The following is a 57,671-nucleotide window of genomic DNA, read 5'->3' as shown; positions in this document are numbered from 1 at the left end:
GTATAATACTTCTTGATATCTTTTAATTCTAACATGGGGTCACTCTTTTCTTGCCGTTTTCACGATTATTTTCATTATGTAACCACGCTATCATAATGGTTAACAAAAATCAACGATTATCATTGTTTAAACAAATAATTTATACTAAACTAAAGACAGAAAAGAGGGAGAGTATGGAAAAAGCGTTAGGAACATTCAATATGGCAGTGTTTGCGGAGATATTTTCGCTGATGGGAAACATATTGTTTGAAGAAATCGGTCTGGAAGATTTAAAATTGACCAAAATGGAAATCTTGGAACTCGTGGTGATCTCTAGTAATGAAGGAATTACGATGTCCGAGTTGGCCCAGCAAATCGGTACATCAAAAGTCCAAATCAGTCGTTCGATCTCGGGGTTGGAAAAGGCTGGCTTTGTGGTACGCAAAACCAACGGCGTCAATCGTCGCAACGTCAATGTTTATTTGGAAGAAGCTGGGAAGCAGTTGTTTGTCCAAAAGAAAAAACAAGTGGAAGACCGCTTGAATGCCAAAACCGCTCAAATGGCTGCGGAAGATATCCAGCAGTTGAGTCAGTCGTTGACGGAGGCAGTGGGGATCTTGCGGAAATATGACATTTTACGGACTGGCAATCAATGTGAGAAGAAGACACCGTTTGATTAAAAAAGGGTGAAGCAATCGTTTGCTTTTTAATTGCTGAATTAATTTCATATTGACCTATATTATCGATTTATTAGATAAAGCAACCGATTGCGTTTTTCTCTTGTTTTGACTTCTGATTTGTGCGACAATGGGTATATCAAACAAGTCAAAGGAGTCTGCTATGAATACTACTGCCATCTATCATCGTCCCGAAAGTGAATTTGCGTATTTGTACGAGAAGGATAAAATGCATATCCGTTTGCGTACCGCCCGTCAAGACGTCCGCCATGTCCAGCTACTTTGCGGTGATCCTTACACACTGTATAAAGAAGCTTGGTACCAACAAAGAATTGAAATGCAAAAAATTCTTTCCACGGACTTGCATGATTATTGGCAAGTATCGGTCGGAGCAGAATTCCGCCGTTTGTCTTACGGCTTTTCCATCGAAAGTTACGATGGGTTGCATGTCTTCTATGGGGATCACGGGGTCTACCCCTTTGAACAGCAATATTTAGAAATGAACAACAATTATTTTCGGATGCCTTACTTCCAAGAAGCCGATCGTTTCAAAATTCCCGAGTGGGCGAAAGAAACGGTTTGGTATCAAATTTTCCCTGAGCGCTTTGCAAATGGGGACCCATCAAATGATCCTGAAGGTGTGTTGCCATGGGGCTCAAAAAATCCCGATCGCCAAGACTTTTTCGGTGGGGATCTACAAGGAGTCATCGATCATTTGGATTACCTTGTCGATCTAGGAATCAATGGGATCTATTTCTGTCCGATTTTTGAGGCATATTCGAATCACAAGTATGATACCATCGATTATTTGGCCATCGATCCTGCTTTTGGTGATAACGATACCTTTAAACGATTAGTGGAGGAATGCCACAAACGCGGCATCAAAGTTATGCTGGATGCTGTTTTCAACCATATGGGGGATACTTCGCATCAATGGCTAGATGTCATCAAAAACGGCAAAGATTCGCCGTTTGCTGATTGGTTCCACATCAATGAGTTTCCTGTCAACTACAAAGAAGGGGAAAACTTTGAAGATGCTTATGACATCACCTATGATGTTTTTGCCTTTACGCCGCATATGCCGAAACTCAATACGGAAAATCCCGATGTGCAAGATTATTTGTTGAAGATCGCTCGTTATTGGATCGAAGAATTTGATATCGATGCTTGGCGCTTGGACGTGGCTAATGAAGTTAGTCACTTCTTCTGGAAAAAATTCCGCCAAGTGTGTGATGAGGCCAAAGATGATTTTTATATCCTTGGGGAAATTTGGCATTCTTCTCAACGCTGGTTACAAGGCGACGAGTTTCATGCAGTGATGAACTACGCCTTTACAGATGCAATTATTGAATATTTTGTCAAAGACGAGATCTCCATGACGAAAATGGTCTCGGAATTAAATAACCAGCTGATGTTGTATCGGGAGCAAACCAACCAAGTGCAGTTCAATATTTTGGATTCTCATGATACCCCGCGTTTGTTAACTTTGGCTCGGGGAGACAAAGACTTGATGCGCCAAGTGATGGCCTTTACGTATCTGCAACAAGGCGTTCCTTGCCTGTATTACGGCGATGAGATTGGTTTGACCGGTGATATGGATCCGGATTGTCGTAAATGTATGATTTGGGATGAGGAAAAGCAAGATCGTGATTTGCTGCATTTCACCCAGTCATTGATCAAACTACGCAAAGACAACCAAAAAGTCTTATCTGAAGGTTCCTTGAGTTGGAACTGGGTTTCGGAAGAAGATGGCCTGATCATTTTCGAACGAGAGTTGGGGGCACAGCGGATCATCGGTATTTTCAACACTGGCGAGGACCAACTTACACTCTCTCGTCCTGATTCAATTTTGATGGAACAGTTTGTCCAACTGGAAGATGAGACGATGATCATCGATAACAAAGGCTTTGCTATCGTGAAAGTAAATAACGAAGAATCGAATGAAGCATAAAAATGAGGCAAGAATTGCATATGCAATTCTTGCCTCATTCAATGTTTTGGGTATTTTTAATTTCCCCATGCACGTTGGAAAGAATCTTCCCCAAAATTCCTTCTGTCGGTATTATATCCTATAACACCTAAATGTGACAAATGATAACCCTTAAATATAGGTAGTTTTTTCCTGAAACGGGGAAAACGATTGAAAATTTAGATAGTTCTGCCTTCTTTTTGCGCTTCTTTCCACGAAAGGCCTTTTCTTTTTTACAAGATATGATAAACTAGTAAAAATGTATTTTTATTCGAGGAGTGATTTGATGAGTACAGGGTATCACATAGCAGTTGTCGGAGCTACCGGCGCAGTAGGAACAAAAATGATTGAGATGTTGGAGAAGACCACGTTACCGATCAAAAAAATAACGTTGTTGGCATCCAAACGTTCTGCTGGGAAGACCCTTGTGTTCAAAAATGAACCACTCGTTATTCAAGAGCTGACCGCAGATTCCTTTGCGGGAGTCGATATTGCATTGTTCAGTGCCGGTGGTGGCATTTCAAAACAATTTGCTCCAGAAGCAGTCAAACACGGTGCAGTCGTAATCGACAATACCAGTCATTTTCGGATGGATCCGAATGTTCCTCTAGTCGTTCCTGAGGTGAATCCTCATGCATTAGCGCAACATAAAGGAATCATTGCCAATCCGAATTGTTCAACGATTCAAATGATGGTGGCATTAGAACCGATTCGTCAAAAAGTCGGTTTATCGAGGGTCTTGGTTTCAACGTATCAAGCAGTTTCAGGTGCTGGCGCACAAGCCTTGGCTGAATTGACTCGTGAATCTCAAGAACTATTAGCCGGCAAAGCCGCTGATGAACTAAATCCTGAGATTTTACCAGCAGGCAGCGATAAAAAGCACTACCCAATCGCGTTTAACGCCTTGCCACAAATCGATGTCTTTGCTGAAGACGACTATACTTACGAAGAGTGGAAAATGATCAATGAAACGAAGAAGATCATGGAAGATGCGCAGATCAAAGTAGCAGCTACGTGTGTGAGAATCCCTGTGTTTAGCGGTCATTCGGAGTCGATTTATATCGAGACCAAAGACCATGCCAGTGTTGAGGAAGTTAGGCAGTGGATCAGCGAATCCCCAGGAGCTGTCTTGCAAGATGATCCGAGTCAACAAGTGTACCCGCAAGCTTTGACCAGTGTGGACAAAACGGAAACCTTTGTTGGTCGGATTCGCAAAGATTTGGATGTCGAAAACGGCTTGCATTTATGGGTCGTTTCTGATAATTTGCTGAAAGGTGCGGCATGGAACTCTGTTCAAATCGCTGAAAGCCTGCATCAGCAAGGATTAGTTCATGTGTAAACCATAAGTTTTTCAGAAAAGTGTGGTGAATGCCACGCTTTTCTTTTTTTTGTTGTATAATAATAGGGACGGCTTATGCTTGGGAAATAATACAGTAGAAAAAAATTAAGAGGTGAATAAAAGTGGAAACGATAAAAATCATTCCTCTTGGCGGTGTACGCGAAAACGGAAAGAACATGTACATTGCTGAAGTTGGCGAGGATATATTTGTGCTGGATTGCGGTGTCCGTTATCCAGAAAATGAATTATTAGGGATCGATACAGTGATTCCAGACTTCACATATTTAGAAGAAAATGCCGACCGTGTGGCGGGTGTCTTCTTGACCCACGGGCATGCAGATGCGATTGGTGCATTGCCTTATTTCTTGGAGAATATCCAAGTACCGGTCTTTGGGACCGAGTTAACGATCGAACTAGCAAAATTGACCGTGAATAAAAATGAAGCTACCAAGCGCTTCAAAGATTTTCATGTGATCGATGAACATTCGGAGATCGACTTTGGCCATGCGACCATCAGCTTTTTCCGTACGACCCACTCTATCCCTGATTCTGTTGGAATCAGCGTAAAAACAGAAGCTGGCAATATCGTTTATACAGGAGATTTCAAGTTTGACCAAACAGCGATCCCTATGTATCAAACTGATTTTGGCCGCTTAGCGGAAATTGGAAAAGAAGGAGTCTTAGCATTGCTAAGTACGTCCTCAAATGCCGAAAATCCAACGCCGATTGCTTCTGAATTGACGATCCAAGATGAAGTTTATGACAATATCCGTTACTGGGAAGGTCGGATCATCGTCGCTAGCGTTGCTAGCAATTTGCAACGGGTGCAACAAGTATTAGATGCGGCGTTTCGTTCTGACCGCAAAGTCGTTTTGACTGGTCAAGATTTTGGTCGGATCATCAAAACGGCCATGAAGTTAGGGAAATTAAAATTACCTGCCGAAGACTTGCTGATCACCCAAAAAGAAATGAAAAAATACTCAGACGAACAGTTGTTGATTTTAGAAACAGGTCGTATGGGGGAACCAATCAAAGCGTTGCAAAAAATGGCCAACGGCTCTCACCGGACGCTGCGCATCAAAGAAGGAGATCTTGTTTACATCACAACGACGCCGACAACGGCAATGGAAACGGTGGTTGCGAAAACGGAAGATATCATCTATCGCGCTGGCGGTACCGTGAAACAGATCTCGGATAATTTCCGTGTTTCTGGTCATGCCAACCCGAATGATCTGCAGCTGATGTTGAATATGATGAAACCGAAGTACTTTATCCCTATTCAAGGCGAGTACCGCCAATTAGCCGCCCATGTGGACTTGGCGCAAGAAGTCGGGATTCCGATGAAAAATATCTTCATTACTGCACGCGGGGATGTTTTAGAATACAAAAAAGGCGAAATGATCGCCGCAGGTGCGGTCCCAGCTGAAAACGTCATGATCGATGGGATCGGTGTCGGTGATATTGGGAATATCGTCCTGCGAGACCGCAAAGTCTTATCTGAAGACGGAATCTTCGTTGCGGTAGTGACGATCAATCGTCGTGAAAAGAAAATTATTTCTGCGCCTCAAATCACTTCTCGCGGGTTTGTCTACGTGAAAGCCAGCCGTGACCTGATTCGTGAAAGTGGCGAGATCGTGGAAGAAATCGTAGAAAAACACCTTCATGATGAAGAGTTTGAATGGAGCAAATTGAAACAAGATATCCGTGATCGTTTGAGTCGTTTCTTGTTTGAACAAACCAAACGCCGTCCAGTCATCTTGCCGGTCATCATGGAATCAAGCCAAAGAAATCGCAACCGTAAATAATTCGTTTTGACCTACTGACAAAAGCAGGTGAAAGAATAGCCGTTTGACGGCCGATTTCTTTTCACCGAAGCTTTTGTCTTTTTTTGTGCAAGAAACAGGCGACGTTTTTTCAATAAATGCCCCTTATTTTGATCGTGAATGGGCAGATAAGGATTGACGGCGAATGGATTTCGATCAATAATACAAAGTTGTCCCCCTAAGACTAGAGGAACAAAATAAGCAAAGAGAGGATGGTCGATTTGTGAATAGTTATCAAGAAAACCCCGTAGTACAACAGAGAAAGTGGTGGATTCTCATTGCTGTTTCGATGTTTACCTTTATGTCAACACTGGATGGGAGTATCGTAAATATCGCATTGCCGACGATCTCGGCAGATATGGGTGTACCTATGAATCAAGCGGAATGGGTCGTGTCCGTTTACTTGATGATCGTTTGTGCCTGCCTTTTATTATTCGGTAAGGTAGGGGACAGTTGGGGCAAAATCAAAGTTTTCCGCTTGGGAATGCTAATTTTTATTATCGGTTCGCTGTTATGCGGGTTTAATCACTCCTTAGCATTTCTTTTATTTGCCCGAGTGGTGCAAGCGATCGGTGCTAGCATGACGATGGCGACGAATACCGGAATCATTACTGAAGTTTTTCCTATGAGTGAACGAGGACGCGCCTTAGGGATGATTGGTGCCTTTGTTTCGTTAGGCTCCATCGCCGGTCCTGGATTAGGCGGAGTGATTTTGGCGCATTTTTCTTGGCCGTTTATTTTTTGGATCAATGTTCCTGTCGGTATTCTGACGATGATTGCTGGAGAAAAGGTGTTACCAAAAGATATTACCATGAGTCATGATTCCATCGATAAAACCGGGTTTGTGCTGTTTTCAATTGCAATTATCAGCTTCTTCGGCGGCATTTTTCTTGGACAAGAGCGTGGCTTTCTAACGTGGCTGCCGCTGCTGTTGGGTGGGATCGCTTTAGTGGCATTCATCGTCTTTTTGCGAGTAGAAGCGCGTGTGAGTAAACCGCTGATTACCTTTGGGATCTTTCGTAATAAAATTTTCACCATGAGCCTGATCACGGCGTTGCTGATCTTTTCTGCAAACTTTTTTGTCAATGTCGTGATTCCCTTTTACTTGCAAAGTGCCCGAGGCTTAACGCCGAGCGTGGCAGGGATGCTGATGATGGTCTTTCCTTTGATGATGGTCATTGGTTCACCACTTAGCGGGTATTTGACGGACCGTGTAGGACCGGAGATTTTGGTCTTAGCTGGCTTAGCGTTGCTGTCGATCACTCAGCTGATGTATATGTTTATGAATCAGGATACGCCGATTTGGTATTATATCGTTGCCACTGCCATCATGGGACTTGGCAATTCGTTGTTCCAATCCCCAAACAATACGATGGTAATGAGCAGTGTCACCAAAGAAAATCTTGGGGTGGCAGGTAGTCTAAATTCCTTTGCCCGTAACTTGGGCATGGTGTTAGGGATATCCTTAGCAACGACGATTCTCTATGCAGCAATGAGTCAAGCGTATGGAAAGCATGTGACGACCTATATCGCAGGTCGGGCAGATATTTTTGCCTATGGCATGAAAATCACCTTCTTTGGGGCGTTCCTTCTTTGTATCACGGCGTTATTCTTAACAGTCTGGCGCATCTATAAACAAGGCGGACGTAAGAAAACGCTATGATCGCTTGAAGTCATCAGGTCGAACTGTTCTATTCCTTATTCAGAAAGGGTAGAACAGTTTTTTTATTTTTCTTGACAAGAACCAGAAAAAGGACGGATGTAATAAAGCTGCCAGAATTTGTGCTTTTGGATTTCTGGCGTTATCTGTTATAATGAAAAATATTAGACTGTATTACTTAGATGGAAAGGGGAATGTTGTATGAAACTCACGTATCACGGACACTCAGTGCTTGCTATCCAATTAGCGGATGGCCAAAAATTGTTGTTTGACCCTTTTATTACTGGAAATGCTCTGACTGATTTAGATGCAGAGACAGTGGAAACCGATTGGCTTTTGATCACGCATGGTCATAGTGATCATATTGGGGATATGGTGCCGATCGCCAAAAGAAATGAAGCGCCAGTGATCAGTGTCGTTGAAATTTGCCGCTATGCAGCCCGCAAAGGCGTTGCTGAGACGCATGGCATGAATATGGGAGGTTCTTTTGAGTTTCCGTTTGGCAAAATCTCAATGGTGGAAGCGAAACACAGCTCTGGCCTTGAAGAAGACGGAACGATGATCTATATGGGCAATCCTGTTGGAATCATTTTAGAAGCAGAAGGCAAAACCATCTACCACGCTGGAGATACTGCACTCTTTAGCGATATGGCAATGATCGGTGAACGTTTCGACATCGATGTGGCATTTTTACCGATCGGGGATAATTTTACGATGGGCGTTCAAGATGCCGCAACAGCAGCGGCCCTTTTAAACGCGAGCAAAGTAGTACCGATCCATTACAATACGTTTCCAATGATCAAGCAAGATCCGCAAACCTTCGTGAATTTATTGCCGGCAGGTGTGGGCCAGATCCTTGCAGTCGGTGAGACATTAGAAGTTTAAGCAACAGGAAGATTCGTAGTAGGAATAGGGGATAATTATGGCGACAAAACACGACTTGATTTTAGCGCATATCGAGAATCTGCCTGTAGGCGATCGCATCTCGGTGCGGGGAATCGCAAAAGACTTGAATGTCAGTGAAGGAACAGCCTATCGGGCAATCAAAGATGCGGAAAATATCGGCTTGGTTTCAACGATCCAGCGTGTCGGAACCATCCGTATCGAACGAAAACTAAAAAAACACATTGAAAAACTAACTTTCGGCGAAGTCGTCCAAATCATTGAAGGTGATGTTTTGGGCGGCGCTGCCGGTTTGGACAAAGACTTGAACAAATTTGTTATCGGCGCTATGAAAGAATCAGCAATGGAACGCTACATCACGCCTGGCTCCTTAGTGATCGTCGGAAACCGCAACGAAGTCCACAAGTTGGCACTGGAGGATGGCGCAGCCGTCTTGATCACGGGAGGCTTTGAAACAACAGAGGAAATCTGTCGTTTAGCAGACGAATTGGAGTTGCCGATTTTACAAACGACCTATGACACCTTTACCGTGGCAACGATGATCAACCGTGCCTTAAGCGACCAGCTGATCAAAAAGGACATTATGCTGGTGAGTGACATTTATATGCCATTGGAAAAAACCAAGTATCTGCACACCTTTGATACGGTCAAGGATTACAAACTGCTTTCGGAGTCTACCAATCACTCCCGCTATCCAGTCGTCAACAAGAATATGCGGGTCGTTGGGATCATCACAGCCAAAGATGTCTTAGAAAAGCCTGATACGCAGATCATCGAACGAATCATGACCCGGGAACCACGGGTCGTAAAAAAAGAGATGAGTGTGGCCTCTGCCAGCCATCAGATGATTTGGGATGGCTTAGAAGTGATGCCCGTCGTAGCTGATGACCTTTCTTTGATTGGGATTGTCACACGCCAAGACATTATGAAAGCGATGCAGATGGTCCAACGACAAACGCAAATTTCAGATACGATTTCTGATCAAATCTCGGGACAGATGCAAGTTATCGAACAAGATTTTGAAGGGAACAAATTGCCACAGCCGTATTTCAGCTTTGCGGTGACGCCCCAAATGGTTAATGAAGTCGGAACGATCTCTTTTGGTGTCTTGAGTGAAGTAATCGCTAATACGGCGAAACGTACGATGCAGTTGAATCAACGACGCAATAGCTGGATCGAGCAAGTCAATCTGCATTACTTCCGTTTGATCCAATTAGAAAGCGAGATCATCATTCAACCGAAGATTCTAGAACTGGGGCGACGTTCGGCGAAAATCGATATCGAAGTATCGATCGAAAATTCCTTAGTGGCAAAAGCGATCGTGGTATGCCAAGTAATGGAACGCCCATAAATCATCGAAAACGGCACTTATGGAAAAATTTTAGAGAGAAAGTTGAGACCATTCATGAAGGTACAAGAAGAAATACTTGCAACAATCAAAGCATTCGACCGGATCATTATCCATCGGCACCAGCGCCCTGATCCAGATGCATTAGGATCACAAGTGGGGTTGGCAGAAATTTTACGAGCTAGTTTTCCCAAAAAAGAAATCTATCAAGTTGGCGGACCCGTTGAAGGATTGGATTACTTGGCGCTGATGCAGACGATCCCTGATGATTTGTATAAAGGGGCGCTGGTGATCGTTACAGATACGGCCAATGCACCACGGATCAGTGACCAACGCTATGATCAAGGGGCGAAATTGATCAAAATCGATCATCACCCTAATGATGAACCTTACGGAGAACTGGTTTGGGTCAATACGAAAGCCAGCAGCTGTAGTGAGATGATCGTTTCGTTTTGGCAAATGTTTCAAAACGAGCTGACGATGACGCAAGAAGCGGCTCGTCTGTTATATGCGGGCATTGTTGGTGATACTGGACGGTTTTTATATCCGGCAACGACAGCGACAACCCTGCGCTTAGCGGCTGAACTATTGGATTACGGCTTTGATGCTCCGAAGATCAATCGTCAATTGGATCAAGTCTCTCGCAGTGTTGCTCGCCTTTCAGGGTATGTCTACGAAAACATCGAGATTGATGAGATTGGTGCTGGCAAAGTGATCCTATCACAAGAATTGCAGCAGCGTTTTGGCGTAGTAGATTCGGAAACCTCAGCAGTCGTTTCCTTACCAGGGAAAATCGACGAAGTGATGGCTTGGGCGATCTTTGTCGAACAACCAGAAGGCTATTACCGGGTGCGGATGCGTTCGAAAGGTCCAGTGATCAATGAGATCGCCAAACGCCATCATGGTGGTGGACATCCGCTTGCCAGTGGAGCAAATGCAAAAGACCTTGAAGAAGTTGCAGTGATCTATCAAGAGATCCAAGCAGCGATCAAAGAATTTCAAGCAGAATAAACACTTTTACAAGCACATTTGCCAATAGAAAAAGGGCGTGCCAAAAGCTTTCGGCACGCCCTTTTTTAGACAAAACGCAGCGCAGGCTCATCACTGAACCGGCACTGCGTTTTTTTGTTGCGTATTTACGAGAAAATAAGAAGTTTACCCCCGTAGATCGTCTAAAAATTCGGTTTTGCTTTTCGTTTTCTCGTCTTTCATTTTGATGACTTTAGCTGGTGAGCCAGCAACGACTGCTCCAGCAGGGACATCTTCAGTCACCACAGAACCGGCAGCAACGACTGCACCTTCGCCGACACGGACGCCTTCAAGGACGACGGCATTTGCGCCGATCAAAACATTGTCTTCAATGATGACTGGGTTTGCTGAAGGTGGCTCAAGAACGCCAGCCAAGACAGCACCAGCGCCAATATGGGCTTTTTTCCCAACGGTTGCCCGGGCACCTAAAATCGCCCCCATATCGATCATGGTTTCTTCACCAACCACAGCACCAATGTTGATCACTGCCCCCATCATGATAACGGCATTTTTTTCAATGATGGCTTGGTCCCGGATAAAGGCACCTGGTTCGATACGGGCATCGACTTTCGTCAAGTCCAACAAAGGAATCGCTGAGTTGCGGCGATCATTTTCCAGATAGTGATCGGTGATTTTGTCTTGGTGCGCGGTTAAAAACTCAGCTACTTTTTGACTGTCACCAACCACGAAATAGAAGGTGCCGTTACCAAACAATTGGATGCCGTCTGCTTGGACGTCGCCAAGATCTCCATTGATATAGACTTTTACAGGTGTTTGTTTATTTGCTTCTTTGATATATTTTGCTAATTGATAAGGATCGGAAAATTGTAATTCTGTCATGAGAGACCACCTTTACTTGTCGATTAGATTTTGCATGGAATAAAAACCGGCTGGTTGATCGGCTAAAAATTCCGCTGCTTTTAGCGCACCATTGGCGAAGATTTCGCGGGAGAGCGCAGTGTGTTTTAATTCAATGATTTCATCCTGCCCAGCATAGATGACAATGTGTTCCCCAGGGATCGTTCCGCCGCGAACGGCATGGATGCCCATCTGCTTGCGGTCATTTACTAGATCACTGCCTTCACGCCCGTAGAGATACTCTTTTTTTGTTTCGCAGCTGTCATTGATACTATCTGCCAACAGCAAAGCTGTACCGCTTGGTGCATCAAGTTTTTGATTATGATGCTTTTCGATGATCTCAATGTCAAAGTCAGCTTCTAATGCGGGGGTGATACTTTGTAGTGCTTTGATCAGTACATTGATCCCCAACGACATATTGGCAGAATAGAAAACCGGAATCACTTTAGCAGCCAACGGCAGCATCATCTGCGTGTCTTCCGTCAAACCAGTTGTAGCAACCACGATTGGCAGCTGCTGTTCGACACAATAGTTCAACAAGGCAGGGACATTGCTATAATGAGAAAAATCAATCACCAAATCGATCGGCTGCGTGATTTTTTCTGGACGATCATAGATCGGAAACGGACCATCTAACTGCTCGGTACGATCCAAGCCGGCGGCCACTTCTAACTGAGGGTGCTTTGCGATCAGGATTTGCAACACTTTGCCCATGCGACCGTTTGCACCGCTTAATAAAATTTGTTTCACCAAAAACTCCTCCTTACAGCAATCCGTAATTGGTCATTTCTTCTTCTAAATGAACGAGAGTCGCATCTTCTGGGACACCCAAAGGCAAACGATAATGCAATTCACATTTGCCTAGCAAGGAGACCGCTGCTTTGATCGGCACAGGATTTACTTCACTGAAAATCGCATCGATCAACGGTTTTTGTCGCAACTGCTCTTTGATAGCTGCTTTTACATCACCATTTAAGAAATCAGCAACGAGTTGTGCCGTTTGTTTCGGAGCGATATTGCCGATCGTTGAAATCACGCCAGAGCCACCTAAAGCTAAAATTGGGGTTACTTGATCGTCATTTCCTGAATAGATCGCAAAGTCATCATCCGCAAGACGAGCGATTTCTGCGATTTGCGAAATGTCACCGCTGGCTTCTTTGATGCCTTTGATATTAGGGATTTTTTTCAGTTCTGCCACGGCTTCAGGTGTTAAATTTAAGCCGGTTCTTGAGCTGACGGAGTATAAGATCACTGGCAGCTCAACGCTTTGACAGATTGCTTCATAGTGAGCGACTAAACTTTTCTTGGTCGCTTTGTTGTAGTAGGGTGTTACAACCAATAATGCGTCAGCACCAACGCGCTGTGCTTCTTTTGAAAGATGGATCCCATGTTGGGTGTTGTTGGAGCCTGTTCCGCCGATGACGGGGATTCGACCAGCAACTTGTTTTACCACCGCTTCGATCACCGCGATATGTTCTTCATCGTCTAACGTGGATGCTTCACCGGTCGTACCGCATGCAATGATTGCATTCGTTCCTTGCTGCACATGCCACTCCGCTAACTCCTTCAGCTTATCGAAATCCACCGAACCATCTTGAAGCATAGGGGTGATCAACGCAACGCCAGAACCTTTGAATATTGTCAAACTACGACACATCCTTTCAACCAATTTATTTTTCGTAACTCTACGTATAAGTGTACCAAAACGAGGGGTAAATTTTTCAATAAAAATCGAAACATTTCGACAATTTATACTATAGATTATTCGAATTATATACTATAATATTAAACAATATCAATGAAAAACTGAATATTCGCTGGTTTTTATGGATATTTTTAAAAGGAATGTATAGAAAGGTGTTTTAACATGCAAGTATCGCAAGCAGTCAAAGAATTAACCGAAGACGTGGTTCGTTTTCGTCGTGAATTACATACAATCCCTGAATTAGGGTTAACTGAGTTCAAAACAAAGGAATACTTGCTGCGTCAGTTGCAATCCTTTGGGATCAAAGAAATCTATCCAGTGATTGAAACCGGCTTGATTGCTGTCTTTCGCAGCAATCGCCCAGGAAAGACGCTGGCCTTTCGAACGGATATCGATGCACTGCCGATCAAAGAAGAGACCGGTGTTTCCTTTGTTTCCAAACATGAAGGAAAAATGCACGCCTGCGGTCATGATGGCCATATGGCAACGATGCTAGGGTTTGCCAAATACTTAGCGACGCATCCTGAAGTGATTCGTGGAACGATCGTTTTGATTTTCCAACCAGCCGAGGAAAGCCCCGGTGGCGCTCAACTGATGATCGATGAAGGCATCTTACGAGATTTTGGCGTGGAAAAAATCGTGGGGCTGCATGTCTTCCCAGACTTTCCCGAAGGAGTCATTGCGAGTCGGAAAGGTCCGATGATGGCCCGTAACGGCGAGATCAATCTAACGATCAACGGTACGAGTGCCCATGGTGCCCAGCCTCATCAAGGGCATGATGCCATTTTAGCTGCGGCTGCGATCATTCAAGGATTGCATTCGATCATTTCACGCAATATCAGCCCGCTTTCTGCTGGGGTCATCACTTTTGGGAAGATCCATGGGGGAGATGCGGAAAATATCATTCCCGGCAAGGTCGTTTTAAAAGGAACGATGCGGGCGTTTGAAGATGAAGTCTATGAAACGATGACGCGCAGAATCACCACTGTCGCACAAGAAATCGCCAAAGGATATGATTGCACGGCGGATGTTGAATTCGAACATCTTTATCGTGTCGTGGACAATGATCCTGAGATGGTGGAAGTGTTAGAAAAAGTGGTCGGGGAGAGCTACCGAGAAACACCGCCATATATGTTGGCAGAGGATTTTTCGATGTACCAAAAGGAGATCCCAGGCGTCTTTTTCTTTGTGGGTACCCGAAATGAAGAAAAAGGCTATGTCCACCCTTTACACAGCAGCAAAATGAATTTTGACGAAAAAAATCTATTGCAAGGCATCGAATGCTACGTTCGTTTGATCGAGGCGTTGAACGAGCCGACAGACAAGGAGTAAAGCGATGGCAAAAGAAATCAAGAACAATCACTTATACATTGACGGTTGCGATACCGTTGAGCTGGCAAAAACCTTTGGAACCCCCCTTTACGTGTATTCCGTTTCGGAGATTCGCGAAGAATGCCAAAAGATTCAGGCGCAGTTTTTGACGCGCTACAGCAAGACACGAGCAGCATATGCCGCCAAAGCTTTCTGTACTACAGCGATGCTGCAAGTGATCAAGTCAGAAGGACTTTCATTAGACGTGGTTAGCGGTGGGGAGCTGTATACAGCGATCCAAGCTGATTTTCCAGCAGAACACATCGAGTTTAACGGCAATAACAAATCCATTGAAGAATTAGCAGCCGCCCTTGATTATGGCGTGGGACGGATCATCGTTGATGGCATTCAAGAAGTCGGCTTGATCCGCGCGTTATGTCAAGAAAAGCAAGTCGTTGCTAAAATCTTGTTGCGCATCACACCCGAGGTTTCGGTCAGCACCCATCAATTTATCTCGACCGGACAAAAAGATTCAAAATTCGGGATTCCTTTAGATGAAGAAATCTTATTTCCGTTAGTGGAAGAAGTGATTCAAGCACCTGAATTGGATTTCTATGGCCTGCATTTTCATGTCGGCAGTCAATTGTCGGACAATCGCTCACATCTAGCGGCAGTTGATGCGGCTTTGGCCCTTGTCCAAACCATTCATGAACGTTTTGATTATTGGATCAAAGAACTAAATGTTGGCGGCGGCTTTGGCGTTCGATACACAGATGCAGATATTCGCCAACCCTACAGCTACTTTTTAGATCCTGTGATGGAAAAAATCGACGCCTTTTATGCGCAGCACCAGAGCGAACGTCCGACCATCGTTATTGAACCCGGTCGCAGTATCGTCGCAGAAGCAGGCATTAGTTTGCACACCATCGGCAGTATCAAGACATTGCCGGGAATCAGAACATACGCCAGCATTGACGGTGGCATGACAGACAATATTCGTCCTGGTCTTTATCAAGCAACTTATACTGGGATCTTAGCCAACCGCGCTTCCGAAGCAGCGACACAGAAGATCACCATTTCTGGTAAAGCTTGTGAGAGCACAGACATCTTAGTAAAAGATCTTGCATTACCGCCCGTTGAAACTGGGGATCTGTTTGCTACGTTCGCAACAGGAGCTTACGGCTATTCGATGGCCAGCAGCTACAATAATTTACAGATACCCGCAGTCGTCTTTGTGGAAAATGGCCAAGCGGAATTAGCCGTTAAACGCCAGTCCTACGAGCAAATGCTGCAAAATGAAGTGGTTCCTTCGTTTCTAAAAGAAGAAGCTTCCAGCAAGTAAAATTTTGAAAAGCAGGTGACAACATGACGATTCCTTATACAAAAATGCAAGGTTCGGGGAATGATTTTATCGTAATCGATAACCGCACATTGAAATTCTCCCATGAACAACTGTCGCAATTTGCTGCTCAAGTTTGCCATCGGAAATTTTCTGTCGGCGCGGATGCAGTCATGGCAGTGGATTTTCCCACAGGAACCGCTGATTTTCGGATGCGGTTTTACAATGCTGATGGGACCGAAGCAGAAATGTGCGGCAACGGCGCTCGCTGTATTGCCCGTTATGCCTTTGAGAAGGGAATTGCTGGCGAGCAGATGACCATCGAAACAGTTGCTGGCGATGTCCCCGCATGGCGCTTGTCGGCAAAACACTACAAAGTAACCTTGAATCCACCGACCGTGACTACATTTGATCAAGCGTACCCGAATCCAATGGTTTCTTTCGTGGACTATGTGGAATTGGGTGATCCAGGAATCCCTCATGCGGTGGTTCACTATCCTGGTCTGGCAGAAACTGAGTTGGAACAGCTAGCTGAACTTGCCAAAGAAATTCGCTATTGGGAAGTTTTCCCAAAAGGGGCCAATGTCAATTTCTATGAAGAAGACGAGAAAGGTGAGCTGATCGTTCGCACGTATGAACGAGGGGTGGAAGGTTTTACCTATGCGTGCGGCACAGGTTCTGGTGCCACTGCGTATGTCGTGACCAAACGTCACCAGCAAGCGGCAGCGAATGTCTTGCTGCACGTGTTAGGTGGCGAGTTAACGGTAGAAGTTGATGTTGATCAGGGCGCATTAGAATTGATCGGTGATGCGGTTATGGTCTCTGAAGGCTTGATTCTAGATGAGAATTTGACTCTGTAAACACTGTGAAAGTTATTGCAAAAAGATGATATTTTCGTGAAAAAAAGAATTGACATTCATTTGAGGCTATCGTATAGTTAAACACAAATTAAAAAACACGCGATGATAAGAAGAGTAAGTCAGTTTCGATTGGATCAGAGAGCTCGGATTGGTGAGAAAGAGCACAGCCGTTTGACTGAAGATGGCCTTGGAGCGTTTGGACGTGAGCAAAAGCAAGCGTGCAGCGGGATTGCCCGTTATAGCAAAGCAGTTGATAAACTGATAAGGTTGGCTGATTGTGCCAATGAATCAAAGGTGGTACCACGAACAAGGTTGTTTCGTCCTTTCTCTATGATGGAGAAAGGACGTTTTTTTATTATAAAAAGGGGGAACTAAAAAATGAAACAGTTGAAAAAGGGAGTCGTTGGATTAGTTGCTGCTGCTGTCTTACTTACATTGGCAGCTTGTGGCAATACTAGCAGCACAGGGGATACACAGTCCGGTGAAAACAGTGTAAATGCAGTGGAAGAAAAAGTCGTTGGAGTGGCGCCGGGACCATACGGGGACATGGTGACAGAGGTGATTTCTCCATTACTGGAAGAAAAAGGGTATCAACTTACGACCAAAGTGTTTAATGATTATATTCAGCCGAACAATGCCTTGGCGAATGGCCAAATCGATGCCAATTTGTTTCAGCATACGGCCTATCTAGAAAAATTTTCGGCAGATAACCAGTTATCTCTTACGGCATTACAAAAAGTGCCCACACTGGGAATGGGCATCTATTCGAAGCAACTGTCCAGCTTGGATGAGTTAGCAGACGGGGCGACTGTTTCGATTGCCAATGATGCCTCAAATTTAGCTCGGACCTTGCAACTGTTAGCTGCCAATGAGTTGATCACCATCGCAGACAATATCGACGAAACGAAGGCAACGGTGAATGATATCGAAGAAAATCCGAAGAATCTGACATTTAAAGAATTAGACGCAGCCCAATTGGCTCGTTCGTTAGATACAGTTGATTTAGCTTTAGTACCAGGAAACTTCGCTTGGGCGGCTTCTCTTGATCCTGCAGATGCTTTGGCGTTGGAGTCATTGAAAGAAGAATATAAAAATGTCTTTGTGGTGTCCTCCGAAGAAGAAGACAGTGATTTTGCTAAGGCAGTTACGGAAGTATTAGAAAGTGACGCATTTAAAGAAGCGATTGCCGAATCACCGTTCAGCAACTTTGATCAACCGAAATTTTGGACTGAGTAAGAAGGGCATATCTTATGGCAAAAATAGAAGTAAAACAAGTATCAGTGAAATTCACTCATAAAAAACAAATCAAAAAAGCAGTGGATTCCGTTGATTTTTCCGTTCAAGCTGGAGAAGTATACGGGATCGTCGGATTGAGCGGGGCTGGGAAAAGTACCTTGGTTCGTACGTTGAATCTACTGCAGGTGCCCTCTAGCGGTCAAATTCTGATTGATGGTCAAGACATCACGCAAGCCAAAGGCAAACACTTGCGTGAAGTACGACAAAAAATCGGGATGATCTTTCAGCATTTCAATCTGATCCATAATCGAACCATCAAGGAAAATTTAGCCTTTGCTTTGCGCGCTGGGCATTATCCGCAAGATCAGCAAGAAGCGAGGATCAAGGAACTGTTGGAAATGGTGGATCTGCCTCACAAAATTCACGAGTATCCGAATAATTTGTCTGGGGGAGAAAAGCAACGGATCGGCATTGCACGAGCGATTGCCAACGAACCTGAGATTTTGTTGTGTGACGAAGCTACCAGTGCGTTAGATGTTGAAACGACTGAAGAAATTTTGAAATTATTGATCCGAATCAAGGAACAGACAGGCATCACCATCGTCTTTATCACCCATGAATTGGATGTTGCTCGCAAGTTTTTTGATCGGGTAGCAGTGATGGAGAAGGGTCGCATCGTTGAAGAACAAACGACCTACGGCTTGTTCAGCCAGCCTAAACAGCCTATTACGAAAAAACTGGTTGGCCGCTACTTGGATCTGACGCTTCCCGAGGAGATTCTAGCAACCTTCACGGAAGGCGATTTGCTGGAATTGCGCTACCAAGGTGAGTATACGTTAGAACCGCTGATTTCGACTGTAGCTAAAGCCTATGATGTGTCGATCAATATTATCCACGGAAAAATTGAGTATATCAAAAAAGATGTGATCGGTATTTTGTATATCTATTTGACCGGACCCGCCGAAGAAGCAGCAAAAGCCCGAGAACACCTAGCTGCGAACGTCTTTTCTCTAAGAAAGATAGGTGAAGAAAATGGCTGATACGCTTGAGATTTTAAAAACAAACCTGCCCCAAGCACTATGGGAAACATTCTTCATGGTGGGAACTTCAGCAATTATAGGAGTAGTTTTCGGCTTATTGATTGGATTAGTCCTGTTTTTAGTCGGCAGTAACCTTTTTCATAAAAATGTTTTCTTGCATCATCTGGCCGATTTTGTCGTCAATGCAATCCGTTCGCTACCATTTTTGATCTTATTGATTACGTTGATTCCGTTATCAGCGATGCTGATCGGTGATCCTTATACCCCGGCGGGCGGAGCGATTGCTTTATCGATTGCCGCGATTCCTTTTTACGCCCGAATCGCTGAATCCGCATTTGCCGAAATCGACTATGGCGTCCTTGAAGCTAGTGTCGCTTCCGGAGCATCGACGGGGCAAATTATTCGCGAAGTGATTTTACCAGAAAGTCTGCCAGCTTTGATTCGCGGATTTGTGCTAACTTTGATCAGTCTTTTAGGCTACTCAGCGATGGTGGGAACAATTGGCGCAGGCGGCATTGGCGATTTAGCAATTCAGTATGGTTATTATCGCTATGAAACGGCGATTTTGATTGTGGTGATTCTCCTGCTGATTCTTCTGGTACAAATCATCCAATGGATCGGCGATGCTTGTGCAAATTATTTCTCGAAATAAAAAATGAATTCTGTGTAGTTCCTTTTCGGATACACGTGAATTATCGCTTCTGTTATTACTCTACAGAAGCGATTTTTTTGCTTATCGGTCACTGATTTTTGGTTGCGCCACTAGTGGTTTTTCGGTATGCTGATGGTGAGTTGTTTTTTTACAGCGAAAATTATATTTTAAAGGAGCAACACTATGACTCAAATTCCTAATTGTCCAAATTGCCAATCTGAATACGCTTATGAAGATCGCGGGCTGTTTGTTTGTCCTGAATGCGGAAACGAATGGCAAGAGCAACAAGCGGCGGAAGAAGCACCCGTATACAAAGATGCCAATGGCAATATTTTAGTAGATGGTGATACAGTAACGGTCATCAAAGACTTGAAAGTCAAAGGCGCATCTGGCGCCATCAAACAAGGAACGAAAGTGAAAAACATCAAATTAGTCGAAGGCGACCATAACATTGATTGCAAGATCGATGGCTTCGGCCCAATGAAACTAAAATCAGAATTTGTAAAAAAAGGTTAAAAACAAAATCTTCCAGTCATCTTCATAATTTTTTCACCACTTTAATGGTAAAATAAGGTCAAAGATTAAAAGGGGGAATTTTATCGTGTATGGTATGGGCGGATACGGGTTCGGCTTTTTTTATGACCCGACTTTCATTCTCGTAATTATCGGTATGGTGATTTCGCTAGCAGCGTCAGCGTATGTCAAAAGTACCTTTAACAAATATGACAAAGTCAGAAGTAAAAATAATATTACCGGCACAAAAGCGGCACAGTACATCTTGCAGAGCCAAGGAATCAATAATGTTGGTGTGCAAGCGATCGCTGGTGATTTAACGGATAATTACAATTCTGGCAACAAAATGCTGAGTTTATCACAATCCACCGCACAATCAACTTCGGTAGCAGCAATCGGTGTTGCGGCCCATGAGTGTGGTCACGCAGTCCAAGATGCCAAAGGCTATTTTCCTTTGCGTTTGCGTCATGCGATCGTACCGATCGCCAATATCGGAACCAGCATCTCGATCCCGTTGATTTTGATCGGGGTACTGTTACGAGGCTCGTTTCTGATCAACTTAGGTTTGTTGGCTTTCTCATTAGCGTTTATTTTCCAATTAGTGACCTTGCCAGTCGAGTTCGATGCCTCAAAACGGGCGATCCGTATTTTGGCAGATGGTGGCTTGTTAACAGAAGAGGAAGTACCACAAGCGAGAAGAGTGCTCTTTGCCGCAGCGTTGACCTATGTCGCAGCTGCCGTAGCAACCTTATTGCAACTCTTACGTTTGATTATTTTATTTGGTAATAACAACCGTCGGAATTAATCGACAGTGTGACAGAAAAAAGACCAGCTCAGCATCCTGAACTGGTCTTTTTTCGTTATTCTACTATTAAGTAAATGTAATAGACGTTTTCAACGCTTTTTAAATTTTCTTCAGATAGATTGTTTTTCATTTCAGCATATAGTTTGACGTCACCGCCCTTGGCAATATAAAGCAACGGAATTTCTTGTTTTTTCTCAATGTTAAGCTCGTTATTGGGAATACTAGTACTAGCTCCAGTAGGAGATAAACTATCTTCTCCAAGGGACGTATAGTGGAATTTAGATAAGTCGGTCATTGTATTTGATGAGGAACCATTTGAAAATAAATCAACGAAGAGTAGAGAATCGCTCTTAGTAATTCCTATGTTCAAATAGCCATTATAATCACTTCTTGGCTCTGTTGTCAGGGAAGCGACTATTTTGTGTTCTTTTATCTCCCCTTTTTGATAATAATCAAAGTAAACCGTCATGGACTCAGCCACTGTGTTAAATTTCAGTTGTGAGCCAAAATCCAACAATAAACTGGAAAGGTCCATAGGGTTCTTTAGCTGAACAAGGTGATTATTGGGAACGCCAGCTACTTTTTTACTAGGGAAAGGACTGTAATTATAGTAATAACAATAAAGCATGGTAGGTAGCCCTATCACGAGCAAGAATGCGAAAAAAATCTGTAAAGGATTTCGAGGCCGGATTAGTGTCTTGACAGTATCTGGTGCTTTTTGGTTTTTAGCAGTCATTGTCTTCTTCCTCCAAAATTGTGGCTTCTATAGAATCTCTTTTGGGAGACAACAGAATTTGATTGTTTCCTTATCGGTAAATGATTACCGGAAGATGCCATAAAAAAATAATTTAAATATATATCTATAATCTCAAAGATAATCAAAAAGCGCAATCAAATTTTGGTATTTATTGAGGGCACTCCTTATTGGGGAATAATCATTCAGAGCACATTACTTGGCAGACAAAAATAGCAGAATAGTTAGCTCTATCCTGCAAAAGAAAAATTATATTAGCGTAGAAGGCAGGAATCGAACCTGCACCTCGTCTTTGCCAAAAATAACCAGAAATACGTTCCGATCATTTTTACCAAAACGAGTAAAGCGCCAGACTTCATCTACACTTTGTATTATGCCAAAGAGAGTTCAACGATTTCGTAAGAAGCAATGAAAAAATTGCAAAAAGTTGTGCAGAAAACATGAAGGTTGTTTAAGAAAGAATAACCATAGAACTTAGTCGTGAAAAAGAAGAAACCAGCTGCAACGAAGCGTAAAGCGCTTCGTTTGGAAACCTCCGTTTTTTCTGAAAAAATCAGATAAAGTTTTCTTGACATTTGTGAGGTGAGAATGTATCATTCTGTTTGGGCACTCTTTACAAGAGTCAGAAAGTGATTTAGAATTTTCGCTCCCTATTCATTTATGGATAGGGAGCTTTTATTATTTTCTAAATGCTTTTCCTGTAAAATAGATTAAAGGAGTTTTTCAGTTTATGACAAAATATATTTTTGTAACCGGCGGTGTGGTTTCTTCTATTGGTAAAGGGATCGTAGCAGCATCATTAGGACGTTTGTTGAAAAATCGTGGCTTGAAAGTAACCATTCAAAAATTCGATCCGTACATCAACGTCGATCCAGGAACGATGAGCCCATATCAACATGGTGAAGTATTCGTAACCGATGATGGAGCAGAGACCGACTTAGACTTAGGTCACTATGAACGCTTTATCGATATCAATTTGAACAAATACTCAAATGTAACAACTGGAAAAATCTATTCAGAAGTTTTGCGGAAAGAGCGTAAAGGAGAATACTTAGGCGCGACTGTTCAAGTGATCCCGCACATCACCAACGAGATCAAAGAAAAAATCATGCGGGCAGCCAAAATGACTGATTCAGATGTGATCATCACAGAAGTCGGCGGAACAGTAGGGGATATTGAATCATTGCCGTTTCTAGAAGCTTTGCGTCAAATGAAGGCAGACGTAGGTTCAGACAATGTGATGTATATCCATACGACGCTGATTCCTTATTTGAAAGCAGCGGGCGAAATGAAAACCAAACCGACTCAACATAGTGTGAAGGAACTGCGCGGCTTAGGGATTCAACCAAATATCTTGGTCGTTCGGACAGAACAACCCGTAGGACAATCAACAAAAAACAAATTGGCACAATTCTGTGACGTGGCACCAGAAGCCGTGATCGAATCTCGTGACGTTGAGACCCTATATTCGATCCCATTGGCACTGCAAGCGCAAGGCATGGATCAAATCGTGTGTGATCATTTGAAACTGACTGCACCAGTTGCTGACATGACTGAATGGCAAGCATTGGAAGAAAAGGTACTAAATTTGAAGAAAAAAGTACGCATCGCATTAGTCGGAAAATACGTGGAATTGCCAGATGCTTATCTATCAGTTGTCGAAGCCTTGAAACATTCTGGTTTTGCCTTTGATGCAGACATCGAGATCGATTGGATCAAAGCCCAAGAAATTACACGAGAAAACGTGGATTCTTACTTAGGTGAAGTAGACGGGATCCTTGTTCCTGGTGGATTTGGTGATCGCGGGATTGAAGGGAAAATCGAAGCGATCCGTTATGCTCGGGAAAATGATGTGCCATTCTTAGGTATTTGTCTTGGGATGCAAATGGCTTGTGTGGAATATGCCCGCAATGTCGTTGGCTTGGAAAATGCCAATTCCGCAGAAACGGATCCTGAAACAGCCAACAACATCATTGACTTGATGGCTGACCAAGAAAACATCGAAAACTTAGGTGGAACATTGCGTTTAGGCTTGTATCCATGTAAAGTGAAAAAAGGCACCAAAACAGCTGCAGCTTATGATGGGGAGGAAGTTGTTCAAGAACGTCACCGTCATCGTTATGAATTCAACAACAAATACCGTGAAATCTTTGAAGCAAACGGGATGGTTTTCTCAGGTGTGTCACCAGACAATCGTTTGGTTGAGATCGTTGAGATCCCAGAAAACAAATTCTTCGTGGGTTGCCAATTCCACCCAGAATTGATTTCTCGTCCAACTCGCCCACAACGCTTGATCAAAGCCTTTGTTGGAGCTTCATTAGACAACCGCCAAGCATAATAATCGCTAGCGGCAAAATCAAGCAATGAATGTGCGAAACTCCTCATCTCAAGATGGGGAGTTTTTTTGAGTTGTGCGATCCCAGTAATCCGTAAAAGGTTGAAACTTGCTTGAGCGTTGGTAGAAGCTATCCCTTTTTGCACACAAAAAAACTTCCGTCAAAGCGACCGGAAGTTTCTGACTGATGCATTTTTTTTTCGCTAACAGTTCGAATGAAATCCGCCAGCGGTAACGCATGTTGATTTGCTGGTGCCTAGAGAGGATTATTCTTTTAATTTATACCCTTGATCCAAGAGCATTTCCTCTGTACGTTCCATGCTGATCCCATTTTCGGTGTTTCCTTCAAAACTAACCCCAGGCAATTGTTTCGCTGAATCATAATCCAACTCATCATAATTGATGGTCAATGATTCAGTCGCTTCACTATCTGTATAGTCGAGGGAATAGTCCAACCCTTTGACTTGCTGATACTGCTCTGCGATCGGATCAAGTACCGTCTGTGCTTCTTCTTTGGTCGTTACCCCAATCGCTGAATACGGCATGACATTGTTCGCAGTCTGGGTTTTTACTTTATCGCCTTCATAAGTGAAGACCAGTTCCATCGAAACCCCATTTTGATCCATTGTGAATGTTTTGGTTTCTTCTTTGGCCCCCGAGCTGCAACTTGCCAAGAAAAGAACCCCGATGACTGCCAAAAATCCAATAAGCGCTTTTTTCATTTTATCCCTCCTTTTTTACATGATAATATAGCTGCTTTCACAAGGCTATTCTTATGCTCAGAGGAGAAGAAGGAAGGATTTACTGGAAAATTATGATAAAATGACGAAAAAATATGTGAAATTTTTCTCGAATTTTCACACGCTGATTTGTTATCTAACGACCGCATATAGGAGAGCAAAACCTTACAGAATCGTAGACTTTCAGAAAAGATGATGAAAATGCTGGATTTTTATATTTGTGCAATCTTTTTTTGAAAAGAGAAATTCCTCTTTTTAGTAGCAAATACCGCAAATCTTTGCTAAAATAGCATTGTCGGTTAAGCATTGCTTAACAAATAAAGTTTTTCAAAACTTAGGAGGAATTTTTTATGCCAGTAGTATCAGGAGCTGAATTCTTAAAAGCTGCTCGTCAAGGCGGATATGCAGTCGGCGGATTCAACACAAACAACTTAGAATGGACACAAGCGATTTTAAAAGCTGCTGAAGCGAAAAAAGCGCCAGTTCTAATCCAAACTTCAATGGGTGCTGCCAAATATATGGGCGGATACAAAGTTGCTAAAGACATCGTTACAAACTTGGTTGATTCAATGAACATCACTGTTCCAGTTGCAATCCACTTAGACCATGGTGATTACGATGCAGCAATGGAATGTATCGAAGTTGGTTACACTTCTGTTATGTTTGATGGCTCTCACTTACCATTTGAAGAAAACTTGAAATTGGCTAAAGAAGTTGTCGAAAAAGCACACGCAAAAGGCGTTTCTGTTGAGTGTGAAGTTGGTTCAATCGGCGGAGAAGAAGATGGAATCATCGGTTCTGGCGAATTAGCTGACATCGAAGAATGTAAACAAATGGTTGCAACTGGTATTGATTACCTAGCTTGCGGAATTGGTAACATTCACGGTCAATACCCTGAAAACTGGAAAGGCCTTGCTTTTGACCACTTACAAGCAATCGCTGATGCAGTAGGTTCTGATGTACCATTAGTATTACACGGTGGTTCTGGTATTCCTCAAGACCAAATCGAAAAAGCAATCTCAATGGGTGTTTCTAAAGTAAACGTAAATACTGAATTCCAATTATCATTTGCTAAAGCAACTCGTGAATACATCGAAGCTGGCAAAGATAAAGAAGGCAAAGGATTCGACCCTCGTAAATTATTAGCACCAGGTGTTGCTGCAATCGTTAAAGATGCAGAAGAACACATCGACTGGTTCGGTTCAGCTGGTAAAGCTTAATCTTAATCAAAGATCAAAACTCTTAGAATCACTGATTCTAAGAGTTTTTTTGTTTTCTAAGAAAATATTCTTGATGCGGGGATCAAAAATATACTGCATCTTTTTTCTTTGTGTAATCTGTGCTAAAATTGGAATGATACACATAAATTAAAAAAGAGTATAGGTGGAATTCAATGAAAAAAATTGTCATCAACGGCAATCGTCCCTTAAAAGGTGAAGTCACCATTAGCGGCGCAAAAAACAGTGCAGTCGCATTGATCCCGGCAGCGATCTTAGCTGATTCACCGGTCATTTTAGAAGGAGTGCCCGACATCCAAGATGTGCACTCATTAATTGAGATTATCGAAATCATGGGCGTGAAGACCCATTTTGAAAACAATACGCTAGAGATCGATCCAACCAATATCGTTTCGATCCCGATGCCTAACGGAAAAATCAATAGTCTACGGGCTTCGTATTATTTCATGGGGGCATTATTGGCGAAGTTTGGTGAAGGCGTCGTTGGGTTGCCTGGCGGCTGTTTCTTAGGCCCGCGACCAATCGATTTGCATATCAAAGGCTTCGAAGCACTTGGCGCAAAAGTCACCAACGAGCATGGCGCCATGTATTTGCGTACCGAAGAAGAAGGCTTGACTGGCGAACGGATTTTCTTAGATATGGTCTCCATCGGAGCAACAATCAATGTAATGCTGGCAGCAGTAAGAGCCAAAGGCAAAACGATCATTGAAAATGCTGCACGGGAACCTGAGATCATTGATGTCGCGACCCTTTTAAATAATATGGGAGCGAAAATCAGAGGTGCAGGTACCAATGAAATTCGTATCGAAGGTGTGGAAGAACTGCACGGTTGTCGTCATTCTATTATTCCAGACCGAATCGAAGCAGGAACCTATCTTTCTTTAGCCGCAGCAGCGGGTGAAGGCATTACAGTCAAAAATGTGATTTATGAGCATCTAGAAAGCTACATTGCGAAATTGGAAGAAATCGGTGTGCGAATGGATATCAGCGAAGATGAAATCTATGTGCATCCCTCAAAAGAGTTGAAACCAGCGACTGTGAAAACTTATCCTTATCCGGGATTTGCCACAGACCTGCAACAGCCGATCACACCATTATTGCTAAAAGCAAAGGGAACATCGGAGATTATGGACACGATTTACGCCAAACGGGTCAACCATATTCCTGAATTAGCACGGATGGGCGCACAAGCAACGACAGAAGGCAACATGATTTTTGTCAGCGGACCGAGCCAATTGCACGGAGCAGAAGTTGTCGCTTCTGATTTGCGGGCAGGGGCTTGTCTAGTTATTGCCGGATTGATGGCGACTGGCACGACTAGCGTCTTTAATGTCGAGTACATTTTGCGCGGCTATGATCATATCATCGAAAAACTAACGGCTCTTGGAGCTGATATTCAAATGATAGAGGAGTAATTATGAGCGATTATCTTACGATGGCAGAGTTGGAAAACAAAACCTTAAAAGAGATCTACACCTTTGCCAAAGAGTTTCGAATTCCTTATTACAGCCAAATGAATAAAAAAGAATTGTCATTGGCTGTGATACGGGCGCAGGCGGAAAAACAAGGCTTCTTTTATATGGAAGGAATCTTGGATATCGTAGGCCAAGAAGGCTATGGTTTTTTACGTCCAATCAACTATGGACCGAGTGCAGAAGATATCTATATTTCTTCTTCACAGATTCGTCGGTTTAGTTTGCGTAATGGCGATAAAGTCGCCGGTAAGGCGCGCCCGCCTAAGGAATCTGAACGCTATTATGGATTGATGCACGTTGAGTCTGTTAACGGCAAAGATCCAGAAGATGCCAAAGAGCGTCCGCATTTTCCAGCGCTGACGCCCCTTTATCCGAACCGTCATTTAAAATTAGAAACAACGTCAGGACGTCTTTCGACTCGGATGATCGATATGCTGGCGCCAGTGGGTTTTGGTCAACGGGGACTGATCGTTGCCCCGCCTAAAGCTGGGAAAACCAGTATATTGAAAGAAATTGCCAATGGGATTACGGACAACTATCCTGAGGTGGAATTGATCGTACTTTTGATCGACGAGCGTCCAGAAGAAGTAACTGATCTAGAACGTAGTGTCAAGGGTGACGTGGTTTCTTCAACCTTTGACCTACAGCCTAGCAATCATACCCGTGTTTCAGAATTGGTATTAGAACGGGCGATGCGCTTGGTGGAAGACAAGCGTGATGTCGTGATTTTGATGGATAGTATCACTCGTTTGGCGAGAGCTTATAACTTAGTCGTTCCTCCAAGCGGACGTACACTAAGCGGCGGGATCGATCCAGCTGCTTTGTACAAACCGAAGAAATTCTTTGGCGCTGCCCGCAATATTGAAGAAGGCGGTAGTTTGACGATCCTTGCCACAGCTTTGGTAGATACCGGCAGCCGCATGGATGATGTCATCTATGAAGAGTTTAAAGGAACCGGCAATATGGAGCTGCAGCTTTCTCGCAGCCTCGCAGAACGCCGGGTCTTCCCAGCGATCGACATCAAGAAATCTGGTACCCGTAAAGAAGAATTGCTGATGAGCAGTGAACAATTGGAAGAAACTTGGCGCTTACGCAACAACATGTTGGGGGATTCCTTGGAGTTCACAGAACAATTCATTCAATTCTTGCGCAAAACGAAAAAGAATGAAGAGTTTTTAGCGGCTTTTCATGATGTCCATTTCGGAGACAAGCGGCCAAAAAGAAATATAAAAAGATAATTGCATCTAAAATCCAAACATGGTAAGATAGTCATGTTGTAAAATCGACAAATCAACTCTGGTGAAGCAAATGAGCCAGGGCAAAGGAGAGAAGAAGAAATGAAACAAGATATCCATCCAGATTATCATCCAGTTGTATTCATGGACTCAACTACTGGTTTCAAATTCTTATCAGGTTCTACAAAGAATTCTCAAGAAACTGTTGAGTGGGAAGACGGCAACACGTATCCACTGATCCGTGTCGAAGTAACTTCTGATTCACATCCATTCTACACTGGACGTCAAAAATTCACACAAGCAGACGGACGTGTGGACCGTTTCAACAAAAAATACGGTCTCAAAGACAACAACGCTGCAGAATAAGACAAATAAATGTAAATGTTGTTTCGATAACATTTCTGAGGTTTCCCTTTTACGAGGGAAACCTTTTTTGTTTTTATAGGTAATAGACACTCAACTGCTAAACCGAAAGAAACCATTCAGAATCTGTTACAAACAAAGTAAAAGGAATCAATAAATCTGTAGGCAAGAATGTGGAAATTAGCACTGTAACGAATCCTATCTAGTAATTTTCGAAATGGAGCAATGATCAAGAGTGGTTTGATTTAATCATCGATTATTATTGAATATTCAAACTTCAATTGACATTTATCTTGAATAAAATTATCATTAAATTAATAATATTCCGTTATAAGTTTCTTATTTTTGACTTATTTTATCGAGTTCACACGATTTTTATTGAGAAAAGTAGATAGTTCTCTCTTTAAGAACCAGTTTCTATTCTACATAATTAAAGACTACTCACTAGCTATGCTTTAACGAATCACATCCAAAACAATCAAGAAAGGAAGAGACATGTTTTCATTTAAGAAAAAGAAGGAAGTCATTAATTTCCCAGAACTAAGCAACCATAATGAACGTACATACCCGAGAAAATTGAAAAAGATTGTGGCTCAATTAGAAACCTGTAAATCAGAGGATTTGAATTATATTGCTGAATGTATTTTACAAAAGATGGGATATACCGTCCAAAACATCGATGGTTACAAAGATGGTGGTATTGATGTGTATGCTTTTTCTAATAATAAAAAGGCAATAGCGGTCCAATGTAAAGCCTGGAATCCGCAAAAGACAACGGAGCGGATCAGTAAGCCACTCGTTGCCGCATTTAAAGGGATTTTTCCAGACAAAGGGTTTCCCAATGGGCTTTTCATCACTACACATTTTTTTACAGATCAAGCATTAGAAATAGCCGGTGATAATCTACTGTTGGTTGATAGAAAAAAACTGATTGAGCTGCTTGCGCATTTTTATCCAGAGATGATCAGTGAGTTGTTTTATTATAAAACCTTGACGGAATTAGAAGAATGCAAGAGTTGTAAAAATGGGAAGAAGTTGAAACTCTACAATAAGAAGAAGCGCAATTATTACTATATCTGCGAAACGTGCGGTGAGTATAGCTCGTTTAATTATTCATCATGAAAAAAAACAAGAGAAAAGCGTAATGAATGAACGGATATCCGTTATTCATTACGCTTTTTTCGCGACTTATGTCACAGTCATTTTTTTTCTCAAATTAATTTTAACAAATGTGTCCTATACGTCGGGTGTAATGACTAAAACAGCCTCGTTTGTTTCGGTAGGTTCGTAGCCAGCTTCCCGTGTTTTTGACGACTTAAAGTGTATTTGAATAGAAGAAAACGTAAGAAATGGCAATCAAGCAAACCAACAATAAACCAGAGAGTGACAGAAAAAGCAGCATGATTCGTTTCTTCTTCAATCCAAGTACAAGTATCACTACATTCAATAGAAAGAAAACAAGTAAAATCGCTAAATATTCCATAACTGGTCCTCTTTTACGTTTTTATTTATCTTACCAGAGATTGGCTGCTTTTCCTAGCAGAAATTGGCTGAAAATGGCTTATTCAAGCGTCTTTCAAAATACTGTAAGTTAAATGAATTAAGGAAAACCAAGAGAACTTTTATGGCTCTGAGACGCTTGCGGCTTGTTTTTGCCAAGCATCATATTTTAACAATAAGTACTCGATCACAAAGAAAAGTGTGGCGGTCGTTTCAAAGGGAGCGATCGCATTTTCGGTTGACTGGATCTCTGGATTTAAAAAGAAAATCGTTTCAGAACAGAGTTTAGAAACCGTTGAGTTTCTCAGCTTCGTGATCCCGATCGTGTTGATATTGCGCTGTTTCAGTTGCTTTGCTAGTTTGACAACGGTGGGTGACTCACCGTTTAAAGTAATCAAAATCACTAAATCATCTGGCTCGATGATGCGATAAAATTGTTCATTGACTGAGATCGCACCAAAATCGTAGACAAGTAGTCCATTAGGCAAAAATAAGAGTTTCATATAATTGGAAACAAGGTTTTGAATGTCCCCTGAACCATAGACAAAGATTCGTTTGGCATGAGCCATCATCTTGCACAATGCTGTAAAATCTTTCTTTTTTAAATTTTCAATCGTTTGAATATGATTGTCTAGAATTTCGCCTTCAATCTCAGAGAGTAGGGCATTTTCTTGTTGTACCTCGTTCTTTAAATGGTATTTGAATTCTGAAAAGCCATCAAAGCCGATTTTTTGACAAAAGCGCATAATCGTCGTCCTAGAAACGATGCACTCCTTGGCTAAATCATTGATGGACATTGCCAAGCAGTGCTTTTTGTGAGTGGTGATGTAGGACCAGATCAAAAAGTCATTCTCGGTTAATCTTGACTGGTAGGTAGTGATACGGTCTTGCAGCATAGGCTATCTCCTCATTTTATCTCTCCATTGATTCTGTGTGACAATTCACATTTTATGTGAAAAAAACCTTTCAAATGTGAGAAACTTTTAAACAACGGAAAAGGGTTTCATAGCATCATTTTAATAGTAAAATGAGAATCAGTAAAGCGCTTAACTAAAAAACGTGAAGGACGAAAAACTATGATGAAAAAAATTCAAAGGTTCGGCGGAGCGATGCTGGCACCGGTCATGCTGTTTTCCTTTTTCGGGATCGTTATCGGCTTTTCTCTGCTATTTTCGAATCAGACGATTATGGGGGATATCGCAGCACCAGATACCCTCTGGTTCAAATTTTGGAATGTGATCGCAGCAGGAGGCTGGACGCCCTTCTTCCAATTACCGCTTTTATTTGTAGTAGGGCTGCCGATCAGTCTAGCTAAAAAATACGCCGCTCGCGCTACGATGGAGGCACTCGTTACTTATATCGCTTTTAATTATTTTGTAAATGCAATTTTAACTTTGTGGCCAGAATCATTTGCGGTAGATTTAGCTCAAGGGGCAACTGCTGGTTCTGGGTTGACCTCGATTGCAGGAATCATCACCTTAGATACCGGCATGATGGGCGGCTTGCTGATTTCGGGAATCGTTGTCTATCTCCACAATCGCTTCTATGAAAAAGAATTGCCAGAAATGCTGTCGAATTTCAGCGGATCAGTCTTTGTAACCATGATTTCCTTTTTTGCCATGGTTCCTTTGGCAGTACTCATGTGTTTTGTCTGGCCAGTTATCCAAGAGGGAATGAGAAGCATGCAAGGCTTTTTCATTGAATCAGGAAACTTCGGTGTCTTTATTTATCAGTTCTTGCAAAAAATACTGATTCCAACAGGCTTGCATCACTTTGTTTATGCACCGTTTGCCTATGACAGTGCGGTTGTCGAAGGGGGAATGGCCGTTTATTGGGCCTCCCACATTGGCGAGTTCCAAACTACTGCGTTTTCGCTGAAAGAGCTCTATCCGTTTGGCGGTTTCTCACTATCAGGAATGTCGAAAGTCTTTGGAACGGCAGGTCTGAGTTTAGCGATGATCCAAGCGGCTCGGCCTGATAAAAAGAAAAAAGTGATCGCATTGATTGCACCGGCAGCATTGACGGCTATTTTGACCGGAATCACTGAACCAATCGAGTTTACTTTCTTGTTTGTTGCACCAGCATTATGGTTTGTTCATGCTTTACTGGATGCTTCGATCGCCACAATCTCCTATGCTTTCGGGGTTGTCGGGGACTTTGGCGGCGGATTGATCAACTGGTTAGGTCTAAATTGGCTGCCCTTGTGGAAATTTCACAGTTCAACTTATATTACCCAAATCATTATCGGGCTGATTTTTACCGCTATCTGGTATTTTGTGTTCTCCTTTATGATCAAGAAGTTCAACTTAAAAACGCCTGGACGTGAGGATGATACTGCAGCAATGCAGTTGTATACAAAAGCAGATTATGACAACAAAAAGCAAGATGAAAAATTACCAAAACATGTGCGGCAAGCACAGGCCTATATGCACTTGGTAGGTGGGAAAGACAATGTCATTGATGTAACGAATTGTGCGACACGGCTGCGTTTGACTGTTAAGGATGCCGACAAAGTTGCAGATAGTACGCAGTTTCAAGAAGCAGGTGCCTCAGGATTGGTCAACCCTGGAAATGGCGGCATTCAAATCATTGTAGGATTAACGGTACCAACGGTTAGAGAATCATTCGAAGAACTAATGGCCGAATAAAACAGAATCACAAGGAGGAACAAGTACCATGAGTAAGAAAAAAAGTTCAATTTTAATTGCAGGTGGCGGAAGTACCTATACACCATCGCTAGTTATGATGTTATTAGAAAGTCAAGAGCGCTTTCCAGTTAGAAAAATCAAATTTTATGACAACGATGAAAAGCGACAAGAAACCGTAGCAAAAGCTTGTGCGATCATTATTGCCGAGCGAGCGCCAGAAGTACAGTTCGAATATTCAATCGATCCAAAGGAAGCTTTTACGGATGTCGATATCGTAATGGCACAGCTTCGTGTCGGCAAATATGCTATGCGGGAACAAGATGAGAAAATTCCTTTCAGGCATAATGTTGTCGGACAAGAGACCTGCGGACCTGGTGGTTTAGCTTATGGCCTGCGCTCGATTGGACCGATCTTAGAACTAGTCGACTACATGGAAAAATACTCGCCAGATGCCTGGCTTTTGAACTATTCCAACCCAGCAGCAGTCGTTGCCGAAGCGACCAGAAGATTCCGACCAAATTCAAGAATCATCAATATTTGTGATATGCCAGTTTGTTTGGAAGATATCATGGCGCGAGTGATTGGGTTGAAGGATCGGAAAGAATTTGAGACGAGCTATTTCGGCTTGAATCATTTTGGCTGGTGGACCAGCATCAAAGACCATGACGGCAATGACTTGATGCCACAAATCAGTGCGCATGTTCAAAAGTACGGCTACACCGAACAAACACAAAAAGGCCAGCATAAAGAAAGCAGTTGGCTGGAAACGATGTGGGCGGCTAAAGATCTGCACGAAATTGAACCAGAATTTTTATCGAATACCTATCTGAAATATTATTTGATGGCTGATGAAACGGTGGCTCATGCGGACAAAGAGTATACCCGTGCCAATGAGATCATTGACGGACGAGAGAAGTATGTGTTTGATGAATGCCGACGAATCGTTGCAAACAACACAGCAGTTGATACAACATTTGCCTCAAACGAACATGCTTCCTTTATTACAGACCTTGCTTGCGCACTAACCTTTAATACGAAAGAACGCATGATTCTTATTGTTGAAAACAACGGCGCAATTGCCAACTTTGCCCATGATGCAATGGTGGAACTGCCTTGTCTAGTTGGAAAAGATGGCTACGAAGTCTTGTCGATCGGTGATATTCCAACATTCCAAAAGGGATTGATGGAGCAGCAGATCGCATCTGAAAAATTGGCAGTTGATGCTTGGGAACAAGAGTCTTACCAAAAATTGTGGCAGTCCTTTACTATGAACAAAACTGTACCAAGTGCGAAAGTCGCCAAAGAAATATTAGATGAAATGATTGTGGCGAACGAACCATATTGGCCAGAACTTAAATAGGTCCAGCAGGTAAAAAGGAAAGGGATCGGCTGAAGGAATTTCCTTCAGCCGATCATAAACAAAGAATGGAAATCAAACACAAATTTCAAGTAATCTATTTTGTTCAATATGCAACGATGGCGATTTTGATGACACAAATCGTTCCTTTTTTAACTGAGCAAGGCTATGATGCGCTTGAAAGAGGCTGGTTTTTAGCCTCCTACAGCATCACGACAATTCTTTTTCAGTTAGTGATCGGCTATTATTCGGACAAGAGCAAACGATTAAAACGTATTTCGCTGCTTCTGATGATCTTTCTGGTTTTCTTCTCCATTAGTTTTTATTGGTTAGGAAAAGACCACTGGCTGATCCATTTTCTGGTATTGGCTATTGCGGGTGGATTAGCCAATACAACAGCAACGGTGCTCGATAACTGGGTATTATCGGAGTCCAGTACTTCAAAAAGAATTGCTTCAATCAAAGCAAACGGCTCTTTAGGGTGGAGTATGATGAGTGTCTGCGTGCCATTCTTTTTATTTTCCAATAATTATCGCTGGTTTAGTTTGCCGCTGCTCCTCTTTTTGCTTATCAATTATACATTTTCACGAACGATCCCAGAGAAAAACGCCTTACCGCAAAAGCAAGGAACAGCAACAAACAGCGGTGTCTCGCTGGCAGACATTCTTCTGTTATGCAAAGACCGACGCTTTTTGGTTTATACGGGACTGTTCTTTCTCTTGTACTTGACGATCGTTGCGAACAATACGGTCGTTATCGACAAGCTGATTACAATGGAAAGAGGCAGTGAATTTGTTGGTCTGAAATGGTCGATCCAATCCTTTTGTGAAATTCCAGCGTACCTTTTGCTGAATCGCATGATTGCTAAATGGAAAAATGAGCGCTTGATTTTGATTGCAGGCATATTTTTAACCTTACAATTTTTTGTCTATTGGCTTGCTAGTAGCCCATTCTTACTTTTGGCAGCCAGTTTTCTGCAGTTTTTCACTGTACCGGCATTTACCATCGGCAGTCGAATGATTATCAGTGCTATTACACCGCCAGCTGTTTTTTCTTCTGGACAACTGATATCGATCAGTGTGTACATTGGTGCGGCATCGTTTCTTTCGCCATTAGCTGGCGGCTTTCTTTCGCAGGTGCTGTCCCTCGATACTGCCATCTTTATCTTTGGTTTATTGCCCTTCGTAGCTTTTCTTATCTATTCTAGCTGTCAGAGAACACTGTCGGCAATCTAAGGAGGAATTACGGATGCTTTTTAAAAGAAAAATAGAAATTTGTGCACCGGCAACAGGCCGACTGCTACCGATCGAAGAAGTACCAGATGAGGTATTTTCGTCTAAAATGATGGGAAATGGATTTGCCGTTTCTCATCATCACGGAAAAATCTATGCACCAGCAGCCGGGACGGTTCGAACGATTTTTCCAACACAGCATGCCTTAACCGTTGAGTTGGTGGATGGCCGTTCCCTTTTGATCCACATGGGAATTGAAACAGTGGCGTTAGCAGGGGAGCCCTTCACGATCGCGGTCCAAGAAAACCAGTCAGTCACGACAGGTGAGCTGCTGGCAGAAATGGATGTAGCAGCAGTTGAGGAAATGGGCAAAGAGACCATGGTGATCGTTGTCTTCATGGAGGAACAAGGCGGGAAGTGCCTGCGAACTGACGGCGATATTCAGCAAGGAGAAGCTGTTTTTCACTTGAAATAACCGAATAAAAAAGGAGCGCATTCTCTTAGTTTCAAAGAGAGGCGCTCCTTTTTATTTACGAACCCGTAGAAATATAGTTCTTCAAACCTACTCGCCAAAAGAAGAAGGCGGGAAAGGCAAAGAGCAGACAAACCAACGGCGATAAGATCCACCAAGGATTAGTTATGCGACCAATGACATACAAGAATGGATAATACTGAAACCAAGCCATCGGCACGACGTAGGTCAACAAACGCAAGACGTGTTTTCCGTAGATACTAAATGGGTAGCGACCAAATTCTCGGGCACCATCGGTAAAAATATTCATAAATTCAAGTCCTTGGATCGTAAAGAAGGAAATGGCGGCATACACTAAGAACAATAGGGCGAAAAAGAGGGCGCCGCAGACGATCATTAGAAAAAGAGTCAGGACATTTCCAAAATGCCAAGCAATTCCACTATTGGGAATCGCATACGCAAACAACAGCAAGGCTTGAATAAAACGACCGAGACGAGAGAACTCCATTTTGGAAGCTAAGACTTGAAAGATCAAGGATCGAGGACGCACGAGTGCCCGATCGAACTCGCCATTACTGATCATTTGTGGAAAAAGATCGAACCCGCGAAAGAAGCATTCCGCAATCGAAAAGGCAAACAAAACCGTCGCAAAGGAAAGCAGGACTTCCTCAAAGGTAAAGCCATCCACTTGATGAAACCGGGCAAACATAAACCAAATGCCTAAAAAAGCGGTAAAGGAACCTAGAAATTGTCCCAAAGCAGTTAACACAAAGGAAACCTTATACTGCATCTGACTTTTGAGATGAATACAAAAATAATGCCAATAAACCATATTCCTTAACCTCCTTGCACAACGACACGTTTGAGTGCCTGCTGCAGCCAAATTTTTCCGATCGCGATCAAAAGTACGAGCCAAAACGCTTGTAAGAGCAATGCTGAAACAAGCGCAAAGCCAGTCAGATCCCCGTTGTAAATTCGCAGCGGGACGTTTTGCATGGAAGCAAAAGGCAATAGTTCCACGAATTGGCGAAAAGGCTGTGGAAAGAAAGGCAGAGGAATGACCCCGCCAGCTAAAAATTCACCGATGGAGCTGATGACGATCCGCACCCCGATGGAGGATAATGTGTAAAAAGTCGAGATATAGACCAGCTGCGACATAGCGATCACTACACCTAAACTCAGCGCCATAGACAAAAGAAACAAGAACAGGGCAACGATGTTTGCTGGCAGAATCAAGCGATAAGGTGCTGGCAGTAAAAAGGCAATCACAAAAATCGGTCCGCAACGCAAGAGCGCTTTTGCTAAGCGATTGGCAGCCGATTGGCAAAACCAGCGGTTGTATAGATCCATCGGCCGCACAAGTTCGTAGGCGATCGTCCCTGTGGTGATGGTATTGAAAATTTCTGCCTCAAAGAACCACAACATAAATAAAGACAAAAAGGCTTGCTGGAGCCAAACATAGGAGACGGTTTGTTGAAAGGTCATGGGAAAGGCACTAGGATCTGCTTGGTAAAAGGCGTGGAATGCCAGAATTTCCATCAAGCCCCAAGCTAGTTGCGTAGCCATCCCGGCAATTGCCGCCGAGCGGTATTGCAAGGTATTGATAAAGCGAATGCGGAAAAATGCCTGATACTTCCTCATATTTGATACTCCTGATACAGCTTAGCGACCATTTCTTCGGCGGTGATACTGGCAACGGCCAAATCGGTGATCTCGACTTGATTGCTGAGCAGACTGAGCAGCTGAGCGACCGACACTTCTTTGGGATTAAGTTTCAGAACAAGGCGACCAACGTCTTTTTGAAGCAGCTGGACGTTTTCTGGCAGATGAGGTTCATTCCCTTGATAGTCGATCTCCAGCGTTTTGACATCAGAAAAACGATGCTTTAGTTCATCGAGGCGACCATCCAGCAAAATTTGTCCTTTGCCGATCAACAGAATTCGCTGTGTCAGCGCCTCGATATCTTGCATATCGTGGGTCGTCAGGATGACTGTGGTGCCTTTTTCTTGGTTTCTTTTTTTAATAAACTGACGCACGGCAATCTTTGATACAGCATCTAAACCGATGGTGGGTTCATCAAGAAATAAGATTTTGGGGTCATGGAGTAAGGAGGCGGCGATCTCACAGCGCATACGCTGACCGAGACTCAAGGACCGAGCAGGGGTTTTTAAGATCTCACCTAAATCTAGTAAGGTGACTAATTCTTCTAGGTTGCGCTGATAACTAGCAGCGTCGACTTTGTAGATATCACGGATCAAATCAAAGCTGTCATTGACGGGGACATCCCACCAGAGTTGACTGCGCTGCCCGAAGACGACGCCGATGTCTTTGACATGTTGAATACGTTCTTGCCAAGGCGTACGACCATTGATGTGACAAATGCCTTGATCAGGGGTCAAAATCCCGCACATGATTTTTATGGTGGTACTTTTTCCAGCACCATTAGGCCCGATGTAGCCAACCATTTCGCCTTCATTGATGGTAAAGCTGATGTCTTGCAACGCATGGACGGTGGTGGTTTCACGAGAAAGAAATGCTTTGGCTGCTTGGCGAAAGCCGCTTTTTCGCTTGGACACTTGGAAGGTCTTGCTGAGGTGTTCTACTTGGATCATTTGGATTCACTCACTTTCTTTTGACAAACGCGACAAAAAGAGCATTCGAAATCGAATACTCGCAACGAGTTGGTCCAAACGAACATGGTTGGGGCAGCGGTTCGTCAGCCAAACAAAAGTAGGAACAGTGTAGCATAAGAGAGCGCTTTTTTCAAACACTACTTATATTTTTTTGAGGGCAGCGAAAGAAAAAACGTGGTTTGTTGGATAAAATACGCAAAATAACTGTTTTTATTTTTTATTTGTTGTAAATACTGAGGAAACTCAGTATCATTAGAAACAAGCCGATAGCGGCTAAGCAGTTTCTGGATATATGGGGAACCAAGTGATGGACTGTGTCATGATTTGTCGTAACCCAATCCTGCAAAATGCAATGAGCAAACAATGGAGGAGAGCATGAAAGCATTAAAGAACTTATTTATTTTGATTGGCTTATTCTTACTAAGTCAAGTAGGGATGACCGTATTCAGTGTGGTAAAAATCTATTATTTGGAAGCAGGAGAGCCGAGGATTCCTGCGATGATGAGCTACGGGTTGATTGCCTTGCTTTTGGCAAACATTGGCCTACTGATGTATTTGGCTCGGAAGCTAGGACTTGCCACCTTTGACTTTGGGTGGTCAACGAAGCGCAACTGGCTATGGATCATCGGTGGTTTTGTTTTAGGTCGATTCGTTGCTGTTGGTGGTACCATGTATCTGCAGCATATATCCGATCAAGAGGCGACCGCGAATGATGCATTGTTAGGGGAACTGTTTACAGGCGAAAATCCGCTTTTGATCTTCCTATTGATCGCTGTGGCGGCGCCAATCATGGAAGAAATTGTTTTCCGTGGTGGGTTTATCGGCCTTTTATTCAAGAAATACCCGATAGTCGGGATCATTTCAAGTGTAGCCGTTTTTAGTATCATCCATTCCGTCACCAATCTGGTCGAGTTTTTGATCTACGGTGCTATGGGGCTGATCATGGCGTTGATTTATGTAAAAACCAAGCGCTTAGAAACAGCCATCGCCATGCATTTTCTCAATAATGCCTTGGCGGCGATCGCAATGATCTTGTTAGGTTAAGAAGTCAGCAAAAAACCACCGATCAAAACGATTCGGTGGTTTTTGTTTACTCTGGCAGTTGTCCTTGTTCAAAGGGTAATTGTTCCAGTTCTTCTGCAGTAAAGAGGAGATCGCCTTCGTCTTCGATAGAAAATGCGTCACCTGCTGCAGATTTTTGATAGGCGCGCGCTTTATTCATATTACGAAGATAAAGATCCTTGTTTGCATTTAATTCTGGTGCAGCTAAATTGTCTTCGCGATTGCTGCGAATGACGATTTTGCTTGTTTGCGTGCCAAAATGAAAACCGTGATAACCCGAAACCATTAATTGGCTGGCATTTTCGCTGCTGTATTCTTTATAACCCGATAGACGGCCCGTTTTTACCATTGGCCGATCGATCGTATAAGTGATCAAGTATTCCGTATCTTCAGGCAGCTGAATCACTTGTCCGGTTTCCTGATTCGTTATCTCAGTGGCAGGCAAGTGGTACTTTTTAATAGAAGTGATCGTTAGGTCTTCTTTTGTGAAAAAGACTGGATCGATCCAAAATCCTGCCAGCAAAATCGTACTTAAGCTAATACTGAGAACAGTCAAAAGGGCGATCAATACGAGGCCAATTCGTTTTCGGTGGGTGGTCAGATTGAGTTCTTGGACCATCTGTTTGTCTTCTTTTAATAAATAGTCCAAGGTCAATTCAAAATAGTTGCTCAGTTTGACTACTTGGTCTAGATCAGGATAGCTCTTGCCGTTTTCCCATTTTGAAATCAGTTGCCGAGTGACAAAAAATTCCTGCGCCAATTGTTCTTGCGTGAGATTTCGTTTGGTGCGTTCTTCTTTAATAATTTTCCCAATATCCATGTGTCTGTTTTGCCTCCATCATTCTTCTTATATATTATAGCAAACTCTTTTCTATGCGAACGAGGATCTATGAAATTAACGATGCAACAAAGGGTAACATCCTTTATTTATCAATGTTTCTACTTGTTGCACTGTCTTTCTATTCTGGAAGCTTTCAGTGCTGGTCAGAAAAAGAAAGGTCCAGTAGAGTGAAGTATGTTTGATCAAATTTGACGGAGAAAGGAGAAACGATCGAATGAAGACAAAACACCTTATGGTTCCAATTGGCTATACCCAATTCTTCGCTTCCTTACTGGTGATTCTCGTTCACTGTGGTCGACTGGCAGAAAACAACGGGCTTCATTTTTTGTTAAAGAGTCTCTTATGTCGTTTGGCGGTTCCTTTTTTTCTGCTGCTGAATGGCTATTTTTTTCAAAAGAGCACCTGTTCATGGCAGCAATGGTGCAAACGACAACTCAAGCTTTATTTGCGTTGGTCGATCGTGTATCTTCCCTTAGGTTGGTTTTATTTAGGACAGCAAAATCTTGCCGATCCATTACGGGTCATCGGTTTGGCTGCTGGCTTTTTAACAGTAGGGGTCTGGTACCATCTTTGGTATTTTCCAGCGTTGCTCTTTGGCATGTGGTTAGTAAGGAAAACCCGTTTTCTTGGCTATCGGTGGCAGTTTTTACTGGCGATCAGTTTGTATTTGATTGGCTGTCTTGAAACGTACAGCAGTTATTTAAGTGGACCTTTATTGGTATTTTATCAAAATTATCGGACCCTATTTTTTACAACGAGAAACGGTCTTTTTTATGGGTTTCTTTTTTTGCTGTGCGGGTTTTGTTTAGGTGAACACCAGAAACGTCCTTTTTTCACGAAGCATCTTGGCAGAAAATTCGCGGTCTCTCTTTGCTTATTAGGCATTGAAGGTCGACTGGTGTATCTCAATCAGGGGGACGATAAGAATTTCATGCTGTTCTTTGTGCCGACGACTCTTTTTTTCCTTGCTTGGCTGATCAAGCAGCAACCACAAAAGCGGACTTGGCAAGCAAAACAAGCAGCTGAGGCTAGTCGATTGATCTTTCTGAGTCACCCGCTGTTTCTGGAATCCGGGAAAGTCTTTTTTTCACTAGGAGGGTTTCCGTTGTTCTTTTATACGATAGTTTTAACGGGAGCCTTTCTCGGCTTGAGGAAAGTGGGCAGCCGTTTAAAATCCTATGCTGTTGGGTTTGCTAAAAAAACAGTTGATGAAAAGAAAAGCGCCTAAAGTATTACTGTACCAAGGATAATACCAAATTGCGCCTTTTTTAAATAGCAGCAGAGTTCTAAGTTTTTCTTCATTTCAGACCCTAGACGTAGGCTTTGCAAGAAAACCTATAGTACAATAACAGCAGTAAGAGGGGAAAATCCCTGAAAAAGAGATCAACACTTGGAGGATATAGTGATGAAAAAACAGACTCGAAAACCAGCGATGATTTTAGCGACTCTCTTGGTATCTAGCCAAGTTTTATTAGCAGCACCACAAGTTTTTGCTGACGAAACCAATTCAACGACGAGCAGTTCCACTGCAACAAGCAGTTCTACCGCAACGACAGCCACTACCGACAGTCAAACAAGTACCTCTGACAGCAGTTCAGATCGTTTGCAAGTCAATGCTGTGGCGATCGGAAATGCCTTGACGAAAGCACAAGAAGACTACACACTTGAGCGCTTAGGCATCCAAGGCGAAACACCGATTTATACGACAAACGGTAATGACTTGATGAAATACATTCCCGATGGCGGCTTTACTGCAGATTGGGCGGTCTATAGCTCGGTCAGAATGCAGACTTTAGAAAGCGGGGCAGGAATCACTGTCGATATCGCGACACCAGATAACATTACCCGCATCACTGCAGCCCAGTACCAAAATGCAGCGCTGACGGCAGGAATCACTGATGCGAAGCTAACGGTCGCTTCTGCCGTACCGATCGACGGTTCCGGAGCTTTAGCTGGGGTATACAAAATCGTTGAAGAATCAGGCGGCGTCATCAATCAGAATCGAGTAGCTGTAGCTCAAGATGAGATGGATGTGCTTTCTACGATCACCGAAGAGAACAAAGACAAAGAAGGCTATTCCGATGAAGCTTTGAATGCTGCGCAAGAACAAGCGAAAACCGATTTGGCTGCTCAAACCGCAGATGGTACGGAATTGACTCAAGCAGATATTCAAGAGACAGTAGAAAAAGCCTTGAAGGACAACGGACTGGAAGGAATCGTTACGGAAAATCAAATTTCTGAATTGACCTCTTTAATGAGCGACATGCGAGACAACAATATCTTCGATGACTTCATCAAAGAATTGGATCTGTCAGAAGCTCGCAAGCAAATCGAAGAAACCTCTAAGGGCCTTTGGGAAAATATCAAGAGCTTCTTTAGCGGCATCTGGTCTTCGATCACCGGTGTCTTCGGCAATGACTCAAATGAATCAAATAACAGCAGCGAATCAACGGTTGATTCTGGACAATAAGCATTTTACAAAATAACGTATTTCGCTTGTATTAAGAAAAAAGAGAAGAGCGCAGGGGAAGGAGCAGGGACGCTAGTGCACATCTGAGTGCTAACGATGTCCTCTGCTTTCTTTGCTAAAACAGGAGCAGTCTTTATTAAAAAAGAAGGAGGGCAATCAGATGAATTTTTTAGGCAACGTGATTTGGTTTGTCTTTGGCGGCTTGATCGGTGCGATCTCATGGTTTTTGGCTGGGTGTTTATGGTGTATTACCATCATCGGCATTCCCATTGGTCTGCAATGTTTTAAGTTTGCGACTTTGTCATTAGCACCATTTGGGAAAGACATCGTTTACCGTGGCGGTGGCGTGTCCGTGATTCTCAATATTTTATGGTTGATTTTTTCTGGTATACCACTGGCTTTAGGACATTTAGCTAGCGCAGTCCTTCTAGCCATCACGATCATCGGCATTCCATTTGCGGCGCAATCATTGAAAATGGCGCGCTTAGCGTTGATGCCCTTTGGAGCAGAGATTGTGTCTAGTCGTTATTGATTTACCCCAAAAAATAGTCTTAAAAAACCACATTACAGAGCGGATAGCTTTGTGATGTGGTTTTTTTGCGAATATCAGCAAGAGTAAGGGACAAGATTTTTGGCAGGCTCACCGCAGTTGAATTTCAGAACTGAAAAAGTTGTTAAGAAACCAAAGAAGAGGACAGGAAAAAACACACAAGTTTTTTTGCATATCAACCGTGATTCACAAAAGATTTAGCGAAACACAGAAAAATGTTAAGTTTTTTTCTTCCCTTCTCAGGGTTCTTTGATTTTTGAAATGGAGCGCCGAATTTTGGCAATCGATTGTTGTGCTTTGTCTCGATTAATAAACATTAAGATGACATAGAGGGAATCCATGATGCTCAGTTGAGCGATTCTGGATGCCAATGCCTCTGAGCGAAACTCAGTTTCTTCGGAAATAGAGATGAAAACCACGTCGCCGAGTTTGGCTAAAGGAGAAGCAGCATGGCTAGTAATGACGATAATTTTGGCACCATTGTTTTTGGCAACTTGAGCTAGTTCAATGGTTTCTCTTGATTTTCCAGTATGAGAGATAAAAATGCCGCAATCATCTGGCGTCAACAATGAAGCCTCCATCAGTTGGATGTGATAATCACTGCTGTGGAAAACAGTGATCGGCGAGCGCAAAAATTTGTGATAGGCATCGGTTGCCACGATTTCTGAACCACCAACGCCGAAGAAAAAAAGTCGTTTAGATTTATTGATCATTGCAGCAGCAATCTTTAAATCTTCTTCTTTTAAAAGATTTTTGGTATCAGTCAGTGTGGTCATATTGGAATCAAATACTTTTTGAGCCATAGTCAATTCATTATCAGACTTCTGGATATTTTCATGGATCGAAATGGCAGAAAAATCATTTTCCTGCATCAGCATTGCCATTTTGAAGTCTTTAAATCCGTTGTAACCGAGTTTTTTTGTGAATTGAAAAAAGGTCGAATCAGCGATGCCTAATTCATTGGATAAATCACTGATTGAACTGTGGCTGACTTTACTAGGATTTTCCAAAATGTAGTCGGCAATCGCTTGTTCTTTGAGACTTAAGTCTTTATAAAGCGTTTTTATTTGCAGTCGAATCGAAACAGTCAAAGACGGTTACCTCCTTTATATGAACATTATCATCTTTGTATTGTTACGTTACCTCTTTTAAAGAAAAAAAGCAAATAAAAATTATTTTTATTTTTATTGTTTACAAAAAAATATTTTTTTGTATAATGGAAGTATGAAATGGAGGCGCTATCATGGAGGTAGGAATTATCGGACTTGGAAAAATGGGATTGAACTTAGCCCTCAATTTAAAAGATCAAGGTTATCAAGTAAAAGGGCTGGATCTTTCGGTACATGCGCAGAAAACAGCGCAAGAAGCTGGAATCACACTCTATCAAACGCTAGCTGATTTGACGAATTCCTTTAGCGGCCGACGGATTTTATGGTTGATGCTTCCTGCGGGAACGGTGACTGAGGGGGTTCTTGAAGAACTATGGACCCTTGTATCAGCGAAAGATATCGTGATTGAAGGCGGAAATTCTAATTACAAAGATTCGATTCGCCGAGCAGCCTGGTTTAAAGAAAAAGAGGTGCATTACTTTGATTGTGGGACTTCTGGTGGGGTTTCCGGAGCTAGAAAAGATGCATGTTTGATGATTGTCGGGAATGAGATCGCTTTTTTAGAGGTGGAATCTTTGTTTGCAGATGTGGCTGTTTTAGGAGGCTACCTTTACGCAGGGGAATCAGGAAGCGGTCATTTTCTAAAGATGGTCCATAACGGTATCGAATATGGAATGATGCAAGCGATCGGTGAAGGCTTTCAATTGATTGAACAAAGTGCCTATAACTTTGATTTGGCTTCCGTCGCGGAGGTATGGAATCATGGATCGGTTATTCGCAGCTGGCTGATGGAAATCGCAGCGGCCCAATTTAATGAGAGCCCTAAGTTGGAGGAATATCGCGGGGTTGTTGCAGCTTCTGGTGAAGCTAGGTGGACAGTGGAAACGGCTTTGGAGATGAATGTTGCTGTACCGACGATCGCTATGAGTTTGTTTATGAGAAATTTGTCCCAAGAAGAAGACAGTTTCTCAGCAAAAGTCGTCTCTGCGCTAAGGAATGGTTTTGGTGGTCATGAGATTGTTGCAAAAGAGTAAGGAGGAAGAATATGGAACAGTTTAAGATCGCTATAGTGAATTCCAGCAGCTTTGGAAAAATCTTTCCGCAACATATCGAGCGGTTGAAAGCAATCGGAACTGTCAGTCCTTTCACGTTCGATAGCGAAATCAACGGGAAAGAATTGGCAGAAAAGCTTAAGGGATACAACATCATTATAGCAAGTGTTACCCCATTTTTTACCAAAGAATTTTTTGAGTACAAAGATGAATTGCTACTGATCACACGCCACGGGATCGGCTATAACAATATTGATTTAGAAGCAGCGAAGGACCACCAAACGATTGTTTCGATCATTCCAGCTTTGGTCGAGCGTGATGCAGTAGCAGAAAATAATGTGACCAATCTATTGGCGCTTCTGCGCTGTACAGTTGAATCGAATACAAAAGTCCGCGAAGATCAATGGGAAAAACGAGCGAACTTTGTCGGACGCGCACTATTTAACAAGACAGTAGGCGTGATTGGTGTCGGCAATACTGGAAGTTGTGTAGTAGAAATATTGAGAAATGGTTTCCGCTGCGAGATTTTGGCATACGATCCATATAAGTCCGCTTTGCATATTCAAAGCTATGGCGGAAAAAAAGTCGAGCTAGACGAGCTGCTAGCAAAATCAGATATTATTTGTCTATGTGCTAACTTGACGGAGGAAAATTATCATATGATTTCCTTTGAAGAAATTTCAAAAATGAAAGATCAAGTGTATCTCTCCAATAGTGCCCGTGGCGCACTTTTGAATGAAGAGGCAATTGTAAGCGGATTAAAAAGTGGGAAAATCGCTGGTCTTGCCACCGATGTCTTAGAGGAAGAGCCTGGTCATAAAGATCATCCGTATTTAGCTTTTGAAAATATAGTTATGACACCGCATACATCAGCTTATACTATGGAATGCTTAGAAGAGATGGGAAACAAATGTGTAACGGATATTGAACGAATCGTTAAGGGACTGCTGCCAGACCGTGCTGTTCAAGCGGAAAGTCGGTTTTTGGCTGTATAAAGGAGAGTGAAGCTCGTGCTAACGGATTTAAAAGTAAAGGTTGGACCGCAAGTTTATCGTTACCATGAAGGCGCGATCGACTATGTGCCGGAAGTATTAAAAGAGTACAAAGTAAAACGACTGCTGCTCGTACATGGAACGGTTTCATGGGAAAAAGCGAAACCAAAATTACCCTTTTTAGAAGATGGGCATTTGGAAATTTTTTATCATCGCTACACAGGAGAATGTAGCTATTATGGCGCTGGACTGATTGCTGATCTTGTTGAAGAACTGGCGATCGATTTTATTCTGGGGGTTGGTGGCGGGAAGTTAGCCGACTTAGTGGGATATGCAGCACATGTAGTCAATCGACCCTTTGGACTGATCCCAACATTGGCCAGTAATTGTGCACCATGGACACCCTTGTCTGTCATGTATAAAGAGTCGGGAGAATCTGAAGGGAAGTCGGAACACTATTTAAGACAGGCTGCTTTTTTGATTACCGATCCGACGTTAGTGATCGATGCACCAGTCTCCTACTTTATCGCCGGTTTAGCAGATACGTTGGCAAAGTGGATTGAATCGGAAGCAATCTTAGCCCAACCACATTTGAAAAATGAGCCTTTCTTGCAACTGGCAGGCTATACAGCAAAATTATGCGAAACAGCTATTTTGACACAATCGAAACAAGCGATTGAAGATATGAAGCGGCAGGAAGTGACAGACGCCTTTTGTCATTTGTCGGAGATCGTTATTGCAGTTGCTGGAATGGTAGGCGGGCTAGGCGATAAATATGCCCGCAATGCAGCGGCGCATGCGATGCATGATGCCATCAGTAAATATCTGCCTGAGAGTCATCGTTTTCTTCACGGGGAAAAGGTTGCCTATGGGATGTTTTATCAATTAGCGCTTGAAGAAAAATGGACGGTCATCGATCAGTTGATCCCCTTTTATCAAGAATTGCACTTACCAATGAGTTTACATCAAATGGGTATTTTTCCTGAAGATGCACAAGTCATTGATCAGTTGGTGCAGTTCATAGATTCAAAAGAAAAAGTACACTTGATTCCAGTCTTAATCACCAAAGAACGCTTGAAAGAAGCTGTTCTTGATTTAGAAAACTATTTGAAAGAAGTTTAGGAGGAGGAAAAATGGATACATTAAGTGTTACACAAAGTTTACTGATTGCGCTATGGGTTGCAGCAGTCATGTCTCGTTGGCTCGGCGGAGGCGCCACACTGACTTTACGTTTTTCACCGTTGATGACGGGATTAGTTGTCGGACTGGTGATGGGAAATGTGCCTCAAGCCATGATCGTCACTGCCGCTTTACAAATGATTTACATGGGGGTATTTTCTCCCGGCGGATCCATGCCGGCGGAACCTTCGATTGCAGCGGCGATTGCCGTACCGGTAGCTTTGCTAGGAAATCTGCAACCAGAAGCAGCGATTGCTGTTGCCGTACCTGTTGGTTTGCTAGGGAGTTATTTGTATCAGTTCCGTTTCTTTATCAATACCTTCTTAGGAAAATATACGGATAAAGCAGTGGAAGATCTTAATGACAAAGCAATGACTCGTTCAATTATTTTATACCCAACGCTGGCTTCATTTATTTTATTTGTTCCGCTGGTATTTATTGCACTTTATTTAGGCGCTCCACTGATTGCTGATGTCATCAATGCTCTTGAGGGGACAGTCGTTATCCATATTTTAGAAGTAGTCGGCGGCGGATTGGCAGCGATCGGGATTGCAACTACCGTCTATGTGATCGGTCGAAAAGATTATATGGTCTTTTTCTTCTTGGCCTATTTCATGAGTGTAGTTTTCAGTTCGCTAGAAATTACCATGGTCACCTATGCGATTTTTGGTATTTTGATCGCGTTGATTTTTGTTCAGTCACAAAAAGGAAAATTGGCCCCAGCCCCAGAAACGAATACAGCATCACCATCCTTTGATGATGACGATGACTATGATGACGGGTTCTAATCGATAAGGAGGAGCAGTAATGACCGAAATAATTCAAAAAGCGCAAGGCGCACCGGAAGAAATCACGAAGAAAGATGTCACAAAAGCATACCTAAGATGGCATTTCGCCAATGAGATCCCGCATTCGTTTGAACGGTATTTATCACCATCGCTTTTATACGCCATGATGCCGATTTTGCGCAAACTTTACAAAGACGATGAGGCACTGAAAGCTGCCTACAAACGCCAACTGTTGTTTTTCAATACCCAGCTAAGTTGGGGTGGCGGTGTTATTACTGGGCTGATGTCATCAATGGAACAACAGCGGGCCGAGGAAGAGCATGAGAAAAAAGAGATCTTGATGCAGGATGATCTAATGTACAACACGAAAGCTGGTTTGATGGGTGCTTTAGCAGGAATCGGGGATGCCATCGACTCAGGAACCGTTCAATATATCTTTATTGCGATTGCCGTCCCTTGGGCACAGCAAGGAAGTCCGCTAGGTGCGTTGTTTCCGTTCATTTGCTTTGCACTGTATCAAGTTTCTCTAGGAATGTTTTTTGCCCGCCAAGCGTTCTCAATGGGACGCAACGCAACTGGCTTGATGCAGAGTACAGGTGTTCAAACTGCCATTGAAACACTGTCGGTTCTCGGTTTGTTTATGATGGGGGTTCTGGCTGGAAACTATGTCAAAGTCAGTTCTTCGCTGCAGTTTGATATTTCTGGACGAGAATTTATTATCCAAGATATCCTTGATCAGATTGTACCAGGGATCTTGCCGTTAGCAGTTGTAATGGGCGTCTACTGGTTCTATACAAAGAAAGGATTAAAAGTCACGCAAGCATTGCTATGGCTGACTTTGATTCTGATTATTTTAGCCGGTGTCGGTATTTTATAAGAAAAGGAGTGTCAAAAATGGGTGTAGTAAATTTAGCACGAGTAGACGAGCGATTGATCCATGGGCAGGTCATGATGACCTTGTCGCAAAAAAGCGGAGTCAATTCGATCTTTGTAGTGGATGAAGTAGTAGCTAAGGATAAGTTCATGCGGGAACTATACAAAAATGCCGGTAGCCGAACAGGGCAAAAAACGATCGTCGTTACACCAGAAAAAGCCAAATTTTACTGGGATGAATACAACTTCAAAGATTACAACTGTATCTTGATCGCCAAAACCGTCAGCGTGATGTACGACTTAGTCAAACACGGCGTGCCGATGAAAGAATTGAACATAGGCGGTATTGCCCAAAAAGATCCCGAGAAGGATCTCTTGGTAACAAAATCTGTTTATTTAAATCAAGCTGATGCGCAAAAACTCAAAGAAATGAATGAAGAATATGGTGTGGAATCAATCTATTTTCAGGCAACGCCTTCTGCACCGAAATCAACACTGAAGGATGTTTTGAAACAGTTCAAGTTATAAGTAGCATACTAATTCATTTATATCTAAGGAATATTGTGAGGGAAGCTGGGGGATCTCGCAAGGAAAAGAGGTCCTCCAGTGTCAGTAATTTGTGAATAGGAGAATCTGCCATGAATCAAACAGAAGCATTTCGTGATTGGCTTTTTCGTTATCGATATGTCTATCGGTCGCGATCAACGGATAAAAGCAAACAAAGATTTTTGAAGGCACTCATCGCGGATATCATTCCATTTCGCAAAGACCTTCAGGTGATCGAGTATGATCACACGAAAAAAAACGCCTCACGCAATTTGTATGTTGGTGATCTGACCAAAGCAAAACGGATCATCTGCACATATTATGATACACCGCCAGAGCATTTCGGCGATTACCATTTTTTTGATCGGCAGGAGCAAGGCCGTAAAACAAATCAATTTATTCTGACTGCTTCAGCAGTGATGATTCTTTTAGGGTTGTTAGGTACCTGGCTTTATATCCACTTTGCCTCAGGGAGATTTCCCTTATTGTCTTGGCAAACAGCGCTTTTTGCTTCAGGGGTCGGTATTTATTTTCTGCTATTAAATCGCGTAAGCCGCGGGGCAGGATTTCAGCAAAATCTAACCCGCAATACCTCCTCTATCTTAGCGCTGCTGTCCCTAATCAGTCAAAACAGTCAAACAACGACGGCCTTCGCATTTCTTGATGAAGGAAGTTACGGAGAACGCGGGTTGGAAGTGTTACGTGATTCAGTAAGGCCGAATGCGAAGATTTATTATTTAGATTCTATTGGTGCCGATGCTCCGATTCGAGCTATCGGCAAGCAATTCAATGAAGGGCAACTCCAGCAGTTGTCAATCGAACACAGTAGTGAAGCAATGGGCAGCATCAACTATCTGTTTTGTGCAGAAAAGCAACAGGATCAGACGTATGTGTTGCCTAAAAAACAATTAAAGCAAAAAGAGCTGAATAGTAGGAATATGCAAAAAGTCCTTGCGTTATTTGGTTAGGAAGCGAAAAAGGAGGAACAACATTTGTTAGGAATCGTATTGGCAACTCACGGACAGCTGAGTACTGGTTTTAAAGATGCCGCAGAGGTGATCATGGGCAGTGTCGAAAATATTGCGGTCGTTAATTTGAACCACGGAGAGGATATTCAACTTCTGGGAAACAAAATCCATGAAGCAATCCATGAAACAGATCAAGGGGACGGTGTCGTGGTGTTTGCTGATCTATTGAGTGCCAGTCCCTACAATCAGTCGGTTGTAACGATCAATCAATTAGATGAACCACTTCAGGAAAAGACGTATGTGATCGGCGGAGTGAATCTACCGATGGTATTAGAAGCAATCAATCATCAATTTTTGGCGACACCGATTGAACAGGCGGTGGCAGCAGTGATCCAGCAAGGAGAAAACAGTGTAGCGCTTTGGCACAATTCTTCAGCAGGTGATAGTAGCGAAGAAACTGATGAGGACGATGATTTTTAAAAACGAAAGGGTGACAGCAAATGCAATGGGGGTTTCGATGGTACGGGGAAGGGGATACGATCCCGTTAACGAATATTCGACAAATTCCAGGAATGCACGGCATTGTAGGAACACTTCTGAATAAAATGCCCGGAGATGTCTGGGAGATTTCCGAAATCAACGCACTAAAAGCATCAATTGAAAAAGAGCATCTTTCGCTATTAGGGATTGAGAGTGTCGCGATCCACGATGCGATCAAAGCTGGAACAGAGGAACGGGATCACTACATCGATCAATATATTCAAACGATTCGGAATTTAGCAGCTTGTGATGTACATATGATCTGCTATAGCTTCAAACCGATCTTCGGCTGGGCAAAAACAAACCTATTTTATCAAAACGAGGATGGCAGCTTCTCCTTGCTCTATGATCAAGCCGTTGTGGATGATATGGAACCTAGTGAGATGTATACGCTAATCCATAGCCAATCAAAAGGCTTTAAATTGCCAGGCTGGGAAGAAGAACGACTGAAAAAGTTCCAGCGTTTGATGGCAACTTATGAAGGGGTCACTCAAGAGATCCTCTTTGATAACTTAAGCTATTTCTTAAAGCGGATCATTCCTGTGTGTGAAGAAGTAGATGTGAAAATGGCGATCCATCCGGACGATCCACCTTGGGAAATTTTTGGTTTGCCACGGATCACCAAAAATTTAGAGGACTTGAAAAAAATCATGGCCATCGTGGATTCGCCTTATAATGGGGTGACGTTGTGCACCGGTTCGTTAGGTGCCGATCCAGAAAACGACATGGTGGAGATCGTTCATGGCTTAAAAGGCCGCATCAACTTTGTTCATTTTCGCAATGTGTTGTTTATGGGGGAACGCAAATTTAAAGAATCTGCCCATCTTTCCACTGAAGGATCGTTAGATATGTATGCCATTATGAAAGCCTTGGTTGAGGTCGGTTTTGATGGTGTCATCCGTCCTGATCACGGGCGGACGATCTGGGGGGAAGTGGCGATGCCAGGCTATGGTCTGTATGATCGCGCGATTGGTATCAGTTATCTTCAAGGGCTTCATGAAGCCGTCTTGAAAGAGCAAATGCAATCGAGGGGAACGAAGGGAGGAGAGAGTGTATGACACTCTATGAACAATTGGCAAAAACAAGGGTGTTGCCCCTTTACACGGCAACAGACCTTACCTATTTGCCAGTAGTAGAATCACTGCTGATTGAGCATGAACTGTATTTTATTGAAGTGACCTTCCGCAGTGCCCTTGCTTTAGAAGCGATTGAAAAACTCTCTCAATCGGGCAAATTGATCGTAGGCGCAGGCACGGTCCGCACCTTAGAACAAGCAAAAGCAGCAGTTGAGAAAGGGGCGCGCTTTATTGTTTCCCCTGCTCTTGTACCTGATGTGGTGGAATTTTGTCTTGCCGAAAACATTCCAGTGTTTCCAGGGACAGCTACCCCAAATGACATTCAACGGGCAACGGATTATGGCTTATCAGTTGTGAAATTTTTCCCTGCGGATATCTACGGGGGCTTACCGGCAATCAAAGCCCTCAGCGGTCCGTTTTACGATATTCGATTTGTCCCAACTGGTGGGATCACTCTCGAAAATGTTCAAGACTATTTATCTGATCCGCAAGTATTAGCGGTTGGCGGCTCCTTCATTCTGTCAGAAGCGCTAGTAAAAGAAGGGCGGGAAAAGGCTGACAGCCATTTGGCGCATGTAAAATCATTGCTAAGTTGAGCAGTCAGCTGTAAATAAACAAGATGAAGCAATGGGTGCCAAAGGATTTTGGTACCATTGCTTTTTTATTCGCAGAAAAGCAAAGGAGGCCATAGGATGGAGAAGATAAAACTGGTGATTTTTGATATGGACGGTTTGATGTTTGAAACAGGTCGGTTAGTTTACCGCGCCTATTTAAGAGCCGCGGAGGAGTATGATTTTGAAGTTTGCCAAGATGTTTATTATTACCTGACTGGCAGAACGGAAGCAGATATTCGTAAAGGGATGCAGGAACTTTATGGCAGTACGGTACCAACGGATCGGTGGCGAGAAGCGATGAATCGTCAGAAAGAAGTGATTTTAGCTGAAGAAAAGCGGGTGTTCAAAAAGCCCGGCCTTCTTGAACTATTGGAAGCATTAAAAAAACAAGATTGCTTGATAGCCGTGGCGTCCTCTTCGTCGAAAGAAAAAATCAAGGCGTATTTTGAAATGGAACAGATGCCAGATTGGTTTGATACGGTGGTTTCTGGGGATCAAGTGCGAAAGGGCAAACCTGATCCAGAAATCTTTCTGACAGCATGCCAACAATTAGGCGTAAAGCCTGAAGCAGCCTTGGTATTAGAAGATTCTCTAGCCGGCATAAGAGCCGCAAAACAAGCCAAGATCCCAGCTTTTCTGATTGCGGATGATTTGAGTATTTTGCCAGTCAAGAAAAATGGGAAGTATCCTTTGCTTAAACAGCCAAAACTTGAGCAAGAAGTAGCTGCACAGGTGAAAACTTTTTCTGATCTGACGGAAGTCAGAGACTGGCTAGTCGTGAATCATTTTTCTTGGGCTTGATCGATGTTCCAAGAAGCTTCGATCAAGCAAACGGCATTAAGCAAGAACATACGGTGCTGTAAATCAGGCATAGCGTTGCGGAATCGGTAAAACAACAAAGGTTCATTTTGGCAATTGGTTTTTTCCTGCTCATTTCTCTATGAAGAAGGGGAGCGTTAGAACGTTTTTCACTACTTTCTGGGAACGTGGCAAAAGGCTGACTAGAATAACGAGTAAGATTGTAGCAGCTCACTTTATAGGTAAGTGAAGCTGCTTTTTTGTTTTGCTATTCCTTCAGCAATGAAAAATGAGCATTGTGTGTTAAGCGGTATTCTTTCGGAGTCAGTGAGGTCAAAGCTTTGAAATTTCGATTGAAGGTTCGCACATTTTGAAAGCCAGCCTGTTCTGCTACTTCCGTAATCGGCAAGAGACTATGAGTCAGCAAAAAAGAGGCATGGCGAATTCTTGCTTGATTCAAAAGCCGAGGAAAGGTGCTTTTCAATTTCTCAGTGATCATTCTGGAAACGTAGACGCTACTATAACCGATACTGCTGCTTAGTTTTTCGAGCGTCAGCTCTTCTTTGAAGTGTGACTCGATATAGGCAAGCAGCTGGATCAGGATATCCTCTTGGTTTTTGGCTGGTAGTAAAGTCGTTTGGTGCTCAAAAAGGTAAAGGACTTGATACAGTGCCGATTTTCGTAAATAGAGGGAATCCGTTTCAAATAAAGGATAATACAGCTGATTTGCGACAGACGAATCAATGGTGATAACGGGATCTGACAAAGCGAAATCTTTGGTTTTGGCATAAAAATCTGGAATAAACTCCGGCGAAAAAACCAGAATATGCAGTTGTGATTCCTTAGGGGTTTCGATGGCATGGGTCTGGTAAGGCATGACTAATAACACTTGGCCAGTTGTAAGGACATAGGGACTTTCTTCGATTTTGACAACCGCTTCGCCGTCACTACAAAAAAGCAATTCAAAGGAACGATGAAAATGTTCCATGTAATTAAGCGAGTAGGGATGGTAACTGGAAACGCCTAGGTATTCGCCGAAATGGTATTCTTCTAAAATAGTCACGCGATCTATCCTCCATTTTTTGTCTATCGATGTGTGGAAATCGTCCTGTGAATGATAGCGATTTCATTCTATAATTATGACAGTTCAGCTGAAGAAAGTAAATAGAACAATGATTAGTGAATATTTTTAAAATGAGCTGCAGCAGCAAGTTTCTTTTTTTTGTTAGGTATATTAGTAAAGAAAACTTACTAACTGGATGAAGCTCATTCCTACTGACACTCAGTTGAATCACAAAATGCCAAAAAGGGAAAGAGGAGGAAATTTTTTTGATTACCAATCCGATACTAACAGGCTTTCATCCAGACCCGAGTATTTGTCGTGCAGGAGAAGATTATTACATTGCTACGTCGACCTTTGAATGGTTTCCAGGTGTGCGCATCTTCCATTCGAAGGATTTGAAGAACTGGCGCTTGATCAGTACACCAGTCAATCGTGTCAGTCAGTTGAATATGCTGGGAAACCCAGATTCTGGGGGTGTTTGGGCGCCAAACTTAAGTTACAGTGATGGTCGTTTTTGGTTGATTTATTCAGATGTCAAAACACAATCTAATAGTTGGAAAGATGTGAACAATTATTTGATCACCTGTGAGACCATTGATGGGGATTGGTCAGAACCAATCTATATGAATTCTTCTGGTTTCGATCCCTCGTTATTTCATGACGACGACGGCAAAAAATATTTTTTGAACATGGTTTGGGATTATCGTCCGACAAACCATTCCTTTTATGGGATCGCTCTCCAAGAGTTTGATTGGCAAGCCAAGAAATTGGTGGGGCAGCCCAAAATCATCTTCAAAGGAACAGAGCGCAAATTGACGGAAGCACCGGTTATGTATAAAGTGAACGGCTATTATTATTTATTGACGGCAGAAGGCGGCACCAAGTTTGAACATGCAAGTACCATCGCTCGTGGGACGCACATCGAAGGGCCTTATGAAGTTCATCCTCAAAACCCTCTGATCAGTTCCTGGGGACAGCCAGAGATCCTGCTACAAAAAGCTGGCCATGGTTCATTTGTGAAAACGCAGACCGATGAATGGTATTTTGTTCACTTAACAGGGCGAGCGCTGAAGTATCCAGAAACGCCCCTCTTAGAAAATCGCGGCTATTGCCCGCTCGGACGAGAAACAGCGATCCAGTCTGTTTATTGGGAAAATGATTGGCCGTATATCACAGGCGGAAACTTTCCAAAAGAGGAAGTCCCACAGCCACAGCTGCCCGAACATCCGTGGGAAACAGAATCAGGCTTTGATGATTTTGAAGAGGCGTCGTTGGCACCAGTGTTTCAAACCTTGCGGATTCCTTTTTCTGAGGAAATCGGTAGTTTGACCGCACGACCAGGGTACTTGCGCTTGTATGGGCGAGAGTCGTTCAATTCCTTGTTCCATCAAGCACTGGTGGCAAGAAGATGGAGCGATTTTCGTTTCGAAGCAACGACTGCCGTCGAATTTTCACCGAACTCGTTTCTACAGTTAGCAGGCATGACGAATTACTACAATACACAAAACTGGTCGGCGATCTACATCACTCATGATGAGACGAAAGGCAGAATCATCACTGTATTGACAAGCGAAAAGGGCCAACTGAAGAGTCAAAAAGCACCAGAAGTTGTGATACCAGCCGATGTACAAACAGTCTACTTCAAAACGATCGTTAATTATGCCCACTATCAATACGCGTACTCGTTTGATCAAAAAGAGTGGCAGGTCATCGATCAGCTATTTGACAGCTTGCAATTGTCTGACGACTATGTAGCAGAACATTACGGTGGGTTCTTTACAGGGGCTTTTGTAGGGATGTTTGCGATTGATACGACCGGCAATCGTTTGGCGGCTGATTTTGATTCATTTGACTATCAAAAAATCGAGGAGGAAGAAAGATGAAAAATTGGAAACGGGTCTTACAAACAGTGTCATTGGCGGGCTTAGCAGCTTTTATGCTTAGTGGCTGCGGGAATGGTTCTGGAAACAGCAGCTCAGATAATAGCGCAACGGGAAGTAGTGGCAAGGATGAACTCGTGGTTTGGACCTTTACTTCAGAATTATCAACGATGATCAATGATTACTATTTGCCGGCGCATGACGACTTGGCCTATGACATTCGGATCGTGGAGATTCCTTCT

At 43.0% G+C, this 57,671-nt stretch carries 57 protein-coding genes and 1 other annotated feature (2 of these 58 cut by a window edge); of the genes, 44 read left to right on the top strand and 13 right to left on the bottom strand.

Going from position 1 to position 57,671, the window contains the following annotated elements:
- On the bottom strand, nt 1-35 hold the 5' portion of the coding sequence (locus tag IGJ26_RS13665) for an ABC transporter ATP-binding protein/permease (RefSeq protein ID WP_008380388.1). Its footprint begins 2,308 nt before the window's first position; 35 of the gene's 2,343 nt are visible here — the first part of the coding sequence; the start codon lies at nt 33-35; its stop codon lies beyond the left edge, outside the window.
- A 138-nt stretch (nt 36-173) separates the two neighbouring features.
- On the opposite strand from IGJ26_RS13665, the gene IGJ26_RS13660 reads away from it, so the two are divergent.
- The 8 genes from IGJ26_RS13660 (at nt 174) to IGJ26_RS13625 (ending at nt 10,709) form a co-directional block, all read left to right on the top strand.
- Complete coding sequence (locus IGJ26_RS13660; protein WP_061053279.1) at nt 174-659, top strand: MarR family winged helix-turn-helix transcriptional regulator; 486 nt, start codon at nt 174-176, stop codon at nt 657-659.
- Nucleotides 660-819: 160 nt separating this feature from the next.
- Nucleotides 820-2,607: a glycoside hydrolase family 13 protein gene (locus tag IGJ26_RS13655; protein ID WP_034872136.1), complete on the top strand. Its 1,788-nt coding sequence runs from the start codon at nt 820-822 to the stop codon at nt 2,605-2,607.
- Nucleotides 2,608-2,911: 304 nt separating this feature from the next.
- Entirely contained in the window at nt 2,912-3,964 is a 1,053-nt protein-coding gene (locus IGJ26_RS13650) for an aspartate-semialdehyde dehydrogenase (protein ID WP_016612859.1), read from the top strand.
- A gap of 122 nt (nt 3,965-4,086) precedes the next feature.
- Entirely contained in the window at nt 4,087-5,769 is a 1,683-nt protein-coding gene (locus tag IGJ26_RS13645; protein ID WP_005228243.1) for a ribonuclease J, read from the top strand.
- A 241-nt stretch (nt 5,770-6,010) separates the two neighbouring features.
- On the top strand, nt 6,011-7,450 hold the full coding sequence (locus IGJ26_RS13640) for an MFS transporter (protein ID WP_016612801.1): 1,440 nt from the start codon (nt 6,011-6,013) through the stop codon (nt 7,448-7,450).
- A 198-nt stretch (nt 7,451-7,648) separates the two neighbouring features.
- Nucleotides 7,649-8,332 (top strand): metal-dependent hydrolase, encoded by a 684-nt coding sequence (locus tag IGJ26_RS13635; RefSeq protein ID WP_005233945.1) that lies wholly within the window; start codon nt 7,649-7,651, stop codon nt 8,330-8,332.
- 37 nt (nt 8,333-8,369) lie between these two features.
- Complete coding sequence (locus IGJ26_RS13630; RefSeq protein WP_005233948.1) at nt 8,370-9,701, top strand: DRTGG domain-containing protein; 1,332 nt, start codon at nt 8,370-8,372, stop codon at nt 9,699-9,701.
- A gap of 54 nt (nt 9,702-9,755) precedes the next feature.
- Nucleotides 9,756-10,709, top strand: a complete 954-nt coding sequence (locus IGJ26_RS13625; RefSeq protein WP_008380500.1) for a DHH family phosphoesterase — start codon at nt 9,756-9,758, stop codon at nt 10,707-10,709.
- Nucleotides 10,710-10,853: 144 nt separating this feature from the next.
- On the opposite strand, the gene dapD is transcribed toward IGJ26_RS13625, so the two are convergent.
- From dapD to dapA, 3 genes are read right to left on the bottom strand one after another with little or no spacing between them, the layout of a single operon-like run.
- On the bottom strand, nt 10,854-11,567 hold the full coding sequence (dapD, locus tag IGJ26_RS13620; RefSeq protein ID WP_086316562.1) for a 2,3,4,5-tetrahydropyridine-2,6-dicarboxylate N-acetyltransferase: 714 nt from the start codon (nt 11,565-11,567) through the stop codon (nt 10,854-10,856).
- 12 nt (nt 11,568-11,579) lie between these two features.
- Nucleotides 11,580-12,335, bottom strand: coding sequence for a 4-hydroxy-tetrahydrodipicolinate reductase (dapB, locus tag IGJ26_RS13615; RefSeq protein WP_086316561.1), 756 nt, complete (start codon nt 12,333-12,335; stop codon nt 11,580-11,582).
- A 13-nt stretch (nt 12,336-12,348) separates the two neighbouring features.
- A complete protein-coding gene (gene dapA, locus IGJ26_RS13610; RefSeq protein ID WP_008380503.1) occupies nt 12,349-13,230 on the bottom strand; it encodes a 4-hydroxy-tetrahydrodipicolinate synthase in 882 nt (293 codons plus the stop codon).
- 222 nt (nt 13,231-13,452) lie between these two features.
- Between dapA and IGJ26_RS13605 the strand changes: the two genes are divergently transcribed.
- The 8 genes from IGJ26_RS13605 (at nt 13,453) to IGJ26_RS13570 (ending at nt 21,046) form a co-directional block, all read left to right on the top strand.
- Entirely contained in the window at nt 13,453-14,622 is a 1,170-nt protein-coding gene (locus tag IGJ26_RS13605; protein ID WP_016621702.1) for a M20 metallopeptidase family protein, read from the top strand.
- A 4-nt stretch (nt 14,623-14,626) separates the two neighbouring features.
- Complete coding sequence (gene lysA / locus IGJ26_RS13600) at nt 14,627-15,943, top strand: diaminopimelate decarboxylase (RefSeq protein WP_005233959.1); 1,317 nt, start codon at nt 14,627-14,629, stop codon at nt 15,941-15,943.
- Nucleotides 15,944-15,966: 23 nt separating this feature from the next.
- Entirely contained in the window at nt 15,967-16,800 is an 834-nt protein-coding gene (gene dapF / locus IGJ26_RS13595) for a diaminopimelate epimerase (RefSeq protein ID WP_430599692.1), read from the top strand.
- Between the two features lie 93 nt (nt 16,801-16,893).
- Nucleotides 16,894-17,128 (top strand) — a binding site (T-box leader).
- 50 nt (nt 17,129-17,178) lie between these two features.
- Nucleotides 17,179-18,036 (top strand): MetQ/NlpA family ABC transporter substrate-binding protein, encoded by an 858-nt coding sequence (locus tag IGJ26_RS13590; protein ID WP_144330897.1) that lies wholly within the window; start codon nt 17,179-17,181, stop codon nt 18,034-18,036.
- A 14-nt stretch (nt 18,037-18,050) separates the two neighbouring features.
- A complete protein-coding gene (locus IGJ26_RS13585) occupies nt 18,051-19,076 on the top strand; it encodes a methionine ABC transporter ATP-binding protein (protein ID WP_430599691.1) in 1,026 nt (341 codons plus the stop codon).
- Complete coding sequence (locus IGJ26_RS13580; protein WP_194199224.1) at nt 19,069-19,728, top strand: methionine ABC transporter permease; 660 nt, start codon at nt 19,069-19,071, stop codon at nt 19,726-19,728. The genes IGJ26_RS13585 and IGJ26_RS13580 overlap by 8 nt, the downstream gene beginning before the upstream one ends.
- Before the next feature lie 183 nt (nt 19,729-19,911).
- Nucleotides 19,912-20,244 (top strand): zinc ribbon domain-containing protein YjdM, encoded by a 333-nt coding sequence (locus IGJ26_RS13575; RefSeq protein ID WP_005233964.1) that lies wholly within the window; start codon nt 19,912-19,914, stop codon nt 20,242-20,244.
- A gap of 94 nt (nt 20,245-20,338) precedes the next feature.
- Nucleotides 20,339-21,046, top strand: coding sequence for a zinc metallopeptidase (locus tag IGJ26_RS13570; protein WP_016612795.1), 708 nt, complete (start codon nt 20,339-20,341; stop codon nt 21,044-21,046).
- A gap of 55 nt (nt 21,047-21,101) precedes the next feature.
- Here the strand turns inward: IGJ26_RS13570 and IGJ26_RS13565 are convergent, their stop codons facing one another.
- Nucleotides 21,102-21,782, bottom strand: coding sequence for a hypothetical protein (locus IGJ26_RS13565; protein ID WP_086298064.1), 681 nt, complete (start codon nt 21,780-21,782; stop codon nt 21,102-21,104).
- Nucleotides 21,783-22,530: 748 nt separating this feature from the next.
- Between IGJ26_RS13565 and IGJ26_RS13560 the strand changes: the two genes are divergently transcribed.
- Nucleotides 22,531-24,138, top strand: coding sequence for a CTP synthase (locus IGJ26_RS13560; RefSeq protein ID WP_086298062.1), 1,608 nt, complete (start codon nt 22,531-22,533; stop codon nt 24,136-24,138).
- A gap of 263 nt (nt 24,139-24,401) precedes the next feature.
- On the opposite strand, the gene IGJ26_RS13555 is transcribed toward IGJ26_RS13560, so the two are convergent.
- Entirely contained in the window at nt 24,402-24,857 is a 456-nt protein-coding gene (locus IGJ26_RS13555) for a YehR family lipoprotein (protein WP_005233973.1), read from the bottom strand.
- A gap of 368 nt (nt 24,858-25,225) precedes the next feature.
- Here IGJ26_RS13555 and IGJ26_RS13550 point away from each other — a divergent pair, with 368 nt between their 5' ends.
- The 6 genes from IGJ26_RS13550 to IGJ26_RS13525 all read left to right on the top strand — a co-directional run bounded on the left by IGJ26_RS13550 (nt 25,226) and on the right by IGJ26_RS13525 (nt 30,781).
- Entirely contained in the window at nt 25,226-26,095 is an 870-nt protein-coding gene (locus IGJ26_RS13550; protein WP_005228297.1) for a class II fructose-bisphosphate aldolase, read from the top strand.
- A 173-nt stretch (nt 26,096-26,268) separates the two neighbouring features.
- Nucleotides 26,269-27,528 (top strand): UDP-N-acetylglucosamine 1-carboxyvinyltransferase, encoded by a 1,260-nt coding sequence (locus tag IGJ26_RS13545; protein ID WP_005233977.1) that lies wholly within the window; start codon nt 26,269-26,271, stop codon nt 27,526-27,528.
- 2 nt (nt 27,529-27,530) lie between these two features.
- On the top strand, nt 27,531-28,826 hold the full coding sequence (gene rho, locus IGJ26_RS13540) for a transcription termination factor Rho (RefSeq protein WP_005233978.1): 1,296 nt from the start codon (nt 27,531-27,533) through the stop codon (nt 28,824-28,826).
- A 99-nt stretch (nt 28,827-28,925) separates the two neighbouring features.
- Nucleotides 28,926-29,189: a type B 50S ribosomal protein L31 gene (locus tag IGJ26_RS13535; RefSeq protein ID WP_008380527.1), complete on the top strand. Its 264-nt coding sequence runs from the start codon at nt 28,926-28,928 to the stop codon at nt 29,187-29,189.
- A gap of 492 nt (nt 29,190-29,681) precedes the next feature.
- Nucleotides 29,682-30,308: a restriction endonuclease gene (locus tag IGJ26_RS13530; protein WP_194199225.1), complete on the top strand. Its 627-nt coding sequence runs from the start codon at nt 29,682-29,684 to the stop codon at nt 30,306-30,308.
- 227 nt (nt 30,309-30,535) lie between these two features.
- Nucleotides 30,536-30,781 carry a hypothetical protein gene (locus IGJ26_RS13525; RefSeq protein WP_016608418.1) on the top strand — a complete coding sequence of 82 codons (246 nt, stop codon included), beginning with the start codon at nt 30,536-30,538 and terminating at the stop codon, nt 30,779-30,781.
- A gap of 27 nt (nt 30,782-30,808) precedes the next feature.
- Here the strand turns inward: IGJ26_RS13525 and IGJ26_RS13520 are convergent, their stop codons facing one another.
- The gene (locus IGJ26_RS13520; RefSeq protein WP_010749961.1) at nt 30,809-31,582 is read right to left on the bottom strand and encodes a MurR/RpiR family transcriptional regulator; all 774 of its coding nucleotides are present in this window, start codon (nt 31,580-31,582) and stop codon (nt 30,809-30,811) included.
- Between the two features lie 180 nt (nt 31,583-31,762).
- On the opposite strand from IGJ26_RS13520, the gene IGJ26_RS13515 reads away from it, so the two are divergent.
- From IGJ26_RS13515 to IGJ26_RS13500, 4 genes are all read left to right on the top strand, one after another.
- Nucleotides 31,763-33,334 (top strand): alpha-glucoside-specific PTS transporter subunit IIBC, encoded by a 1,572-nt coding sequence (locus IGJ26_RS13515; RefSeq protein ID WP_016612789.1) that lies wholly within the window; start codon nt 31,763-31,765, stop codon nt 33,332-33,334.
- 28 nt (nt 33,335-33,362) lie between these two features.
- Nucleotides 33,363-34,694, top strand: coding sequence for a 6-phospho-alpha-glucosidase (locus IGJ26_RS13510; RefSeq protein ID WP_194199226.1), 1,332 nt, complete (start codon nt 33,363-33,365; stop codon nt 34,692-34,694).
- A 65-nt stretch (nt 34,695-34,759) separates the two neighbouring features.
- Entirely contained in the window at nt 34,760-35,926 is a 1,167-nt protein-coding gene (locus IGJ26_RS13505; RefSeq protein ID WP_016612788.1) for an MFS transporter, read from the top strand.
- Between the two features lie 13 nt (nt 35,927-35,939).
- Nucleotides 35,940-36,398 (top strand): PTS sugar transporter subunit IIA, encoded by a 459-nt coding sequence (locus IGJ26_RS13500; RefSeq protein ID WP_016612787.1) that lies wholly within the window; start codon nt 35,940-35,942, stop codon nt 36,396-36,398.
- 55 nt (nt 36,399-36,453) lie between these two features.
- Here the strand turns inward: IGJ26_RS13500 and IGJ26_RS13495 are convergent, their stop codons facing one another.
- From IGJ26_RS13495 to IGJ26_RS13485, 3 genes are read right to left on the bottom strand one after another with little or no spacing between them, the layout of a single operon-like run.
- On the bottom strand, nt 36,454-37,227 hold the full coding sequence (locus IGJ26_RS13495) for an ABC transporter permease (protein ID WP_016612786.1): 774 nt from the start codon (nt 37,225-37,227) through the stop codon (nt 36,454-36,456).
- A 5-nt stretch (nt 37,228-37,232) separates the two neighbouring features.
- A complete protein-coding gene (locus tag IGJ26_RS13490; RefSeq protein ID WP_086372351.1) occupies nt 37,233-38,036 on the bottom strand; it encodes an ABC transporter permease in 804 nt (267 codons plus the stop codon).
- The gene (locus tag IGJ26_RS13485) at nt 38,033-39,007 is read right to left on the bottom strand and encodes an ABC transporter ATP-binding protein (RefSeq protein WP_016612782.1); all 975 of its coding nucleotides are present in this window, start codon (nt 39,005-39,007) and stop codon (nt 38,033-38,035) included. The genes IGJ26_RS13490 and IGJ26_RS13485 overlap by 4 nt, the downstream gene beginning before the upstream one ends.
- Before the next feature lie 396 nt (nt 39,008-39,403).
- Between IGJ26_RS13485 and IGJ26_RS13480 the strand changes: the two genes are divergently transcribed.
- Complete coding sequence (locus IGJ26_RS13480) at nt 39,404-40,072, top strand: CPBP family intramembrane glutamic endopeptidase (RefSeq protein WP_194199227.1); 669 nt, start codon at nt 39,404-39,406, stop codon at nt 40,070-40,072.
- Between the two features lie 46 nt (nt 40,073-40,118).
- On the opposite strand, the gene IGJ26_RS13475 is transcribed toward IGJ26_RS13480, so the two are convergent.
- Nucleotides 40,119-40,910, bottom strand: a complete 792-nt coding sequence (locus IGJ26_RS13475; RefSeq protein WP_008380558.1) for a helix-turn-helix domain-containing protein — start codon at nt 40,908-40,910, stop codon at nt 40,119-40,121.
- A gap of 235 nt (nt 40,911-41,145) precedes the next feature.
- Here IGJ26_RS13475 and IGJ26_RS13470 point away from each other — a divergent pair, with 235 nt between their 5' ends.
- The 3 genes from IGJ26_RS13470 to IGJ26_RS13460 all read left to right on the top strand — a co-directional run bounded on the left by IGJ26_RS13470 (nt 41,146) and on the right by IGJ26_RS13460 (nt 43,933).
- Nucleotides 41,146-42,159, top strand: coding sequence for an acyltransferase family protein (locus tag IGJ26_RS13470; RefSeq protein ID WP_144330909.1), 1,014 nt, complete (start codon nt 41,146-41,148; stop codon nt 42,157-42,159).
- A gap of 177 nt (nt 42,160-42,336) precedes the next feature.
- The gene (locus IGJ26_RS13465) at nt 42,337-43,401 is read left to right on the top strand and encodes a DUF1002 domain-containing protein (protein ID WP_008380562.1); all 1,065 of its coding nucleotides are present in this window, start codon (nt 42,337-42,339) and stop codon (nt 43,399-43,401) included.
- 160 nt (nt 43,402-43,561) lie between these two features.
- Complete coding sequence (locus tag IGJ26_RS13460; RefSeq protein WP_008380564.1) at nt 43,562-43,933, top strand: YccF domain-containing protein; 372 nt, start codon at nt 43,562-43,564, stop codon at nt 43,931-43,933.
- 257 nt (nt 43,934-44,190) lie between these two features.
- Here the strand turns inward: IGJ26_RS13460 and IGJ26_RS13455 are convergent, their stop codons facing one another.
- The gene (locus IGJ26_RS13455; RefSeq protein WP_008380566.1) at nt 44,191-45,042 is read right to left on the bottom strand and encodes a MurR/RpiR family transcriptional regulator; all 852 of its coding nucleotides are present in this window, start codon (nt 45,040-45,042) and stop codon (nt 44,191-44,193) included.
- Between the two features lie 152 nt (nt 45,043-45,194).
- On the opposite strand from IGJ26_RS13455, the gene gnd reads away from it, so the two are divergent.
- The 11 genes from gnd (at nt 45,195) to IGJ26_RS13400 (ending at nt 54,489) form a co-directional block, all read left to right on the top strand.
- The gene (gnd, locus tag IGJ26_RS13450; protein WP_430599690.1) at nt 45,195-46,094 is read left to right on the top strand and encodes a phosphogluconate dehydrogenase (NAD(+)-dependent, decarboxylating); all 900 of its coding nucleotides are present in this window, start codon (nt 45,195-45,197) and stop codon (nt 46,092-46,094) included.
- Between the two features lie 11 nt (nt 46,095-46,105).
- Nucleotides 46,106-47,107 carry a D-isomer specific 2-hydroxyacid dehydrogenase family protein gene (locus IGJ26_RS13445; protein WP_008380570.1) on the top strand — a complete coding sequence of 334 codons (1,002 nt, stop codon included), beginning with the start codon at nt 46,106-46,108 and terminating at the stop codon, nt 47,105-47,107.
- A gap of 15 nt (nt 47,108-47,122) precedes the next feature.
- Nucleotides 47,123-48,226: an iron-containing alcohol dehydrogenase family protein gene (locus IGJ26_RS13440; RefSeq protein ID WP_008380572.1), complete on the top strand. Its 1,104-nt coding sequence runs from the start codon at nt 47,123-47,125 to the stop codon at nt 48,224-48,226.
- 11 nt (nt 48,227-48,237) lie between these two features.
- Nucleotides 48,238-49,071 carry a PTS mannose/fructose/sorbose/N-acetylgalactosamine transporter subunit IIC gene (locus tag IGJ26_RS13435; protein ID WP_008380575.1) on the top strand — a complete coding sequence of 278 codons (834 nt, stop codon included), beginning with the start codon at nt 48,238-48,240 and terminating at the stop codon, nt 49,069-49,071.
- A 19-nt stretch (nt 49,072-49,090) separates the two neighbouring features.
- Nucleotides 49,091-49,948, top strand: a complete 858-nt coding sequence (locus IGJ26_RS13430; protein ID WP_008380577.1) for a PTS system mannose/fructose/sorbose family transporter subunit IID — start codon at nt 49,091-49,093, stop codon at nt 49,946-49,948.
- A 17-nt stretch (nt 49,949-49,965) separates the two neighbouring features.
- A complete protein-coding gene (locus IGJ26_RS13425; protein WP_005234049.1) occupies nt 49,966-50,472 on the top strand; it encodes a PTS system mannose/fructose/N-acetylgalactosamine-transporter subunit IIB in 507 nt (168 codons plus the stop codon).
- A gap of 110 nt (nt 50,473-50,582) precedes the next feature.
- Complete coding sequence (locus IGJ26_RS13420) at nt 50,583-51,458, top strand: hypothetical protein (protein WP_008380581.1); 876 nt, start codon at nt 50,583-50,585, stop codon at nt 51,456-51,458.
- Between the two features lie 24 nt (nt 51,459-51,482).
- Nucleotides 51,483-51,938, top strand: coding sequence for a PTS sugar transporter subunit IIA (locus IGJ26_RS13415; protein ID WP_061053211.1), 456 nt, complete (start codon nt 51,483-51,485; stop codon nt 51,936-51,938).
- 20 nt (nt 51,939-51,958) lie between these two features.
- Nucleotides 51,959-53,056: a mannonate dehydratase gene (gene uxuA / locus IGJ26_RS13410; protein WP_005234052.1), complete on the top strand. Its 1,098-nt coding sequence runs from the start codon at nt 51,959-51,961 to the stop codon at nt 53,054-53,056.
- Complete coding sequence (locus IGJ26_RS13405; protein ID WP_008380585.1) at nt 53,053-53,670, top strand: bifunctional 4-hydroxy-2-oxoglutarate aldolase/2-dehydro-3-deoxy-phosphogluconate aldolase; 618 nt, start codon at nt 53,053-53,055, stop codon at nt 53,668-53,670. Before uxuA ends, IGJ26_RS13405 begins: the two co-directional genes overlap by 4 nt.
- Nucleotides 53,671-53,766: 96 nt before the next feature.
- Complete coding sequence (locus tag IGJ26_RS13400) at nt 53,767-54,489, top strand: HAD family hydrolase (RefSeq protein ID WP_429976723.1); 723 nt, start codon at nt 53,767-53,769, stop codon at nt 54,487-54,489.
- A 265-nt stretch (nt 54,490-54,754) separates the two neighbouring features.
- Here IGJ26_RS13400 and IGJ26_RS13395 read toward each other — a convergent pair whose 3' ends face one another.
- On the bottom strand, nt 54,755-55,549 hold the full coding sequence (locus IGJ26_RS13395; RefSeq protein ID WP_008380589.1) for an AraC family transcriptional regulator: 795 nt from the start codon (nt 55,547-55,549) through the stop codon (nt 54,755-54,757).
- A 266-nt stretch (nt 55,550-55,815) separates the two neighbouring features.
- Here IGJ26_RS13395 and IGJ26_RS13390 point away from each other — a divergent pair, with 266 nt between their 5' ends.
- Both IGJ26_RS13390 and IGJ26_RS13385 read left to right on the top strand, forming a co-directional pair.
- Nucleotides 55,816-57,432: a glycoside hydrolase family 43 protein gene (locus tag IGJ26_RS13390; RefSeq protein ID WP_008380592.1), complete on the top strand. Its 1,617-nt coding sequence runs from the start codon at nt 55,816-55,818 to the stop codon at nt 57,430-57,432.
- A protein-coding gene (locus IGJ26_RS13385) for an ABC transporter substrate-binding protein (protein WP_008380593.1) crosses the window boundary here: on the top strand, nt 57,429-57,671 show its start. Its footprint extends 1,083 nt past the window's final position; 243 of the gene's 1,326 nt are visible here — the first part of the coding sequence; it begins with the start codon at nt 57,429-57,431; the stop codon falls past the right edge of the window. Before IGJ26_RS13390 ends, IGJ26_RS13385 begins: the two co-directional genes overlap by 4 nt.

The organism is Enterococcus sp. AZ095a, from assembly GCF_050546735.1.
Classification (GTDB): Bacteria; Bacillota; Bacilli; order Lactobacillales; family Enterococcaceae; genus Enterococcus_D; species Enterococcus_D entomosocium.
Note: the sequence above shows the minus strand (reverse complement) of the source record. Positions and strands in the feature narration are given on the sequence as shown.

Excerpts from the sequence above, each read along its gene's own strand:
- IGJ26_RS13660 (WP_061053279.1), top strand. The coding sequence starts at position 174 with ATGGAAAAAGCGTTAGGAACATTCAATATGGCAGTGTTTGCGGAGATA.
- IGJ26_RS13655 (WP_034872136.1), top strand. The coding sequence starts at position 820 with ATGAATACTACTGCCATCTATCATCGTCCCGAAAGTGAATTTGCGTAT.
- IGJ26_RS13650 (WP_016612859.1), top strand. The coding sequence starts at position 2,912 with ATGAGTACAGGGTATCACATAGCAGTTGTCGGAGCTACCGGCGCAGTA.
- IGJ26_RS13635 (WP_005233945.1), top strand. The coding sequence starts at position 7,649 with ATGAAACTCACGTATCACGGACACTCAGTGCTTGCTATCCAATTAGCG.
- IGJ26_RS13630 (WP_005233948.1), top strand. The coding sequence starts at position 8,370 with ATGGCGACAAAACACGACTTGATTTTAGCGCATATCGAGAATCTGCCT.
- IGJ26_RS13625 (WP_008380500.1), top strand. The coding sequence starts at position 9,756 with ATGAAGGTACAAGAAGAAATACTTGCAACAATCAAAGCATTCGACCGG.
- dapD (WP_086316562.1), bottom strand. The coding sequence starts at position 11,567 with ATGACAGAATTACAATTTTCCGATCCTTATCAATTAGCAAAATATATC.
- IGJ26_RS13605 (WP_016621702.1), top strand. The coding sequence starts at position 13,453 with ATGCAAGTATCGCAAGCAGTCAAAGAATTAACCGAAGACGTGGTTCGT.
- lysA (WP_005233959.1), top strand. The coding sequence starts at position 14,627 with ATGGCAAAAGAAATCAAGAACAATCACTTATACATTGACGGTTGCGAT.
- dapF (WP_430599692.1), top strand. The coding sequence starts at position 15,967 with ATGACGATTCCTTATACAAAAATGCAAGGTTCGGGGAATGATTTTATC.
- IGJ26_RS13590 (WP_144330897.1), top strand. The coding sequence starts at position 17,179 with ATGAAACAGTTGAAAAAGGGAGTCGTTGGATTAGTTGCTGCTGCTGTC.
- IGJ26_RS13585 (WP_430599691.1), top strand. The coding sequence starts at position 18,051 with ATGGCAAAAATAGAAGTAAAACAAGTATCAGTGAAATTCACTCATAAA.
- IGJ26_RS13580 (WP_194199224.1), top strand. The coding sequence starts at position 19,069 with ATGGCTGATACGCTTGAGATTTTAAAAACAAACCTGCCCCAAGCACTA.
- IGJ26_RS13575 (WP_005233964.1), top strand. The coding sequence starts at position 19,912 with ATGACTCAAATTCCTAATTGTCCAAATTGCCAATCTGAATACGCTTAT.
- IGJ26_RS13570 (WP_016612795.1), top strand. The coding sequence starts at position 20,339 with ATGGGCGGATACGGGTTCGGCTTTTTTTATGACCCGACTTTCATTCTC.
- IGJ26_RS13565 (WP_086298064.1), bottom strand. The coding sequence starts at position 21,782 with ATGACTGCTAAAAACCAAAAAGCACCAGATACTGTCAAGACACTAATC.
- IGJ26_RS13560 (WP_086298062.1), top strand. The coding sequence starts at position 22,531 with ATGACAAAATATATTTTTGTAACCGGCGGTGTGGTTTCTTCTATTGGT.
- IGJ26_RS13555 (WP_005233973.1), bottom strand. The coding sequence starts at position 24,857 with ATGAAAAAAGCGCTTATTGGATTTTTGGCAGTCATCGGGGTTCTTTTC.
- IGJ26_RS13550 (WP_005228297.1), top strand. The coding sequence starts at position 25,226 with ATGCCAGTAGTATCAGGAGCTGAATTCTTAAAAGCTGCTCGTCAAGGC.
- IGJ26_RS13545 (WP_005233977.1), top strand. The coding sequence starts at position 26,269 with ATGAAAAAAATTGTCATCAACGGCAATCGTCCCTTAAAAGGTGAAGTC.
- rho (WP_005233978.1), top strand. The coding sequence starts at position 27,531 with ATGAGCGATTATCTTACGATGGCAGAGTTGGAAAACAAAACCTTAAAA.
- IGJ26_RS13535 (WP_008380527.1), top strand. The coding sequence starts at position 28,926 with ATGAAACAAGATATCCATCCAGATTATCATCCAGTTGTATTCATGGAC.
- IGJ26_RS13530 (WP_194199225.1), top strand. The coding sequence starts at position 29,682 with ATGTTTTCATTTAAGAAAAAGAAGGAAGTCATTAATTTCCCAGAACTA.
- IGJ26_RS13525 (WP_016608418.1), top strand. The coding sequence starts at position 30,536 with ATGGCAATCAAGCAAACCAACAATAAACCAGAGAGTGACAGAAAAAGC.
- IGJ26_RS13520 (WP_010749961.1), bottom strand. The coding sequence starts at position 31,582 with ATGCTGCAAGACCGTATCACTACCTACCAGTCAAGATTAACCGAGAAT.
- IGJ26_RS13515 (WP_016612789.1), top strand. The coding sequence starts at position 31,763 with ATGATGAAAAAAATTCAAAGGTTCGGCGGAGCGATGCTGGCACCGGTC.
- IGJ26_RS13510 (WP_194199226.1), top strand. The coding sequence starts at position 33,363 with ATGAGTAAGAAAAAAAGTTCAATTTTAATTGCAGGTGGCGGAAGTACC.
- IGJ26_RS13505 (WP_016612788.1), top strand. The coding sequence starts at position 34,760 with ATGGAAATCAAACACAAATTTCAAGTAATCTATTTTGTTCAATATGCA.
- IGJ26_RS13500 (WP_016612787.1), top strand. The coding sequence starts at position 35,940 with ATGCTTTTTAAAAGAAAAATAGAAATTTGTGCACCGGCAACAGGCCGA.
- IGJ26_RS13495 (WP_016612786.1), bottom strand. The coding sequence starts at position 37,227 with ATGGTTTATTGGCATTATTTTTGTATTCATCTCAAAAGTCAGATGCAG.
- IGJ26_RS13490 (WP_086372351.1), bottom strand. The coding sequence starts at position 38,036 with ATGAGGAAGTATCAGGCATTTTTCCGCATTCGCTTTATCAATACCTTG.
- IGJ26_RS13485 (WP_016612782.1), bottom strand. The coding sequence starts at position 39,007 with ATGATCCAAGTAGAACACCTCAGCAAGACCTTCCAAGTGTCCAAGCGA.
- IGJ26_RS13480 (WP_194199227.1), top strand. The coding sequence starts at position 39,404 with ATGAAAGCATTAAAGAACTTATTTATTTTGATTGGCTTATTCTTACTA.
- IGJ26_RS13475 (WP_008380558.1), bottom strand. The coding sequence starts at position 40,910 with ATGGATATTGGGAAAATTATTAAAGAAGAACGCACCAAACGAAATCTC.
- IGJ26_RS13470 (WP_144330909.1), top strand. The coding sequence starts at position 41,146 with ATGAAGACAAAACACCTTATGGTTCCAATTGGCTATACCCAATTCTTC.
- IGJ26_RS13465 (WP_008380562.1), top strand. The coding sequence starts at position 42,337 with ATGAAAAAACAGACTCGAAAACCAGCGATGATTTTAGCGACTCTCTTG.
- IGJ26_RS13460 (WP_008380564.1), top strand. The coding sequence starts at position 43,562 with ATGAATTTTTTAGGCAACGTGATTTGGTTTGTCTTTGGCGGCTTGATC.
- gnd (WP_430599690.1), top strand. The coding sequence starts at position 45,195 with ATGGAGGTAGGAATTATCGGACTTGGAAAAATGGGATTGAACTTAGCC.
- IGJ26_RS13445 (WP_008380570.1), top strand. The coding sequence starts at position 46,106 with ATGGAACAGTTTAAGATCGCTATAGTGAATTCCAGCAGCTTTGGAAAA.
- IGJ26_RS13435 (WP_008380575.1), top strand. The coding sequence starts at position 48,238 with ATGGATACATTAAGTGTTACACAAAGTTTACTGATTGCGCTATGGGTT.
- IGJ26_RS13430 (WP_008380577.1), top strand. The coding sequence starts at position 49,091 with ATGACCGAAATAATTCAAAAAGCGCAAGGCGCACCGGAAGAAATCACG.
- IGJ26_RS13425 (WP_005234049.1), top strand. The coding sequence starts at position 49,966 with ATGGGTGTAGTAAATTTAGCACGAGTAGACGAGCGATTGATCCATGGG.
- IGJ26_RS13420 (WP_008380581.1), top strand. The coding sequence starts at position 50,583 with ATGAATCAAACAGAAGCATTTCGTGATTGGCTTTTTCGTTATCGATAT.
- uxuA (WP_005234052.1), top strand. The coding sequence starts at position 51,959 with ATGCAATGGGGGTTTCGATGGTACGGGGAAGGGGATACGATCCCGTTA.
- IGJ26_RS13405 (WP_008380585.1), top strand. The coding sequence starts at position 53,053 with ATGACACTCTATGAACAATTGGCAAAAACAAGGGTGTTGCCCCTTTAC.
- IGJ26_RS13400 (WP_429976723.1), top strand. The coding sequence starts at position 53,767 with ATGGAGAAGATAAAACTGGTGATTTTTGATATGGACGGTTTGATGTTT.